Below are 57,671 nucleotides of genomic sequence, written 5' to 3'. Positions count from 1 at the left end.
CGTCGGCGTCGGCGTAGCGGTAGTCCGTGCCGATCACCAGATCGCCCACATTGACGTCCGACCGCAGCCCACCGGCAGATCCGGCGGAGATCACGGCGGAGGGTTCGAACCGTTCGATCACGGCGGTCATCGCCGCCGCCGCATTGACCAGGCCGATTCCGGTGCGCACGATCATCACCGGGTCACCTTCGAGAATTACCGCGTACACGAGGGCGGGGCCCACGGTGAGTGGTTGCGCAGCTCGCTCCGTGGCGCGAGCCAGGAAAGGTGCAGCCTCCTCGTCCATGGCGACCACCACGGCCGGTGAGCCCACGCAGCGACCGAACAACGCCGCGTCCTCGTTCAACGTCTCCGGGGAGGCGCCTGGGTTCACCGGGTGACCTCATCCCACGCGGCGCGTTCGTCCAAGAATTCCCGCACGGCGGACTTGGCGGCCTCCAGGCTGTGGTTGGCGCCCCAGCCGCACTGGACCTCGTTGGCCGCGGGGACCTCGTCAGCGTTCAGGATGTCCTGGAACGTGGCCTCCAACAGATTCTTGAACTCGGTGTCCTCCACGCCCAGCATGAGGGCGTAGAAACCGGTCTGGCAGCCCATGGGAGAGAAGTCGATGAGCGCCTCGGTGTGGTTGCGCATGTGCTCCGCGGTGAGGTGCTCGATCGAGTGGACCGCGGGCATCTCCAAATGCGAATCGTTGGGCTGGGTGAAACGGACGTCGTACTTGATGAGAGTGTCCCCGCCGGGCAACTCCTTGCGGTCGGCGACCCGCACGTAGGGGGCGACCACCGAACGGTGATCCAGGTTGAAAGACTCCACATTCATTTTCTTCATGGTGTCCATTGTCCCAGTTGACGGGGACATCCATAACGGTGACCCGCCTAATACGACGTATTGGGTGCCGTCCGTTAGACTGGTCAACGGTCAGACTGCAGTCCGTGGCGGTCAGATCTCGGGGGACACTCCCGAACCCCGGGCGCGAACCCTGCGCACCGGGCGGTCACGGTACTAACTCAAGGAGTTACCCATGGCACTGGATGCCGCTATCAAGCAGGAAATCATCAAGGAGTACGCAACTCACGAGGGCGACACCGGTTCGCCCGAGGTGCAGATCGCCGTACTGTCCCGTCGTATTTCCGACTTGACCGAGCACCTCAAGCAGCACAAGCACGATCACCACACTCGCCGCGGCCTCATGGCCCTGGTGGGTCGCCGTCGTCGCATGCTTGACTACCTGCGTCGCACTGAGATCGCCCGCTACCGTGCGCTCATTGAGCGTCTCGGCCTGCGTAAGTGATGTGAGTCCTCGGTGTTCCCCGTGTTTTCACGCGTGAAAACACGGGGAACCGCCGTAACCGGCGCTGTTCGAGACGAACACCGCCAGGTTCCGCCAGGAACCACCGGCCCACGGGCCGACTGAACAACAGAAAAAAGTCGTAGCGGATTCGCGCACCATATCGCGGTCCTCGACAGTGGCCTTCGCAATGCACCCGCAGTGCGAGCGCCTCGATCGAAGACCGGTATGTAGCGCTTTTCGCCACAGAAGAAACGGAGGTGACCCTTGGAGGGTCCCGAAATTCAAAGTGCAGAAGCAATCATCGACAACGGTTCGTACGGCAAGCGCGTAGTGCGCTTCGAAACCGGCCGGCTGGCCAAGCAGGCCGCCGGAGCCGCCATGGTGTACATCGATGAAGAAACGTCAATGCTGTCGGCCACCGCAGTGGGTAAGAATCCGCGCGAAGGCTTCGACTTCTTCCCGCTCACCGTTGACGTGGAAGAACGCATGTACGCAGCCGGTCGCATCCCGGGTTCGTTCTTCCGCCGGGAGGGCCGTCCGTCCACGGATGCCATCTTGACCTGCCGCCTGATCGACCGTCCGTTGCGACCCGCGTTCGGCAAGGGCATCCGCAACGAGGTCCAGGTTGTCGTGACCGTGCTGTCCATTGCACCGGACGAGATTTACAACACCGTGGCCATCAACGCCGCGTCCATGTCCACCTCGCTGTCCGGCATGCCCTTCCAAGGCCCGGTGGGCGGTGTGCGCATGGCGCTCATGGCTGAGGAGAACGGCAAGCATCAGTGGATTGCCTTCCCCAAGTACTCCCAGCTCGAGAACGCCGTGTTCGACATGGCAGTGGCAGGGCGTGTGGTCACCGCCGCTGACGGTTCCGAGGACGTCGCGATCATGATGGTCGAGGCCGAGGCCACCGACAACTCGTGGAAGCTCGTCAAGGGTCAGGGCGCCGTGGCCCCGACCGAAGAACTCGTCTCCGAAGGCATCGAGGCGTCCAAGGCCTACATCAAGGCCCTGTGCGAGGCTCAGGCCGACCTCGTCGCCCGCTCGGGCAAGCCCGCCATGGAACTGCCCCGTTTCGGTGGTTTCGAGGAGGACGTCACCCAGGCCGTCCAGGACTTCGTGGGTGAGCGTCTGAGCGAGGTGTATTCCATTGCCGGTAAGCAGGAGCGCGAGTCCGCCACTGATGAGCTGCACCAGAGTGTTCTGGCCGAGCTCACCGGTGAGGGTAAGCCCTTCGCCGACCGCAAGGACGAGATCAACGGCGCGTACCAGGCGCTCACCAAGCAGACCGTGCGCCAGCGCATCCTCAAGGACCAGGTCCGCATCGACGGACGTGGCCTCACGGACATCCGCGAGCTGACCGCCGAGGTGGAGGTGCTGCCCCGCGTGCATGGTTCGGCGATCTTCGAGCGCGGCGAAACCCAGATCATGGGCGTCACCACGTTGAACATGCTCAAGCTGGAGCAGCAAATCGATTCGCTGTCCCCGGTCAAGCACAAGCGCTACATCCACCACTACAACTTCCCGCCGTACTCCACCGGTGAAACCGGCCGCGTGGGTTCACCCAAGCGCCGCGAAATCGGTCACGGTGCGTTGGCAGAGCGTGCCATCACGCCCGTGCTGCCCTCGCGCGAGGAGTTCCCCTACGCGATCCGTCAGGTCTCCGAGGCGTTGGGCTCCAACGGCTCGACCTCGATGGGCTCGGTGTGCGCCGCGACCCTGTCGCTGCTCAATGCCGGGGTGCCCCTGCGCGCCCCCGTGGCCGGTATCGCCATGGGTCTGGTCTCCGACACCGTGGACGGCGAGACCCGTTACGCGGCCCTGACCGACATCCTCGGTGCCGAGGACGCCCTGGGTGACATGGACTTCAAGGTCGCCGGTACGTCCGAGTTCGTGACCGCGATCCAACTGGACACCAAGCTCGACGGCATCCCCGCGTCCGTGTTGACGGCGGCCCTGAGCCAGGCCCGCGAAGCACGCCTGTACATCCTCAACGTGCTGACGTCGGCGATCGACGCCCCGGACGAGATGAGCGCATTCGCTCCGCGCGTGATCAGCGTGAACGTTCCCGTCTCCAAGATCGGTGAGGTCATCGGCCCCAAGGGCAAGATGATCAACCAGATCCAGGAAGACACCGGAACCGACATCTCCATCGAGGACGACGGCACCGTGTACATCGGTGCCACCGACGGCCCCTCCGCGGAAGCTGCGCGTTCGGCGATCAACGCGATCGCCAACCCGCAGGTTCCCGAGGTGGGCGAACGCTACCTGGGCACCGTGGTCAAGACCACCACCTTCGGTGCGTTCGTCTCCCTCACCCCGGGCAAGGACGGCCTGCTGCACATCTCCGAGATGCGCAAGCTCAACGACAACAAGCGCGTCAACGAAGTGGACGACGTCGTGAGCGTGGGCCAGAAGGTCCAGGTGGAGATCACCAAGGTCGACGACCGCGGAAAGCTCTCGCTCGCTCCGGTCGTGGCCGATGAGGACAAGGCCGAAGAGCTCGAGTCCGACCCCATCAGCGAGAGCTGATCGAGGGGCTACTCGACGTTCATGACGGTAGTTCACCTTCCGCTGGAGGCGGGCGATCCCGGGGAGAGCATCTCCACCGCGGACGCCCGCCTTCGGGCGTACTCTCCTTCCGTGCCGGCCAGCACCGGCTTCACCCACGTGGTCCACGACGACGCCGACGGCGCCGTGATCACCCGCAGCGTGCTGCCGTGCGGGGCCCGTGTGCTCACCGAGAAAATGCCCGGGCAACGCTCGGCATCCGTGGGATTCTGGGTCAGCCTGGGTTCACGTGACGAGGCCCCCGGGATGCTCGGTTCCACACACTTTTTGGAACACTTGCTGTTCAAGGGCACGGCGCGGCGTACATCGTTGGACATCGCCGAGGCCTTCGACGCCGTGGGCGGTGAGTCCAACGCCTTCACCGCGAAGGAGAACACGTGCTATTACGCTCGGGTGCTCTCCAACGACCTACCCATGGCCATTGACGTGTTGGCCGACATGTTCTCCAGCGCGGTCCTGGATCCGGACGAGTTCGACCGCGAGCGCGGTGTGATCCTGGAAGAAATCGCAATGGACCGTGACGACCCCACGGACTTCGCCTTCGAGCAGTTCACCGCCGCTGTGCTGGACGGGTCGCCCCTGGCCCGTCCGATTGCGGGCACACCGGAAGAGATTCGTTCCGTGGCCCGGGACGCCGTGTGGGAACACTACCGCGCGGTCTACCGCCCCGAGAACCTGGTGGTCACCGCCGCCGGCGGGCTGGAGCACGAACGGGTCGTGGACATGGTCCGCGAGTCCCTGACACGTGCGGGGTGGGACCCCGACACACCAGGAACCGTGGGGGCACGGCGATCCAACGATTCCGCCGTGTTGACCCCGCGTACCGGAACCCAGGTGTTCCACCGCCCCGTCGAGCAGGCCCACGTGGTGCTGGGCGGTCCCGCCCTGCGGGTCGGGGATGACCGGCGCTTCACCATGACCGTGCTCAACGCGGCGCTGGGGGGAGGCATGTCCTCCCGGTTGTTCCACACCATTCGTGAACGGAAGGGGTTGGCGTATTCCACCTTCTCCTTCTCCGGTGCGTATTCGGATGCCGGGTACTTCGGCATGTACGCGGGGTGCGCCATGGACCGTGTGGACCAGGTGGCTCAGCTGATGCGCGACGAGTTGGATCGGTTGGCCCATGACGGCATGGGGGCCAAGGAATTGTCCAAGATCGAGGGGCAACTCAGCGGTGCCACCGTGTTGGCCCTGGAGGACACGGGGTCCCGCATGTCCCGCTTGGGATCCGCCGAACTGAAAACCGGTGTGTACATGGACGTCGACGAGGCCCTGGACCGCATCCGGGCCGTGACCTCGCAGGATGTGCAGACGCTGGCGGCGGAGCTTTCGGCCGCCTCATCCGTGCAAACGGTGGTGGGCCCGCAGACGGTGTCCGAGGCACTGCCGATCCAGAACTAAGGAGTGGTTGAGATGACTGATTCGAACAACGTCACCAAAGTGGCCGTACTGGGCCACCGCGGGCGCATGGGGTCGGAGGCCGTAGCGGCGGTGGAGCGCGCCCCGGGGTTGGAGCTGGTGGCCGCCCTGGGTCGCGGCGACGACCTGCAGAACATCGTCGACGCGGGTGCGCAGGTCATGATCGACCTCACCGTTCCCGAGTCCACCCGCGAGAACGTGCGCTTCGCAATCGACAACGGGATCCACTCGGTCGTGGGTACCACCGGGTGGGATGACCGGGCGCTGGCGGAGCTGGAGTCCCAGCTGGCACAGCACCCCGACGTGGGGGTGCTGATTGCCCCCAATTTCGCCGTGGGAGCGGTGCTGGCCATGAAATTCTCGGAGGCCGCCGCCGCATTCTTCGAATCCGCGGAGGTCGTGGAACTGCACCACCCGGACAAATTGGACGCGCCCTCGGGAACGGCCGCCCGCACGGCGTCGTTGATCGGTAAGGCCCGTCGCGAGGCCGGCGTAGCCGACTCGCCGGACGCGACCCGGACCGACCCCGACGGTGCTCGCGGCGCCGTGGTGGACGGCGTGCACGTGCATTCCGTGCGGCTGCGCGGGCTGGTGGCCCATCAGGAAACGCTGCTGGGCAACACGGGGGAGCAGCTCACCATCCGCCACGATTCCTTCGACCGGATTTCCTTCATGACGGGCGTGGTGCTGGGCGTGCGTGAGATCCACCGTCACCCCGGTCTGACCCACGGTTTGGACGGCTACATGGATTTGAGTCTGTGAGGGGCCCCGAACCCAGTTCACTGCGCTGGTGGGTGGCGGCGGTCATCGTTCTGGCGCTGCTCACCGTGGTGATCCTGCCCATTTCCTTGGGTTCCAAGGTGTGGATCATGGCCATGTTGGCCTTCGCCGCGGTTTTCACCGTGCTGGAGATCGGCTCCAAGGGACGCATCCTGGCGGCCCTGATGATTGCCCTGCTCGCCCTGTACCTGGGGCTGTCGTTCCAGCGCGCGGTGCTGCTGCTCAGCTCGCAGGGTTGGATCGTGAAGGGCTTCGGGATCGCCATGCTGATCATCCCGGCGGTGGGCACCTGGGCCATGGTGCGAGAAATCAGTTTCGGTGCCCGCACCGAAAAACTCGGACGAACCCTCGCCGCGGAAGGCGGGCTGCCCCAGGACGAGCTGCCCAAGACACCGTCGGGGCGGTACGTGCGCAAAGCCGCCGACGAACATTTTCACACGGTGCGCGAAGAGGTCGAGGCGGATCCCGCGGATTGGCGCCGGTGGTATCGATTGAGTCTTGCGTATTCGGCAAGTTCGGACGGGCGCCGCGCCCGCGGTGCCATGCGCACCGCCATCAAGTTGTACCGCGGTGCCGATCCGGGGACAGCATTGGCGCGGTGAGCACGGTAACCTTGGGCTTATGACCGATCGCAGCGTAGCCACTCAGCCCGACCGACCCGCTCCCATGTTCGGAACTCTGCTCACCGCCATGGTGACCGCGTTCAAGGACGATGGGTCCGTGGACCTAGAGACCACGGGTCACCTCGCGGAGGAACTGGTCAATGATGGTTGTGACGGGCTGGTGGTGTGCGGCACCACCGGCGAGTACTCCACCATGACCGACGAGGAGAACCTCACGGTGTTCCGGGCCGTTAAGGACGCAGTGGGCGGGCGCGTGCCCCTGCTGGCCGGTACCGGCTCCAACGACACCGAGCATTCTCGGTACTTGTCCCTCGAGGCGCAGAAGATCGGCATGGACGGCCTGTTGATCGTCACGCCGTACTACAGCAAGCCCACCCAGGCCGGTGTGGAAGCGCACTTCCGTTCGCTGGCCGACTCCGTGGACACGCCCATTATGATGTATGACATTCCGGGCCGGTCGGGCATTCCCATTGCCCCGGAAACCCTGATTTCATTGGCCTCCCACGAGAACCTCGTGGCCGTCAAGGACGCCAAGGCGGACCTCAACGCGGCCGCCCACGTCATGGCCGAAACCGATCTCCTGTACTACTCCGGTGACGACGGCTTGACCTTGCCGTGGATCGCGTTGGGCGCGGCCGGTCTCGTGGGTGTCACCACCCACGTGGACACCCACCGGTTCCGCACGCTCATCGACGCCGCACTGGCCGGTGACTACGCCACCGCGCGCCGGGTCAACAACGAGCTGATCCCGGTGATTCGCGCCACCATGTCCCGCGTACCCGGTGCCGTGGCCGCCAAGACGATTCTGAATTGGCAGGGGCGCCTGCCGAACAACACCGTGCGCTTGCCGCACGTTGCGCCCACCCAAGCCGAAATCGAACAGATCCGTGCGGACCTGAGCTCGTCGGTTCTGGCGGATACTTTGAACAAATAAGACGAAAGGGGTCTCATGACCCGTTGGACCACCACAGATCTCTCCGATCCCCCCGCGTTGAGCGCAGACACCATGCGTGTCGTGCCGCTGGGTGGTCTGGGCGAGGTCGGTCGGAACATGACCGTGTTCGAAATCAACGGGCAGCTGCTCGTGGTCGATTGCGGTGTGCTGTTCCCCGAAGAAACCCAACCCGGCGTGGACCTGATCCTGCCGGACATCAATTACATCAAGGACCGTCTCGACGACATTGTCGCGGTTGTGCTGACCCACGGTCACGAGGATCACATCGGTGCGGTTCCCTACCTGCTCAAGCGACGCCCCGACATTCCCATTGTGGGTTCCCAGCTGACCCTCGCGTTGATCGAGGCCAAGCTCAAGGAACACCGGATCAAGCCCTTCACCCTTGCCGTGCGCGAGGGCCAGGTAGAGCGGCTCGGTGAGTTCGAATGCGAATTCGTGGCCGTCAACCACTCCATCCCGGACGCCCTGGCCGTGTTCCTGCGCACCAAGGCCGGCACGGTGCTGCACACCGGTGACTTCAAGATGGACCAGTTGCCCATGGACGGTCGCATCACCGACCTCCGTCACTTCGCCCGCTTGGGCGAGGAGGGCGTGGACCTGTTCCTGACCGACTCGACCAACGCCGAGGTGCCAGGCTTCGTGCCGACCGAGAAGGCCATTGGTCCCGTGCTCGCGGACGTGATCGCCAAGGCACGCCAGCGCGTGATCGTGGCGTCCTTCTCCTCTCACGTGCACCGCGTGCAGCAGGTCCTCGACGCCGCCGTGGCCAGCGGTCGCAAGGTCGCCCTGATGGGGCGCTCGATGATCCGCAACATGGAGATCGCCGACAAGCTCGGTTACCTGGACGTTCCGCCCAACGTGCTGATCGACCAGAAGAAGGCCGCGGACTACCCGGACGACAAGCTCGTGATCATGTGCACCGGTTCCCAGGGTGAACCCATGGCCGCGCTGTCCCGGATGGCCAACGGTGACCACAAGGTCCAGGTGAATGCGGGCGACACCGTGATTCTGGCGTCATCGTTGATCCCCGGCAATGAGAACTCCGTGTTCCGCGTGATCAACGGCCTGATGCGCCTGGGTGCCGATGTGGTGCACAAGGGCAACGCCAAGGTGCACGTGTCCGGTCACGCGGCGGCCGGCGAACTGCTGTACTGCTACAACATCGTGGAGCCCGAATACGTCATGCCGGTCCACGGCGAGGTTCGCCACCTGATCGCCAACGGTGCGCTCGCTCAAGAGACCGGTGTCCCCGGTGACCACGTGTTGCTCGCCGAGAACGGCACCGTGGTGGACATGCACGGCGGCACATCCCGGATCACCGGTCAGGTCGAATGCGGTTTCATTTACGTGGACGGCTCGTCCGTGGGTGAAATCACGGACGCGGACCTCAAGGACCGGATGACCCTGGGTGAGGAGGGCTTCATCTCCGTGGTCACCGTGGTCAACCGCGATACCGGCAAGATCGTGTCCGGTCCGGACATCCACGCGCGCGGCGTGGCCGAAGAAGACACCGTCTTCAACGAGATCCGGCCCAAGATCGTTGCCGCGCTCGAGGACGCCATGGGTGAGGCGGGTAAGAACCACACCCCTCACCAGCTGCAGCAGGTCGTACGCCGCACCATCGGCTCGTGGGTTTCGCGCAAGTTGCGCCGTAAGCCCATGATCGTGCCCGTGGTGGTCGAGGCTTAACAGACCGGCAACCACAGTACACAGCCCGCCCCGACCCGTCGTCGGGGCGGGCTTTGCACTGGGCGGGTATTCTGGAACATATGGCGTCACGAACTTCCCCTCCGCGATCGTCGAAGTCACCCTCTCGAACCTCGACCGGATCTCGCTCGACCAAGCGCAACTCCAAGGCCCCGGCCAAGTCCGCACCACAGGGACCCTCCGCCGGTGCCCGGCTTCTGCACGCCGTGGTCAATGCATGGGCGGGCCTGGGGCACGCCGTGGGCGCGGGTGTGCGACGAATCGGCACCGTGCGCACCGATATGGCTCCCGAGGAACGACGTGACGGCGGCGCGCTCGTCTGGCTCGTCCTGGCCGTGCTGATTGCCGCGGTCGAGTGGTGGAACCTCCGCGGTGTGGCTGCCGCGTTCATCTCGATGCCGGCCTCCTGGGTGCACGCGGTGGTCGGTGGCACGTTCGGTTTCATGGCGCTCGTGCTGCCGGTGTTCTGCCTGTTCTTCGCGTGGCGGGCCTTCCGCCATCCCACGCAGATGCACGCCAATAATCGCATCGCCATTGGTCTGTTGGCACTGACCGTGGCCGGAGCGGGGATCGCCCACATCATGGGTGGGCAGCCCCAGCTGAACCAGGGGTTCGAGGCCATTTGGCAGGCGGGCGGCTTCATCGGGTTCCTGGCCGCCGATCCGCTCTCGGCACTTGTGACCCACTGGGGCGCGCTCGCGGTTCTCGCGGTGCTCGCCTTCCTGTCCGTGCTGGTCATGACCGCCACCCCCGTCGGCCAGATCGGTCCGCGGGTGCAGGAGGGGTATCGCAAGCTGATGGGCCAGGGGGAGGCCCGCTCCACGAACGTGTCGGATCCCGCGCACGACCGCTCCTACCTGGATTCGGCCCGGCCCGAGAAGAAGCGCCCCACACGCCGCACCCGGGCCGAGCGGCGTCGCGAGAAGGCCCAGCTGGACGCGTACCACGGCGACGAAGCCTTTGAACGCGCCGTGGTCGACGAGGCAAACCGTCGCGAGGCCGCCGAGGGGTCCGTGAGCACCCGCGTGTTCGATCTTTCCCACGACGACGGCGCACCCGCGTCCGGTTCCACGTCCGCCACCGCGGGGAGCACCCCGAGTGCGCAGGTCCAGGACACCGAGGACATCCCCCCGGTCCGCCCGGGCGTCAAGCGACCCACCAAATCGCAGATCGCCGCGGACAAGCTGCGCCGTGAACAGGGCCTGGAACCCGCCGCGGACACCGCCGAGGCGTCGGAGGCTCCGGCGCTGGCGGACGTGGCTGCGCCCGAGAACTCACGGACCCACACGCCGTCGGCCCCCATCCCGGCTCGTTCCGAGCAGCTGCAGATCGCGGGGGACATGGCCTACACCCTGCCGGATCCTAACGCTCTGGTGCAGGGCCCGCCCGCCAAGGACCGCTCCGAGGCCAACGACCGCGTGGTCACATCCCTGACCAACGTGCTGGACCAGTTCAAGGTCGATGCCGAGGTGACCGGTTTCTCCCGCGGCCCCACGGTCACTCGTTACGAGATCGAACTGGGATCGGGTACCAAGGTGGAGCGCGTCACGGCCCTGTCCAAGAATATTGCTTACGCCGTGGCCTCCGCTGATGTCCGCATCCTGTCGCCCATTCCCGGCAAGTCCGCAATTGGTATCGAGATTCCCAACACGGATCGCGAGACCGTGGCGTTGGGTGACGTGCTGCGCTCGCAGCGCGCCCGCACGTCGGAGCACCCCATGGTCATGGGCGTGGGCAAGGACGTCGAGGGCGGGTTCGTGGTGGCCAATTTGGCCAAGATGCCGCACATGCTCGTGGCCGGTGCCACCGGCGCGGGTAAGTCCTCATTCGTGAACTCGATGATCGTGTCCATCCTGATGCGCTCCACACCCGACGAGGTGCGCCTGGTCATGGTGGATCCCAAACGCGTGGAACTCACCGCGTACGAGGGAGTTCCCCACCTGATCACCCCCATCATCACCAACCCCAAGAAGGCTGCGGAGGCCCTGCAGTGGGTGGTGCGTGAAATGGACGCCCGCTACGACGACCTGTCGCACTACGGGTACAAACACATTGACGACTTCAACAAGGCCGTGCGCAACGGCAAGGTTCAGCCGGAGCCAGGTTCCAAACGAGTTATCCGGCCGTACCCTTATTTGCTGGTGATCGTGGACGAGCTGGCGGACCTCATGATGGTCGCCCCGCGCGACGTCGAGGACTCGATCGTGCGCATCACCCAGCTGGCCCGCGCCGCGGGCATTCACCTGGTGCTCGCCACACAGCGTCCTTCGGTGGACGTGGTCACGGGCCTGATCAAGGCCAACGTGCCCTCCCGGATGGCGTTCGCAACGTCCTCCGTCACCGACTCTCGCGTGGTCCTGGATCAGCCCGGCGCCGAGAAACTCATTGGTCAGGGCGACGCCCTATTCCTGCCCATGGGTGCGTCCAAGCCCCTGCGTGTGCAGGGGGCGTGGGTCTCGGAATCCGAGATCCACAGGGTCGTGGAGCACGTCAAGACGCAGATGAAGACCAACTACCGCGAAGACGTGATCCAGGAAGCGCCCAAGAAGCACATCGACGAGGACATCGGGGACGATCTCGACGTCCTGCTGCAGGCAGCCGAGCTCATCATCACCACGCAGTTCGGGTCCACCTCCATGCTCCAGCGCAAGCTGCGCGTGGGTTTCGCCAAGGCGGGCCGCCTCATGGATCTGCTGGAATCCCGCGGCGTGGTGGGGGCTTCGGAGGGCTCCAAGGCCCGCGATGTCCTCGTCAAACCCGACGACCTCGCGGCGACACTGGCGCTGATCCGCGGTGAGGAACCGCCCACCGCGCCCGGTGACGACGACGCCGCGGCAGGTTCCGCGGCGCCGTCGGCCGGGACCGGCGGTTCCATGGACTACGGTGACGATCCCGTGGAAGCGGGACTGTCAGACGTGGCCAAGGATTACCACGACGGTAATGACGATTCCAACGATGCATGGGAGTTGACCGGACGATGATGATGGCTCGACATGGCGGCACGTCCGCCCCCCGCACAGTGGGCGACCCGCCACCCAATTCCTCCAACTGGAACCTGCCCAACACGCTGACCGCATTGCGGATCGTCATGGTGCCGTTCTTCGTATGGTTCCTGTGGGCAGGCGGGACACACGGTGCGGACTCCATGCCCATGCGGTGGGCGGCCGTGGTGGTGTTCGGCGTGGCCATGTACACGGACAAGCTCGACGGGGACATCGCCCGCGCGCGCAACCTGATCACGAGTTTCGGCAAGATTGCCGACCCCATCGCGGACAAATTACTGACCGGCGCGGCCTTCGTGGTGCTGTCGATGCTGGGAGAGCTGTGGTGGTGGGTCACCATTGTCATCCTGGTGCGCGAATGGGGGATCACCATCATGCGCTTCATGGTGATCCGCTACGGCGTGATGGCCGCATCCAAGGGCGGCAAGACCAAGACGGTGCTGCAGACGGCCGCCCTGATCGCGTTGCTGCTGCCGCTGGCGCCCCTGGTGGGCACCTGGTGGCTGTGGTTCGCGTGGGTGCTGACCGCACTGGCGCTGATCGTCACCGTGGTCACCGGCATCGACTACGTGATCAAGGCCGTCCAACTGCGTAACGCAGCCCTCGGGAAGGACAAGTAATGGCCGGGTCCGATCTGCACACGGCCGTGGATCTGGTCCAACTGGCCATCGAACACGGTGTCACCATTGGCACGGCGGAGTCCCTGACCGGCGGGTCGCTGGCAGCGGCGATCGTCGACGTTCCCGGAGCCTCGCAATGTCTCGAGGGTGGCGTGGTGAGTTACTCGCACGCCGTGAAGGAAAGAACCCTGGGAGTCTCCCGGGACGTCTTGGAAGCCAAGAGCGCCGTGGACCCGGACGTCGCGCGGGCCATGGCGCGCGGCGCACGGACCGCTCTGGGTGTCGACTGGGCCGTGTCGACCACCGGTGTGGCCGGGCCTGAACCCCACGACGGTCAGGCCGTGGGCACGGTGTACATAGGAGTGAGCGGGCCCCGCGGTGACGACCACCTCGAGTTGCACCTGGACGGAGGGCGGGCAGCCATTCGCCGGGAGACGGTGTCCCGCGCCATGGACTTACTAGCGTCACAAATCGAGCTCACAGACAATTGCCAGTGAAATTTTAAGGCCGGCAAGGAATAATCGAAGAAGTAAACAGGTTACTTACTATCAGAGGCTCGACGCGAGCCCCCCCCAGGGTCGTTGTACCGGCGTCGGTCGATTCGAAAATACCTGGTTAGACGGTTTGACCCCACGTTACGAGGAGTAGGCAATTCACATGACAAAGCAACCCGTGTCCGTCAATGGTGTCGTCCGTTGGAAGGACGTGGGACTGTCCGAGGAAGAGCATGCCGAGACAAAGGACGTGAAAGTGGGAGTACTGCGGCAGGAGATCGGCGAAGTACTCCGCAATGTCCGCCAGCGTCAGGGACGCACGTTGCGGGAGGTCTCGCACAGTGCACGAGTGTCGCTGGGCTACCTGAGCGAAGTGGAGCGCGGACAGAAGGAGGCATCTTCCGAGCTGTTGGCCTCCATTTGCGCCGCCCTGGCAATCCCCCTGTCACAGATGTTGCGCGAAGTTGCGGAGCGGCTCGCGTACGCCGAGGGTAACTTCATCCCTGACACCGTGCCTTCCGAGTTGACCGAGGAGTTCACTCGTGAGGTCCGCCAGTTGCGCGGGGGCGCAGCCGCGTCCAATCACTGATTCACCTCGCTCGTACGCGTCAGCGTTCCAAGGGTCCACCGGCATTGTCGGTGGGCCCTTGGTCTCTCACCGAAATGCCGAACAACGTTAGGAAAGGTCGATGCGCATCAGTACGTTCTGGGAGCTAATGGCCCATGAATTCGGGTCCGGGTACTCCAAAGTTCTGGCCCGTGACCTTGTCATGGCAGAGGTGGGGGATCGGACCGCGGTTGAGGCACTCGATGCCGGAGCCGACCCCAAACACGTGTGGTTCGCACTCTGCAGGGCGCAAGAAATTCCGGAGAGCCGCTGGTGGGGTCCGGACAAGGAACCCACACCGTAGTGGCCCCGTGGCGCCGGAGACCAATCGAATGTATATTCGAATCAGATGATCCGGGCTCCACATTATTCGTGGACCCTTATGCGTGTCAGACCTCCTCAGTAGGTTGAGATGCGAACCAAACAACAGGGCCGAGTGCGCGGGCCCCTAAGAACCGAGGTGAATCATGGCAGCCAAGTCCAAGGGAATCACTACCGTTCCCTCTCAGGTGGTCGGCTCCGATCGTGAGAAGGCTCTGGATACTGTCCTGGCGCAGATCGACAAGAACTACGGCAAGGGCTCGGTCATGCGCCTGGGTGACCGGCCGGCCACCCGCATCGAAACCATTCCCACGGGGTCCATTGCACTGGACGTGGCACTCGGCATCGGAGGTTTCCCGCGCGGCCGCGTGGTCGAAATCTACGGTCCCGAGTCCTCCGGTAAGACCACCGTGGCTCTGCACGCGGTTGCCAGTGTGCAGCGCGCGGGCGGTATTGCGGCGTTCATCGACGCCGAGCACGCACTGGACCCCGTCTATGCCGAAAAGCTGGGTGTGGACACGGACAACCTGCTCGTGTCCCAGCCGGACACCGGTGAACAGGCCCTGGAGATCATGGACATGCTGGTGGGCTCCGGCTCCATCGACATCGTCGTGATCGACTCCGTGGCGGCGCTGGTTCCCAAGGCCGAAATCGAAGGCGAAATGGGCGATAGCCACGTGGGCCTGCAGGCGCGCTTGATGTCCCAGGCGCTGCGTAAGATCACGGGCCGGTTGTCGCACACCAACACCACCGCCATCTTCATCAACCAGTTGCGCGAGAAGATCGGTGTGTTCTTCGGTTCCCCCGAAACCACCACTGGCGGTAAGGCTTTGAAGTTCTACGCCTCGGTGCGCGTTGACGTCCGTCGTATTGAAACCCTCAAGGACGGCGCCAACCCGGTCGGTAACCGTACCCGTGCCAAGATCGTCAAGAACAAAATGGCACCGCCCTTCAAGCAGGCCGAGTTCGATATTCTCTACGGTCAGGGCATCTCCATTGAGGGTGGTTTGATCGACATGGGTGTGGAGCACGGGATCGTCAAGAAGTCCGGTGCTTGGTTCACCTACGAGGGCGATCAGCTGGGGCAGGGCAAGGAGAACTCCCGCCGCTTCCTGAAGGACAACCCGGAACTGGCCGCGGAGATCGAGCGGAAGATCCTGGTGAAGCTCGGCATCACGGAGGACAGCGCGGACGTCGAAGATACCGCACAGGACGTCGTGGATCCCTCCGAGGACGACATCCTCGAGGCTCCGGATGCGGCCAAACCGGAACTTCCCGCATTCTGATCGAGGTGATTGAGCGATGAGTCAGTCCTCTCGCTACAACTCCCGACGGCGCAGGGCCTCGGCGCGATACCGAGGTCCTGCGGAGCCACCCGCGGAAGGCGCCGCCGCGCAGGACACTGAACCCAATCAGCATGAGGTTGCGCGGGCCATTGTGCTACGTCAACTCACCGCATCCGCCAAGTCTCGTAAGCAGCTGGAAGACAAGCTCGCCGATCGTGATGTTCCCGAAGAGGTGGCCCAAGAAGTTCTGGACCGGTTCGAGGAGGTCAACCTCGTGGACGACCGCGCCTACGCCGCCATGTTCGTGCGGTCCCGGGCCGAGACGCGCAAACTCTCCCGCAGCGCGTTGCGCCGCGAACTTCAACAGCGTGGCATTACGGGGGAGCTCGCGGAGGACGCCCTCGAACAACGCACCGACGAGGACGAGACGGAGGACGCTCACGAACTCGTGCGGAAAAAAATGCCCCGGAGCCTCGATGTCTCGGATCGCAAAGAAGTCGACAAGGTCACCCGGCGGCTCGTCAGCATGCTGGGTCGTAAGGGGTACCCGCCCGGGCTTGCCTTCGGAGTGGTGAAGCAGGAACTCTCCAACCACGGCTCCGCACATGATTTCTCCGAACCGGACCCCTGGCCCGGTGCGTGATGGGTAGCGAGCGAGTTAATTTGACCTGGTCCTTAACATAATGGGGTGACTCAACTGACCGACACCCTGGTGACTGCCGCCCCCGACGCCTCCGATGTGCCCGCCCCCGGATACGAGGTGCGCACCCTGGGCTGCCAGATGAACGCGCATGACTCGGAGCGCATCACCGGTCTGCTCGAAGCAGCGGGCTATGTACCCGCCGTCGATCGAGACCCCGATCTCGTGGTGTTCAACACCTGCGCGGTGCGCGAGAACGCTGACAACAAGCTGTACGGTCAGCTCGGTCAACTGGCACCGGCCAAGAAGCGCAATGAGCGCATGCAGATTGCCGTGGGTGGATGTCTCGCCCAGAAGGACCGCTCCACCATTGTGGAGAAAGCCCCGTGGGTTGATGTGGTCTTCGGGACGCACAACATCGGTTCGCTCCCGGTGCTGTTGGAGCGTGCCCGTCATAATCATCAGGCCGAGGTCGAGATCCTCGAATCACTGGAAACATTTCCCTCAACCCTGCCCACCAAGCGCGAACAGGCCTATTCCGGATGGGTGTCCATTTCGGTGGGCTGCAACAACACGTGCACGTTCTGCATTGTTCCTCAGCTGCGCGGTAAGGAAAAAGACCGCCGCCCCGGGGACATCCTGGCTGAGGTGCAGGCGCTCGTGGATTCCGGCGCGGTGGAAGTCACCCTGCTCGGTCAGAACGTGAACTCCTACGGCGTGGAGTTCGGTGACCGCGGCGCGTTTGCCAAGCTCTTGCGCGCGTGCGGTGAGATCGCGGGGCTTGAGCGCGTGCGTTTCACCAGCCCGCACCCCGCGGCGTTCACCGATGACGTGATTGACGCGATGGCCGAGACCCCCAACGTCATGCCGCAGCTGCACATGCCGCTGCAGTCGGGTTCGGACCAGATCCTGAAAGACATGCGTCGCTCCTACCGTTCCAAGAAGTTCCTGGGGATCCTGGAGCGGGTTCGTGAACAGATCCCCCATGCCGCCATCACCACGGACATCATTGTCGGCTTCCCCGGTGAGACCGAGGAAGACTTCCAGGCCACCATGGCCGTGGTCGAGGCGTCCGAGTTCTCCTCCGCATTCACGTTCCAGTACTCGATCCGCCCAGGCACTCCTGCCGGGGAGATGGAGAACCAGGTACCGCACCACGTTGTTCAGGAACGATTTGAACGACTGACGGCCCTGCAGGACAGGATCAGTGCGCGGTTGAACCAGCAGCTGGTTGGTTCCACGGTGGAGATCCTGGTGAGCGCCCACCAGGGCCGTAAGTCGCGGAGCACCCACCGTTTGAGCGGCCGCTCCCAGGACCAGCGACTCGTCCATTTCTCGGTGCCGGAAGGGGCTGAGGCGCCTCGCCCCGGTGACTTCGTGACGGTCCCCGTGACCGCGGCCGCGGCCTACCACCTGTTGGCCGACCCCAAGGACTCAACCGAGTACTCGCTGCGCCGCTCCCGGGGCGGGGACGCCTGGGACGCAGCGCAGGCGGATTCGTGCGGCACCGGTGGTTCCGGTCAGCCCGGCACCGTGGGCTTGGGCATGCCGGCCCTGCGTACCGCATAGGGTGGCCGCCATGTCGTGGCCGTCCGACGGGCCGCCCCTGGTGGCCGTGGTCGGACCCACCGGAACCGGCAAATCCGATCTCGCCCTGGCCCTCGCGGAGCACCTTGACGGCGAGGTCGTCAACGGGGATGCCCTCCAGTTCTACCGCGGCATGGATATCGGCACCGCCAAACTCGCGATGGTCGAGCGGCGGGGGGTCCCGCATCACCTCCTCGACATCATGGACATCTCGGAGGAAGCCTCGGTCGCCGGGTTCCAGACGGACGCACGGGGCGCCATCGACGACATCGCTGCGCGCGGCAAAGTGCCGATCCTCGCCGGCGGCTCGGGGTTGTACGTTCGCGCGGCCGTGGACTTCATTGAGTTTCCCGGAACGGATCCCGCGGTGCGAACACGATTGGAGAACGAGCTGGCCACCCGGGGCCGCGGCGCGCTCATGGCGCGACTGAGCGACGTCGACCCCCCATCCGCGGCGCGTGTCAAGGACGACCGCCGCCTGGTTCGTGCGCTGGAGGTCTACGAAGTCACGGGGCGTGCGTTCACCTCATTCATGCCGCAGCGCGCGTACGTGCGCCCCACGATTCAGCTCGGCCTGGACATGGAGCGAGAGGTCCTCAACGACCGCCTCGCCCGGCGCATCGACGCGATGTTGGCGGCGGGTTGGCTCGACGAGGTGAGCTCGCTGGAGCGGCAGGGCCTACGCGAAAGTCCCACCGCGGGCAAGGCCCTGGGCTACCCGCAGCTCTTGGACGTACTTGCCGGGGTACGGACCGTGGAAGCGGCCCGTGAGGACACCGTGGTGGCCACCCGACGCTTCACGAAACGCCAGCGCACGTGGTTCCGCGCGGATCCCCGCGTGCACTGGCTCAATGCGGCTCACCCCGGAGGTGTGGCCGCACTCGCGCAGGAAGCCGCGGCATTGATTCAATCCGCGTAAACTGTCGGCCGTGACTGAAACTGTGGATCGGGGAGTGAACACCGTGGACTGGCGTGAATTGGTGAACCAAGAAGTGGTCAAGGCCCACGGAACCGGAAATGACTTTGTGGTCTTCACGGACGAGAACGGCGAGATCACGCTGACCGCGGACACCGTGGCGGCCGTGTGCGACCGCCACATGGGTTTGGGTGCGGATGGTGTGATTCGCGCGGTCCGGGCCACCGAGCTGCCGGAGGGCCGGAAACTCGCGGAACAAGATCCCTCTGTCGAATGGTTCATGGACTACCGCAACGCGGACGGTTCCATTGCGCAGATGTGCGGCAACGGGGTCCGTGTTTTTGTGGATCATCTGGTCCGTGAGGGTCTCGTGGAACTTCCGCAGGGATCGCAACTGCGGATCGGAACCCGCGCGGGTGTTCGCTCGGTGGCCCGCACGGACGGCGGTTATGCCGTGGACATGGGCCCGTGGAGTTTCATGGCCGGCGGGGACGCGCGGGACAAGGGCTCGGACGCCGTGGTCACGACCGACGGTTTGACCGTCCCGCGCCCGGGTGTGTCGATCAGCATGGGTAATCCCCACACCGTGGTGGCGCTGTCCGAGGAGGACAAGCTGGACCGGCTGGATCTGCGCCGTGCGCCGTCGGTCTCCCCGGAGCCCGAGGACGGCACCAATGTCGAATTCGTGGTGCCGGTGGACCACGACGACACCGAGGTCGGTCGGATTCACATGCGGGTGTTCGAACGCGGCGTGGGGGAGACCCACTCGTGCGGTACCGGCGCGTGCGCCGCCGCCGCGGCAACCCGCTTCTGGGGCGGCGCAGAAGCCCCTGACCGCTGGTTGGTGGACGTGCCAGGGGGCGTGCTGTCCGTGACGTTCGTGCCGGCCACGGACGGTACCGAGCACGTCGTGCTGGCCGGTCCCACCCGCGTGGTCGCCCGCGCGGTTCTGGTGTAACCGTAGTGGCCCGGCCGTAGCCTCCGGTGCCGGGAATGACGGCGCTACCGCGTGCGTTGCACTGTCAGAATTCGGAAACCCTTGTCCGTGGCCGCGCGTTCGATCGTGAACTCGGCGGCGTCGAGGGCCGTGCCGAGCCAGCGCTGCAGTGAATCGCCACCCAGGTTCTTCTGCACCACCAACCAGGCGGTTCCGCCCGGGGCCAGGCGGGGCAGCCACGTCAGCAGAATCTCGTGCAAAGCCTCCTTGCCCACACGAATGGGCGGGTTGGACCACACGGTGTCGAACTGTCGTTGCCGGGGCACATCCTCCGGCCGGTAAGTCTCCACACGGGTCAACCCGTGGGTCTGCGCGTTGCGACGTGTGAGCTCCAGGCTGCGGTCATTGACATCGACCGCGGTCACGGTGGCTTCCGGATCGGCCAACCCCATGGCCAGGGTCAACGGGCCCCAGCCACAGCCAATGTCCAAGAAGTGCTGACCGTGCGGCTCGGGGACGTTGCGCAACAGCGCGGCCGTTCCCTTGTCCAGATCACCGGGGGAGAACACCCCGGCGGCGGTACGAACCTGCACCTTGCGGCCTCTCAGGTCCACCGACATCTGCCGAGGTTTCTCCGGCAGGGACGGATCGGTCACGAAGTAGTGCTGAGGGTGCGGTTCTGTGGCCATGGCTCCACATGTTATCGCTCAGTGCTCCGTGTCGGGGTGCGGCGATAGACTGAACGAACTACCAGCAGCTTGCAGATCAAGGAATTATGACTGAATCTCACCGCCCCGAAGACTCCCAACACCGTTTTCCGGTGAACTCCGGAGAACCCTCGGGTGCCGATCTCGAAGACGTCGTCGCCAGGGTCCTGGCTCGCGCCCGTGCACAGCAGGAACCGACCATCTACAGGAACGCCGCTGAAGACGCCACTGATCAACGCCGCGACCCGCTGGGCCGCGCCCGAGAACTCCACGACGAGGATTCGCACTTCTCCGACGCCGACGGCGAGCAGCAGGACCTCGCCGAGCGCCACGCCCTCCGTCGTGTTGCCGGGCTGTCCACCGAACTCGAAGACGTCACCGAGGTCGAATACCGCCAGCTCCGGCTGGAACGAGTGGTCCTGGCGGGGCTGTGGTCCGCGGGAACGCTCGCGGACGCGGAGAACTCACTCCGTGAACTCGCCGCGCTCGCGGAGACTGCCGGTTCGGAGGTCATGGACGGCATGCTCCAGCGTCGCGTGAACCCGGACCCCGGAACCTACTTGGGGTCGGGCAAGGCACTTGAATTGCGCGATGTGGTCGCGGCGACCGGCGCTGACACCGTGGTCGTCGATGCCGAGCTCGCACCCTCACAGCGCCGTGCGCTGGAGGACGTCGTGAAGGTCAAGGTCATTGATCGCACCGGGCTGATCCTCGACATTTTCGCTCAGCACGCCAAGTCCAAGGAGGGCAAGGCCCAGGTCGAGTTGGCCCAGCTGGAATACATGCTTCCCCGCCTCCGCGGGTGGGGTGAGTCCCTGTCCCGTCAGGCCGGTGGCCGTGCGGCGGCCGGTGAGGGCATTGGTTCGCGCGGCCCGGGTGAAACCAAGATCGAGCTCGATCGACGCAGGATCCGTCAGCGCATGTCCAAACTGCGTCGCGAGATCGAGGCCATGAAACCGGCCCGTGAAACCAAGCGGCTCAACCGCAAACGCTTCTCGGTGCCGTCCGTGGCCATTGCCGGCTACACCAACGCCGGGAAGTCGTCGCTGCTCAACCGCCTCACGGACGCCGGTGTGCTCGTGGAGAACGCGCTGTTCGCCACGCTGGATCCCACCGTGCGCAAGGCGGAAACGCCGGACGGTATCGGCTACACGCTCTCGGACACCGTGGGTTTTGTGCGTTCGCTGCCCACTCAGTTGGTCGAAGCCTTCCGCTCCACGCTGGAAGAAGTGGCGGACGCGGACGTGATCGTCCACGTGGTGGATGCCTCTCACCCGGACCCCGAGGGTCAACTCAAGGCCGTCCGCGATGTCCTCACGGACGTGGGGGCGACCGACATCCCGGAATTAGTGGCGCTCAACAAGGCAGATGTCGCGGATCCCGTGGTGCTGGGTCGTCTCCTCAACCATGAGAGCCCTTCCGTGGCCGTCTCCGCCCGCACGGGCGAGGGCATCGAGGAGCTCAAACAGCTGATCTCGAGGGCCATTCCCCGTCCGGATCATGAACTGGACCTGCTGATTCCCTACGTCTACGGTGAGGTGGTCTCACGACTGCACGCCCAGGACGCTGAGATCCTCCGAACGGAACACACTGAGGACGGCACCCGCCTGCGCGTGCGCGTGCGGGGGAGCCTCGTGCCGGAACTTGAACCGTACCGGCTCGGAGCGGCGCAATCGGGGGACACCGAAGAATCCGAACCGGGCGCGGAAACCGCATAGGTATGGCAGACCCGTTCATTGACGAGAGCGGGCGGGACATTTCGGACATCCGGCCCGAAACCCTGCCCGGAGCCAAGGACTCCCTCGAGCTCCTGGACGCCGCCGTGACCGCCATGGGCGGGCAACGGCGGGAGGGCCAGCGTTTCATGACCGCCAAGGTGGCCGAGGCGCTGGACTCGGGCAAGCACCTGCTGGTCCAGGCGGGCACGGGCACGGGCAAGTCGCTGGCCTACCTGGTTCCGGTGTTCGAACACGCTCAGACCGCGGACAAACCCGTGATCATCTCCACCGCAACCCTGGCGCTGCAGTCGCAGGTCACGGGCCGTGACGTACCGCGCGTGCTCGATGCGGTCGAGGAACACCTGGCGCACCGGCCCAACGTTGCGCTGCTCAAGGGTCGCTCGAATTACGCGTGCCTGCACAAAATAGGTGGCGGTTACCCCACCGACGACGACGCCGCGCTGTTCAATCTCGCCGATCCGGCCGGTGCCGCTCGGGCCGGGGAGACCGCGGTGGGCAAGTTGGGCCAGCAGGTCAAACGACTGCGGGAATGGGTCGAGTCCACCGAGACCGGTGACCGTGACGACGTGCAGCCCGGTGTCTCCGATGCAGCCTGGCGGCAGGTTTCCGTCACCGCGCGCGAATGTATTGGCCGCAAATGCCCGCTGATCGAGGAATGCTTTGCCGAGAAGGCGCGATTGGCCGCCGGCGAGGCGGACGTGGTGATCACCAACCATGCGTTGTTGGCCATCAACGCCTTCGAGGGTTTGGCCGTGTTGCCCGAACACGACGTGGTGGTCGTGGACGAGGCCCATGAATTGCGGGACCGGGTGACCGGAGCGGTCACGGGCGCGCTGTCCGGTGCGGCCGTGCGAGCCGCAGCCAGCGGCGTGCGCAAACACACCGCCGCCCCGCACGATGATTTGGACAAGGCCGCGGACGCCTTCGACCGCGCCTTCAACGGCGATCCGAACGGACTGCTACCGCGGGGTTTCACCGAGGAGCAGGTCTATGCGGTGCGCGGCGTTCAGGACGCGGCCCGTTCCGGGCTCAGCGCAACCAAGGGCGATTCCAACGCGGAGGACGCCGGACGACATGCCGCGCGTTCCCGGCTGTCGGAACTTCTCGACACCGCCGATCGGATGCTCAGTGCCAATACGGATCACGACGTCCTGTGGATCTCCCGCGTGGGCCGCTGGGACCAGTCCTCCGGATACGTGTCCCCGGATGCGGGGGAGCCGGCAACCCTGAACATTGCTCCGCTCAGTGTGGCCGGCGCCCTTCGCGAAGGACTCTTCGACGGCCGCACGGTCGTGCTGACCTCGGCCACGCTGGCGGTGGGCTCATCGTTCTCATCCGTGGCCGGCGCTCTCGGTCTGCAGGGCGCCGGGTCCCCGCCGTGGCGCGGTGTGGACGTGGGAAGCCCGTTCAATTATCCCAAGCAGGGAATTCTGTACGTGGCCAGGCACCTGCCCAAACCGGGCCGGGGCGTCTCCTCGGACCAGTTGGCGGAACTGGCCGAACTGCTCAAGGCCTCCAACGGCGGCGCCCTGGGGCTGTTCTCGTCCCGCCGCGCGGCCGAAGAAGCCGCTGAAAAACTACGTGAGCTGATCGACACCGACATCCTCTGCCAGGGTGAGGCGTCCCTGCCGTCCCTGGTGAAGGAGTTCACCGACGACCCCACCGCCAGCCTGTTCGGCACCATGAGCCTGTGGCAGGGCGTGGACGTGCCCGGCAACTCATGTCGGTTGGTCGTGATTGACCGCATCCCGTTCCCGCGGCCGGATGACCCCTTGGGAACCGCCCGCACCCGTGCGACCGAACGAGCGGGCGGCAACGGCTTCATGGCCGTGTCAGCAACGCACGCGGCGGTGAAGCTCGCTCAGGGCGCGGGACGCCTCATCCGTTCAAGTAACGACCGCGGCGTGGTGGCGGTCCTGGATTCACGACTGGCGACGGCGCGCTACGGCACCTTCCTGGCCAAGTCCCTGCCGCCGCTGTGGCCCACCGCGGACAAAGCCACGGTCCTGGGCGCCCTGAAGCGGCTGAGCAGTTCACAGTAGTCCTACAGCCTTCACCCGACGGGTTGGTGTCGTCACCGATGACGGTGGGCAAAGACCCCGGTGAATCACAGGGACCGGAAAACCGACACGACCTTGCCCATCACGGTGGCGTGATCACCCAGGATGGGTTCGTACTGCGTGTTCTGGGGCAACAACCACGTGTGTCCGTCGCGTTGGCGGAAGGTCTTCACCGTGGCCTCGTCGTCCAAGAGGGCCGCAACGATCTCACCGTTGACCGCCGTGTTCTGTTGGCGCACCACGACCCAGTCCCCGTCGCAGATGGCGGCGTCGATCATGGAGTCACCCGAGACCTTCAGCATGAACAGGTCACCGTGGCCCACGAACTCGCGCGGCAAGGAGAACACGTCTTCGACCGACTGCTCCGCCGTGATGGGACCACCGGCGGCGATTCGGCCGACCAGGGGCACCGATGCCATGGAGCCGTCAGAGCTGCTCGCGGGCAGCTGATTGATGTTGTGCACCGAGCCGGTGGGGGACGTTGAAGCCCGTTCCGCGGTGTGGGGCTCACCCAGTTCACGGGCCAGTTCGGTCTCGGAGAGTGGACGAAGAACTTCCATGGCGCGGGGGCGCCTTGGATCCCTGCGGATGTACCCCAGCTTCTCCAATTGACCCAGTTGGTGGGTCACGCTGGACAGCGATGCCAGGCCCACGACGTCGCCGATTTCGCGCATGGACGGGGGATAACCGCGCTCACCGATGGAACGCTGCACCGCGCTGAGGATGGTGCGCTGGCGAGCGGTCAGTGGCCGCTGCGAACGCGGGGACTCCGAACCGGAGGGGGAAGGTGTGCTCACGAGTTGGGTCCTTTCACCGTGTGTCCACCGCGGGATCAACCGCGAGGGATGCCGTACTCGCCGAGCTCGATCCGGGCGCTTATGCGTGTCGGAAGTGTTCGATCAACTAGTACGGGCGTTGCTTAAAGACTAGTGCCCCCGGAGTGAGGACTCAAACACATGTTCGATTTTTCCCTCGACAAGGTTCGTACACCCGTGCTAGAACTTAACTCCGGTATTCGAAAACGTGTTCTAACACCGGGAAAAGGGTTCGAACACCCTGCCGCCTTATCCCGCGGTTACCGGAGAGATCACCAGGAGGTTGCCATGACCACACGCATCTTGCCCACCAGCGCTCGCAGCATTGCTCGAGCACCCAAGCTCAATCTCACCCGCCGAGGGCGGTTCGTCTTCATTGGGGTACCGCTCATTACGGGTGCCGCGGCGCTGCTGGTGGTCGCGGTCATTTTCTTGCTGCCCACCACGGTTCAGGCCAACAGCGAGCCCGTGGGTGACCCGGTGACCCATACCGTGAGCGTTCAACCCGACCAGTCACTGTGGGAGATCGCGTACGCGGCTGATCCCCAGCGCGACACCCGTGAAGTCATGGACGACATCGTGGAGCTCAATGGATTGGCGTCCTCGGAGATCTCCGCCGGCCAACTGCTGGAGGTCCCCGCACGCTGAATCGTGCGAAGGCACCCCCGGCGCTTAAGCTAGGGGAGTGAGCCAAAATCTCGATCGTTTAGAAGCCCTGCCCTTGCGTGAGAATTTACGGGGCATGTCCCCGTACGGTGCCCCCCAACTCGATGTTGCGGTGGCACTCAACACCAACGAGAACACTCACCCCGTTCCGCAACCGGTGGTGGATGCCATTTCGGAGCGCGTGTCTCAGGCCGCCGGGCAGCTCAATCGCTACCCGGATCGGGAGTTCACGGAACTGCGCACCGCGCTCGCCGGTTATCTGGGCCACGGTCTAGGGGCTGAAAACCTCTGGGCCGCCAACGGGTCCAATGAGATCCTGCAGCAAATCCTGCAGGCCTTCGGGGGTCCCGGCCGTTCGGTTCTCACGTTCGTCCCAACCTACTCGATGTACCCGCTGCTGGCCTCCGGGACCGGTACCGAGTTCATCGCGGGCCGGCGCGCAGAAGATTTCACGTTGTCGGCCGAGTCCGCCGCAGCGCAGGTTCGCGAGCACACGCCGAACGTGGTATTCCTGTGTTCACCCAATAACCCCACCGGCACCGCGCTGGGTTTGGACGTGGTTCGGGCCGTGTACGAGGCCGCTGCGGAATCCGATTCCATGGTCATTGTGGACGAGGCCTACGCGGAATTCGCCCGGTTCGGCACACCGTCTGCGTTGACCCTGCTCGAAGGCCGCCCTCGGCTGATTGTCACTCGCACCATGAGCAAGGCCTTTGCCCTGGCCGGGGCCCGACTGGGCTACTTCGCCGCGGCCCCCGAGGTCACGGATGCCATTCGCCTGGTGCGGTTGCCCTATCACCTCTCCGCCGTCAGCCAGGCCACGGCCTTGGCGGCCCTCGAACACAAGGACGTCCTGCTCAGCACGGTGGAAGACATCAAGATGCAACGGGACCGCATTGTGGACGATCTCAAACGCCTGGGTCTCGCACCCGCGGAGTCCGATTCCAACTTCGTGTTTTACGGCGGCATGGCAGACGCGCAACGGATGTGGCAGCACCTCCTGGATCACGGGGTGCTGGTGCGCGACGTCGGAATCCCCGGCCACCTGCGGGTGACCGCGGGCACCGAGGATGAGACCACCGCGTTCCTGACCGCCGTGGAGAGCTACCTCCAATCCGCGTGAGCCGCGGGTCGGGCCTCCGACGGTCACCGGGCGGGCGGGTCGGGCCCGCCCAGTAGACTGGATATCGCCGCTGTTTCCGGCGGGCACTTGCAGAAATCGAGGAGTCACACCCCGTTATGTCCCCAACCAACTCACCTCGTACGGCCGTGGTGGAACGCGTGACCAGTGAATCCACGGTGCGCGTGGAACTCAACCTGGACGGCACCGGTCAGTCCACCATCGAGACCACGGTGCCCTTCTACAACCACATGTTGACGGCGCTGTCCAAGCACTCCCTGATCGACCTCAACGTGCAGGCCCACGGGGACACCGACATCGACGTGCACCACACGGTCGAGGACACCGCCATTGTGCTGGGCGATGCCTTCCTGCAAGCACTCGGTGACAAGAGGGGCATCCGTCGTTTCGGTCACGCCACCATCCCCCTGGACGAGGCACTGGCTTCGGCGGTCGTGGACGTCTCGGGTCGCCCGTACGTGGTGCACACCGGCGAGCCGGAGGGTCAGCAGTACCACTTGATCGGCGGGCACTTCACCGGCTCCATGACCCGCCACGTCTTCGAGTCCTTCGCCTATCACGCCCAGTTGTGCCTGCACATCGACGTCATTCGCGGCCGGGACCCGCATCACATCGTGGAAGCGCAGTTCAAGGCACTGGCCCGCGCGCTGCGCGAGGCCGTGGAACCCGATGCCCGCATGGCCGACGCCATTCCGTCCACCAAGGGGGCCTTGTGAATCCCGAGAACGACCAGGTGACCGACTCCGAGCAGGCCCCGTGCGTCGTCGTTCTCGATTACGGCGCCGGCAATGTGCATTCCGCCGTGCGAGCGCTCGAAGCCGCGGGAGCGAGGGTCAAACTCAGTGCGGACCCGGAGGACGTCATGGACGCCGACGGGCTCGTGGTCCCGGGCGTGGGTGCGTTCGCGGCCGTGATGGCCGGATTGCGGTCGGTCCAGGCTCCCCGGCTCATCGACCGTCGCTTGAGCGGTGGCCGTCCCGTCCTGGGTATTTGCGTGGGATTGCAGGTCATGTTCGATGAGGGTGTCGAACACGGTGAGCGCTCGGAAGGCCTGGCCCAGTGGCCCGGAACCGTGGAACGGTTGAACGCACCCGTGGTTCCCCACATGGGATGGAACACCGTGGAACCGCCGGAGGATTCGGTGCTCTTCAAGGGCATCGAGGACGAACGGTTCTACTTCGTGCACTCCTACGGTGTGCAGGATTGGAATTTCGATCAGACGATCGACCGCATGAGGGCACCCGGGGTCACGTGGTCCGAGCACGGTGGCCCGTTCGTGGCCGCGGTGGAGAACGGTGCGTTGAGTGCCACGCAGTTCCACCCGGAGAAGTCCTCGGCCGCGGGCATCGCGCTGCTGCGCAACTGGCTTGGCACACTGCCCCGGACCGGTCGCATGGGCGAACGCATGCCCGTGCGCGGCGTGGAGGTCGAGAAGTGACCTATTCCATGCTGACCATGGTGCTGGGCGCGTTCTTCGTGGGCGGTGCCATTTCTTTCAAACAGCAGAAGAAGCCCCTCTGGTCCGTGCTGCTGCTGGCGACCATTGCTCTGGCGCTGGTCGGTTACGGCGCGTATTCCTGGGTCACCTCCCTGTAGCGTCCCGCCGCGGCGCGGGCCGCGGCACCCACCTTGCACATCAATGTTGAATTTTTCGCGCGGTCTTCACCGCCGGTAAGGAGAACCATGTCCCAGGACACCACCCCCCGTTTGGAATTGCTGCCCGCCGTTGACGTGCAGGACGGTCAGGCCGTTCGCCTGGTGCAAGGTGAAGCCGGTTCGGAAACCGGTTACGGCGATCCCGTGGAGGCCGCTCTGCTGTGGCAGGAAGCCGGTGCGCAATGGCTGCACCTCGTTGATCTGGATGCTGCCTTCGGGCGCGGTGACAACATTGACGTGCTGCGTCGCGTGGCGGATCAGATCGAGATGAAGATCGAGATGTCCGGCGGTATCCGCGATGACGAATCACTCGAACGTGTCCTGTCCCTGAACCCGGCCCGCATTAACCTGGGCACTGCCGCGCTCGAGAACCCCGAGTGGACCCGGCGCGTGATTGCCCAGCACGGGGACGTGATTGCCGTGGGCCTGGACGTTCGCGGCACCACGCTGGCCGCTCGCGGTTGGACCAAGGAGGGCGGGGACCTCTGGGAGGTCCTGGACCGCCTCGAGGCGGACGGCTGCTCCCGCTATGTGGTCACGGACGTCACCAAGGACGGAACGCTCAAGGGGCCGAACGTCGATCTGCTGGCCGAGGTCGCTCGCCGCACCGACAAGCCCGTGGTCGCTTCCGGTGGTGTGTCCTCCCTGGAGGATATTGCCGCCCTGCGCGAGCTCGTCCCCGTGGGTGTCGAGGGCGCAATCGTGGGTAAGGCGCTCTACGCCGGCAAGTTCACGCTCCCCGAGGCGCTGGATGTGGCCGGTCGACCGAATGCCTGACGGGTCTTCCTCCCGGCCGCTGCCCGCCCACATTGCCGCGCAGTTGCGCTCGGCCGGCGGCGCGGAAGACACCGGCGGCCAGGCCTGGGAGGGTCGCAACCTGGGGGAGGGCACCAGCCACACGCACTTGTTCCCGGACGACGACGGCGCCTCGGCACCAGCGATCGCCTCCGCCCTGGCGGCGTGGCGGGGCGGGCACGCCACTGAGGCGGCAGTGGTTGCGGCACTACCCGGCATCAGGGTGTTCGTGCCGATCGTGGCTGAGGTCTCGCACTCGCAGATCACGGAACACGGACTCGTGTCCGACAAGGAAGCGGACATGGCCCTCGTGAGTGTGCGGACCGCTGACGGGCGTAAGGCCCTCCCGGTGTTCACCGCGGTGGGTGAGCTGTCCGCATGGAACTCCGAGGCGCGACCGGTCGCAGTGGATATCCGCAAGGCCGCCCTGTCCGCTGTGCAGGACGGCTCGGACCTCCTGGTGGTGAACCCCGCTGCCGACCCGGCCTTCGTGGTGCGTCGCCCGGCCATGTGGTGCGTTGCGAAGGACACGCCGTGGACGCCGTCGTACGCGGACCTCACCGTGGACGATGCCGTACTGCGTGCGGCACTGGGCATGGAGAACATCGTGTCCGCCCGCACCGAGCCCGGCCCCGGGATCCACGGACGCCGCTCCGACGGCGCGGTGCTGGACGGTGGGGCGACCGGGCCCGAACTCGTGATCGTGGTGCAGCTGACACCCGGACTGACCCAAGAAATGGTTCAGGCCACGATCGACCGGTACCAGCAGAAGCTGGCCACCGAGCCGATCATGGCCGAGAACGTGGATTCCTTGGGGCTGCGCCTGACCGTTTAGCCGAACACGGGTCCGGTGAACTTCTCACCGGGACCGGAGCCGGGGGCATCCGGGAACGGGGAGGCTTCGCGGAAGGCCAACTGCAGGGACTTGAGACCGTCTCGCAGGGGGGCCGCGTGTTGGGAGCCGATCTCCGGTGCGGCTGCGGTGATGTAACCGGCCAGCGCGGTAATGAGTTTGCGGGCCTCGTCCAGGTCCTTGAGTTCCTCGGCATCGTCACCGGCGGCCAGGCCGCACTTGACCGCGGCGGCGCTCATGAGATGCACGGCGGCCGTGGTGATGACCTCCACCGCGGGAACCTCCGCGATGTCGCGCATCTGCTCGTTCACAGCCGCTACGGTCTCGTCCGCTGCGCCGTGTCCGTCTTGGCCGTGGGGGTGGTCGTCGAATTCAAAGCGCTCGTTGCGCGGTGCGTCGGTCATGGATCTACTCTAAATCAGTCCCACCACCCCGGCGCACGGCCCGCTCACGGCCGCGGGGAGCCAGGGATCACGGCCACGGTTCGCGCACACCGCCGACCATGCGCTAAACTGTCGGGCAGTGTGCAAGTGGAGGTAACTCCCACCCGCGTCCGCTCGTTTCACAACGGGTTGCAGGATACCGGGTCAGTGACCGGAAATCCGGGGTCCATGCCGCCAGGCATGTGATCCATGGGCATTTCTGATGACAGTGTGGTTTCAACCTCCGCTCGCGCCTACCGCAGCGGAGGTTTTTTGTTGCGGTAGTTCATAGCAACGGGGAAACCCACGAACATCAGGAGATTGGCATTAGCGATCCACGTATCAATGACAGAATCCGTGTCCCGGAGGTCCGTCTTGTCGGACCCGGCGGCGAGCAGGTTGGCATCGTACGCGTCCAGGACGCACTGCGGCTAGCACGCGAATCGGATCTCGATCTGGTCGAGGTCGCACCGAACGCCAAGCCTCCCGTGGCCAAGCTCATGGACTTCGGCAAGTACAAGTACGAGGCCGCGGTCAAAGCGCGCGAGGCTCGCAAGAACCAGGCGAACACCGTGCTCAAAGAAGTTCGGTTCCGCCTCAAGATCGACACTCATGACTATGAGACCAAGGTCGGTCACGCCAAGCGCTTCTTGGGCGCCGGTGACAAGGTCAAGGCCATGATCCAGTTCCGCGGTCGTGAGCAGCAGCGCCCCGAAATGGGTGTCCGTCTGCTTCAGCGCCTGGCCGAGGATGTCGCCGAGGTGGGTGTGGTGGAAACCAATCCCCGCGTTGACGGTCGCAACATGGTCATGGTGATCGGTCCGCTGAAGAACAAGGCCGAGGCCCGCGCCGAAGCCCGTCGTCAGAAGCAGCGCGACGAGTCCAAGGCGGACAACGACCGCAAGCAGCGGGTGGACACCTCCCAGGCCGCACCCGTGACCCAGTCCATCGGGGACGCGTTCCCGGAGGAGCTGCGCAGTGCGGCAAGCGCACCCGAAACCACGGAAGAAGTACCGGCTCAGAACAACGAGCAGGCAATGGTCGCGGATCAGGCGGACACCAAGCCCGAGACCACTCAGGATGAGGCACCCAAGTCCGAGCCCGAGGTTGTGGCTGCACCGGCCGTTGATCCCAAGATCGGACAGGCTGCTCCGGCAGTGACCGAGACCGAGGAACAGGCTGAGAAGCGCATCGCGAAGTCCGAGGACGTTTCCACCGAGAAGCCCAAGGCCGCGGCGTCGTCGACCACCAAACCCAAGGCGGCACCCAAGCCGGCATCGGCGGCCGTACCCAAGGCCGCACCCAAGCCCGCTGCGGCTCCGAAGCCCGGTGCACCCAAGCCCGGCGCTCCCAAGCCGGGTCCCGCCAAGCGCTGAGGCGCGCGGCACGCAGTGAATTGACAGCGTTGGGCGTGCCACACGCTCAACACAAGCGTGGCCGTCGCTGCTAAGCGGCGGCCCACCGGTGTGCGTCACCGGTTGAACCAAAGGAGACGGCCACTATGCCGAAGATGAAGACCCACAGTGGGGCTAAGAAGCGTTTCAAGCTCACCGGTTCGGGCAAGGTCAAGCGTCAGCAGGCCAACCGCCGCCACTACTTGGAGCACAAGTCTTCGCGACTGACCCGCCGCCTCGCGAGCGATCAGATCGTGAGCACCCCGGGCGAGGCCAAGGCCATCAAGCGGATGCTGGGCAAGTAAGCCAGCGCTACACCAAGTTTTGTGCCGTGACAGCGGCACCGTGAAAATGTGAGATTGTTCCGATCGTGATCGGAACCGAACCGTAAGGAGTACACACGTGGCACGTGTGAAGCGGGCGGTCAACGCCCACAAGAAGCGTCGTGAAATTTTGGAGATGGCCTCCGGTTACCGCGGGCAGCGTTCGCGCCTGTACCGCAAGGCCAAGGAACAGGTGCTGCACTCGTACACCTACTCCTACAACGACCGTCGCAAGAAGAAGGGCGATTTCCGTCGCCTGTGGATCCAGCGCATCAACGCTGCGTCACGCGCCAACGGCCTGACCTACAACCGTTTCATCCAAGGCCTGAAGGCCGCCGAGGTTGAGGTGGACCGCCGCATGCTGGCAGAGCTGGCCGTCAATGACGCCAACGCTTTCGCCGCCCTGGTCACGGTCGCCAAGGACGCACTGCCGGAGGACACCTCCGCGCCGCGCAACGCTGCCTGATCAGGTTCGTGAACTTCACCGAGCGCCTGGGAGACCGGCTGCTGTCCAACACCCGTTCCGATCGGGTTCGTGACGTGGCCGCGTTGACCAGGCGCTCGATTCGTTCCAAGCGCGCACTGTTCCGCGCCGAGGGGCCCCAGAACGTGCGCGAAACACTCCGGCTGGCCCTTTCGGACACGCCCCCGCCCGGTCTTCCGGGGCTGGACGCCGTGTACGTCACCGAGGCGGAGCTGGAGCGCCACCCGGACATCGCCGCGGATCTGGAAGCCCTCGCCGAACGCGGGGGAGTGTTCATCCGCGCGGTCACCGCAGAGGTGCTCGCGGCCATGACCGACGCCGTGACACCCCAGGGCATGTTGGCCGTGTGCTCCCTGCCCACTCTCACCCTCGATCTCGCGCTTGCGCGGGCCGAGCTGGCCTGCGTCCTGGTTCGCGTTCAAGACCCCGGTAACGCGGGAACGGTCGTGCGCGCCGCGGATGCCGCCGGCGCCCGTGCAGCGGTGTTCACCTCCGGCAGCGTGGATCCGTTCAATCCCAAGGCCGTGCGCTCCTCGGCGGGTTCGCTGTTCCACGTTCCGGTGGTCACGGGAGCGGAGCTGGCCGAGATTGCTGTGGCCGCCCGCCAGCACGGCCTCGGAATCCTCGCCGCCGACGGGTACGCGGACATTTTGGTCGACGAGCTCGCCGACGCCGCCCTGCTGCGATCCGCGGGTGTGGAACCTTTCGCGCACACTCCCTACGAGTTGTCCCGCCCCACCGCGTGGCTGTTCGGTAACGAAGCCCAGGGCCTGACCGACGAGGAAAAGGCCCACGCTGATTGTGCCGTGGCCGTCCCGCTCTACGGCGCCGCGGAATCCCTCAACGTGGGTACCGCCGCGACCGTGTGTTTGTATGCTTCGGCGCGAGCCCAACGCCGCGCGCACCCATGAGCGCCCCCGCGTCCCACGATCCTCGCACGCGGGTCACGGGCGCCGCGATCCTCGATAACGCTCAATCGCCCACCCGATTATTGGTGGCCCAGCGTGCCTATCCCGAGCAGCTCCGGGGGCTGTGGGAGTTCCCCGGCGGGAAACAGGACCCCGGCGAGGGCGCTCAGGAGGCCCTCGTGCGGGAATGCTCCGAGGAGCTCGGCGTCACCGTGCGAGTGCTCGAGGAAGTCCCCGCCCCGGACCCGGAGGGTTGGCCCCTGAAGGGGACCGCGGTGATGCGTGTCTTCACGGCGGTGGTCACTGATGACCGCACACCCGTCGCTGGGGAGGATCACCTTCAACTGCGCTGGGTGGACCTGGCTGATCCCGATCCGATCCTCGACCTGGACTGGATCCCCGCGGATCTGCCCATCGTGGGGGCACTGCTCAAGCAGCTCGGAGTCGGCAACCCCGCAACCGTGAGGCACGGACACTGACCATGGCACAACACACCGAGACTCGGCAGGATCCGGCAGCGTGGAGCGCCCTGTGGGCCATGGTCCTGGGGTTCTTCATGATCCTGGTGGACGCCACCATTGTTTCCACCGCCATTCCCGCACTCATGGCGGGCCTCGACGCGCCCATCGGGGGAGTCCTGTGGGTGACCAGCGCCTACCTTCTGGCCTACGCCGTGCCGCTGTTGATCACCGGGCGGCTGGGTGACCGCTTCGGTCCGCGCACCATGTACTTATTGGGATTGTCGATCTTCACCGTGGCGTCCCTGTGGTGCGGATTTGCCAGCAGCATCGACAGCCTCGTGGCCGCCCGTGTCGTCCAGGGGCTGGGAGCGGCCATTCTCACGCCGCAAACCATGTCTGTGATCACCCGGATGTTCCCGAGCGAGACCCGCGGAACCGCCCTGGGCATTTGGGGCGCCACGGCCGGTATCGCCACGCTGGTGGGGCCGTTGCTGGGTGGTGTGCTGGTGGACCTGGCCGGTTGGCAGTGGATCTTCTGGGTCAACGTTCCGGTGGGAATCTATGCCCTATGGCGCGCGGCCAAGTACCTGCCGCGTTTCGAACGCCGCAGTCATCGCCTGGACATCCCCGGCGTACTGCTCTCCGGCGTGGGTTTGTTCCTGATCGTGTTCGGCGTGCAGGAAGGACAGACGTTCGGCTGGTCCACCGTGGTCGGCCCCGTCACCATCCCCGTGGTCATCGGAACCGGCGTGGCCGTGATGATTGCCTTTGTCGTCTGGCAGGCCAAGAACCGCGCGGAGCCGCTGGTACCGCTCGAATTGTTCCGCGACCGCAATTACTCGCTGGCCAACGTGGCGATCGGGGCGGTCAGCTTCACCGTGAACTCCATGATCATCCCCGCGATGCTCTACCTTCAGCTCGTCCGCGATCTCGATCCCACACTGGCGGCACTGAGCTACGCGCCCATGTCTTTGCTGTCCGCGATCCTGGCTCCGCTCGTCGGCCGAGCACTGGCCCGGCGGACTCCGCGATCCCTCGCCCTTCCCGGGATGATCATCATGTCGCTCTCGTTGGCCGCTTATGCCTTCGCCCTGCGCGTGGACACCCCCGTGTGGTTGCTGGCCGTCATGACCCTGGGCATGGGCCTGGGCAGCGCCCTGGTCTGGTCCCCGGTCTCGATCACGGCCACCTCCAACCTCCGCCCGGATCGCGTGGGCGCCGGCTCCGGGGTGTTCAACGCCACCCGCCAGGTCGCCGCCGTTCTCGGCGCGGCCATGGTCGCGGTGCTACTGCAAGCGCGACTGGCCGCGAACCTGCCGGAGGCTGCGGGGACCGCGTCGCTCGCGGCGTCGTCGAACGCCGGTGGTCTACCCGAGGCGGCCCGGGAAGGCTTTGCCGCCGCCGTGACCCAGACCCTGCTGCTCCCGGCCGTCGTGCTGCTGCTCGGCGCCCTTGCCGCCGCGTTCTTCACCCCGCCGCGCTGGTGGGGGGAGCAGCAGACCGAGAGCCCCAAATCAATCCACTAGACTGGCCATGCCCGCACCGTGATCGTTGCGGGCATTTACGCGGGGACCGTGGGGCAGCGGTAGCTGCCAGGTCCTGCGCTGAACCCGTCCGCGAGCAGGAACGCGAGAAACCATGTCCGAACCCACACCGTCCATCGAGGTGGACCCCACCGACGAGGCCGGGGTCACCTCAGCCGTAGAGCGCGCGCTCACCGAGATCGAGGCAGCCTCGGATCTTGACGAGCTCAAGGCCGTGCGACTGGCACACACCGGTGAGAAATCACCGCTGGCGTTGGCCAACCGCACGATCGGTGGGCTGGACAAGACTCAGAAGGCCGTGGCCGGCAAGCTCATTGGTCAGGCCCGCGGCCGCGTGAACAAGGCCATCGCCGCACGCACCACCGTGCTCGAGGAGGAGCGTGACGCCCGCATCCTCGTGGAGGAGGCCGTGGACGTCACCGCGGCCACGCGGCGTCGTCGGCTGGGCGGACGCCACCCGCTCACCAACCTGATGGACCGCATTGGCGACGTATTTGTGGGCATGGGCTGGGAGATCGCGGACGGCCCCGAGCTCGAACACGAATGGTTCAACTTCGACTCCCTGAACTTCAAGCCGGACCACCCGGCCCGCCAGCTGCAGGACACGTTCTTCGTGGACCCGCCGTCCTCGCACCTGGTCCTGCGCACCCACACCTCACCGGTGCAAATGCGCTCCCTGCTCGAGCGCGAGCTGCCGGTCTACGTGGTGTGCCCGGGCAAGACCTACCGCACGGACGAACTGGATGCGACCCACACCCCGGTGTTCCACCAGGTGGAGGGCCTCGCCGTGGACGAGGGCCTGTCCATGGCCGATCTCAAGGGCACGCTCACGCACTTCGCGCGGGTGATGTTCGGCGAGGAAGCCCAGATTCGGCTGCGCCCCAATTACTTCCCGTTCACCGAACCTTCCGCCGAGCTGGACGTGTGGCACCCCACCGCCAAGGGCGGGCCCCGCTGGATCGAGTGGGGCGGCTGCGGCATGGTGCACCCCAACGTGCTGCGCGCGGCCGGTATCGACCCCGAGCGGTACTCGGGCTTCGCGTTCGGCATGGGCATAGAGCGGACCCTGATGTTCCGCAACAACGTCCCGGACATGCACGACATGGTCGAGGGCGACGTCCGGTTCAGCGAGCACTTCGGGATGGAGATCTAATCATGCGAGTTCCTTTGTCATGGCTGCGCGACTACGCGCCCGTACCCGAGAACGCGACCGCCGAGGACGTCCTGGCCACCCTGGTCAAAGTGGGCCTGGAAGAAGAAGACATTCACCGCCCCACGGACGAGCTGTCCGGGCCCATTGTGGTGGGCCAGGTGCTCACCATGGAACCGGAAACCCACTCCAACGGTAAGACCGTCAACTGGTGCACCGTGCGCGTGGTTCCGGAGGGCCAGGAGCAGACCCTGACCGGCAAGGGCATCGACCCCTCCGGCGTGCAGGGCATCATTTGCGGTGCGCACAACTTCACCGTGGGCGACAAGGTCGTGGTGACCCTGCCGGGCGCCGTGCTGCCCGGTGACTTCAAGATCTCCGCTCGGAAGACCTACGGCCACACCTCCGCGGGCATGATCGCCTCGGTGCGTGAACTGGGCATTGGCGAAGATCACGACGGCATCCTGGTGCTCTCCACCCTGGGCCTGGACCCGGAACTGGGCTCGGACGCCATGGAACTGCTGGGCCTCTACGATTCCGCCGCCGAAATCAACGTGACACCGGACCGCGGCTACGGTTTCTCGCTGCGCGGTGTGGCCCGCGAGTACTGCCATGCCACGCGCTCGCCGTTCACCGATCCGGTGGCCGAGCTGGCACCCGCGGTGCCGGCCGCCAACGATGCGGGTTTCCCGGTCACGCTCGCCGATGACGCCCCGATCCACGGCCGCCCCGGCTGCACCCGGTTCGTGGCCCGCGTGGTCGAGGGCGTGGATCCGTCCGCACCCACCCCGCCGTGGCTTTCGTCGCGCTTGCGGTTGGCCGGGATCCGTTCCCTGAGCCTGCCCGTGGACATCTCCAACTACGTGATGCTCGAGTACGGCAACCCGATCCACAACTACGACCTGGACACGCTCCGGGGTGGCATCACGGTGCGTCGCGCGCAGCAGGGCGAGAAGCTCACCACGCTGGACGACAAGACCCGTGAGCTCGACCCGGAGGATCTGCTCATTACGGACGAGTCCGGTCCCATCGGTATGGCCGGTGTCATGGGCGGTGCCACGACCGAGGTCTCGGACTCCACCACGCGCATTCTGGTGGAGGCCGCTCGGTTCGACGAGATCTCGATTGCCCGCACCGCCCGCCGCCACAGGTTGCCGTCGGAGGCATCCAAGCGCTTTGAACGGGGCGTGGACCCGCAGGTCGCTCCGGTGGCCGCTCAGCGCGTGGTCGATCTGCTGGTCGAGCTCGCCGGGGGCACCGATTCGGGTGCCGTGACCGACGTCGACCGGACGGTTGCTCTCGAGACCATTGAGCTGCCCGCCGGATACACCGAGGCTCGCGTGGGCGTGGACTACTCGCCCGAGACCATCGAGCATTCGCTGCGCGAGATCGGCGCCGAGGTCATCGAGACCGCGGACGGCTGGACGGTCACCCCGCCCACGTGGCGCCCGGATCTGAGCGACAAGGAAGACCTGGTCGAGGAAATCGCCCGCCTGGACGGGTACGACAAGATCCCCGATCGTCTCCCGGTGGCCCCTCCCGGCCGCGGTTTCACCCGCTGGCAGGCCGCACGACGCCGCGTGGCCAACTCGCTGGCCGCTGCTGGGCTCACGGAGGTGCTCAGCTACCCGTTCGTCTCCCAGGACGAGAACGACCTGTGGGGCTCGACCGAGGCGGGCGTCACCGTGACGTCGGTCAAGCTGGCCAACCCGATCAGCGAGGCCAAGCCTCTGCTGCGCGTGAGCATCCTGCCGGGTCTGCTCGAGGTCCTGAAACGCAATCACTCGCGCGGTTTCCGTGATCTGGCGCTGTTCGAATCGGGTCACGTGTTCTTGCCCGAGGGCTACACCCCGGACACCCGGCCGATCCCGCCGCTGGGGCAGCGCCCCTCCGAAGCGGAGCTGGCGCGCCTCAATACGACCATTCCGGATCAGCCGCGCAAGCTCGCGGCGGTCTTCACGGGCAACGACGTCGCCGCGGGGCCCTGGGTCACGCCGCGGCGCCTGGATTGGCAGGACGCCCTGGACACCGCGACGCTCGCCGCCGCCGTCCTCGGCGTGGAGCTGACGGTCACACAGGGCCAGCACCAGGCATTTCACCCGGGCCGCACGGCGGTGCTGAGCACCGCCGACGGCGCGGTCATCGGTGTGGCCGGTGAACTGCACCCGAAGCTGGTGGCGGCACACAATCTGCCGGAGCGCACGTGCGTCATGGAACTGGACCTCTCGGCATTGATTGAACGGGAGATCCCGTCCGTGGTGGCGGAGGCGATCTCGGGCTACCCGGCGGCAACGCAGGATGTGGCACTCGTGGTGGACGGTGATCTCCCGGCGGCGCAACTGCTGGCCACCGTGGAGAGCGGCGCCGGAGACCTGCTGGAATCGGCCAGCGTGTTCGACGTGTACTCGGGTACCGGTGTGGCGGAGGGCAAGAAATCCGTGGCGATTGCCATGCGATTCCGAGCTTCGGACCGTACCCTGACCGCCGATGAAGCAACAGAGGCGCGCAACGCGGCCGTGGCCGCGGCCGAGTCCGCCCACGGTGCGCAACTGCGCAGCTGACACGTAGCAAAGGAGAATTTTTGTCACACGACGCCCACGAGTTCTTTGACTTCGACGAGCAGGAGCCACCCCGGCGCAGCAGAGCCGGTGGTTGGCGCATCGTGCTGGTCGTGCTCGCGGGCGTCGTGGTGGCATTGATTTTCGCCATCGCGTCCCTGCTGTCCTTCGACAAGGCGGGACGGCTCGCGGACTGGGCCGGGAACTCCATGGTGGTTTCCGGCACCTACCAGACCATGACCCACGACCTGGTGACCAAGGATTACAACGGTATTTACGCGGGCATCATGCCCGACAACGAGCTGCTAGAGGATCACCCGTTCGACAACGGGTTGAACGATCCGACCCAGGTCGAGGTGGGCGAGCAAATCACGTTCCGCGGTACGGAGACCGGACAGCAGGACTCGGACTTCCCGCAAGCGGTGGACGCGCTCTTGGCCGTGGATGACGGACAGTTGCGCGTCATGGACACGGATGAGCCCGGCAGCTACGGCGCGGGCATCACCGATTCCCCCGTGACGGGTCAGCGGGTGAAGGCGGGGGTTCTGGCCGCGCTATCATTGCTGTCCGTTGCGGGCACGGTGTGGGGCGTGCGCGCCCTCAATCGACACGCACGCTGACCTGATTACGGCAGCAACAGCAGCTTGCCCTGTGTGGCGCGGGATTCCAGGTCCGCATGGGCCCGTGCGGCCTCGGCGAGCGGGTAGGTGCCACCCACCCGCACCTTCAGGTCCCCGGCCACCACGGCGTCCGTGAGCTCCTGCCAGCGCCAGGCGCGTTCCTGCGCGTCACGGAGGTAGAACGCCAGTGACGGGCGGGTCAGGAACAACGCACCCGAACCATTGAGGCGCTGGATGTCGAACGGCGGAACCTGACCGGACGAGCCGCCGAAGAGCACCACCGTGCCGCGTACGCGCGTGGCCTTCAACGACTCGTCAAAGGTGCTCTTGCCCACGGAGTCGTACACGACGTCCGCGCCGCGGCCGTCCGTGAGTTCGCGGACCTTGTCCGCGAAACCGTCATAGCCCAGGACATGATCGGCACCCAACTCACGCGCCGTGGCCGCCTTTTCTGCGGTGGAGGTCAACGCGATCACCGTGGCACCAATGCGCTTCATGAGCTGGATGGCGAGCCCGCCCACGCCGCCGGATGCCGCGGTGATCACGGCCGTGTGCTCGGGACCCAGCTCGAACGTGGAGCGCACCAGGTAGTGGGCGGTGAGTCCCTGCAGGGGGAGGGCGGCGGCGTCGTGATCGGACATCCCGTCCGGAACGGCCATGGCCTTTTCCGCGTCCACCACGAAGTACTGCGCGTAAGTGCGAATGGCCTCCGAGGTGGCCACGCGCTGCCCCACCGACACGGACGTGACGTCCTCACCCACGGCACTCACCACGCCGGCGCCCTCGGAGCCGGGAGTGAACGGGTGAGCCACGGAGTACACGCCCTCGCGCTGGTACGTCTCAATGAAGTTCACGCCCATTGCCGCGGTGCGCACCACGACCTGTCCGGATCCGGGCCGGGGGGTCTCCACGTCGGCCGGTTGTAGGACGTCCGGGCCACCGCTTTGTTGTGCGGCAATGGCTTTCATGGTGTCGTTCACGGTGTCTCCTCCGGGCGCGAGCGCCGGTAGTCAATGGTTACGGTCAGTCTTGCGCTCCACACCGATCGGTTCAACCCCGGTTGCGCCCCCTCACTCACTCTCGTGGGGGATCGGCACGCGAAAATGTATAAATATTGAACACGCTGTATATCCATGCGGTATGCTGGCCGGTATGACGTACACCGCAGCTGTTTCAGGAGCCACCGGCTATGCGGGCGGAGAGGTCTTGCGCCTGCTCGCCGGACACCCGGAGATCACCGTGTCCACCGTGACCGGTCACTCCACGGCGGGTCAGCGACTCGGCGCCCTGCAGCCGCACTTGCATGCGCTGGCGGAGATGGAGGTCGTCGAGACCGTCCCCAAGAACCTGTCGGGTCACGACATCGTGTTCCTGGCCCTCCCGCACGGCCAGTCCGCGGAGATCGCCGCGCAGCTGCCGGAGAACACCGTGGTCGTGGATGCCGGTGCGGACCACCGGTTGGAATCCGCCGAGGCCTGGGACGCGTTCTACGGCGGCGGCCACGCCGGTCATTGGCCCTACGGTCTGCCCGAGCTCATCATCGATCCCAGCGGCGCCAAAGAGCGGGAGAAGCTCGGCGGCGCCACGCGCATCGCCGTTCCCGGATGCTATCCCACGGGGTCCCTGCTGGCGCTGGCACCGGCGGTCGCCGCGGGGCTCGTGTCCACGCGCGACATCGTGATCGTCTCCGCGTCCGGCACGTCCGGCGCGGGCAAATCCGCCAAGCCGCACCTGCTGGGGGCGGAGGTGATGGGCAGCATGTCCCCGTACGGCGTGGGCGGCGGTCATCGCCACACACCGGAGATCGAGCAGGGTCTGGGCTGGGCCTCGGGCCAGGACGTCAGCGTTTCGTTCACGCCCACGCTCGCGCCCATGCCCCGCGGCATCCTGACCACCGCCACCGCACCGTTGGCCGAGGGCACCACGCTCGAGACGGCACTGCAGACCTACCGGGAGGCCTACGCGGACGAACCGTTTATCCACGTGCTGCCCCAGGGCCAGTGGCCGACCACCAAGTCCGTGGTCGGATCCAATCACGTGGCACTTCAGCTCGCGGTCGACCCGCACGCCAACCGGCTGATCGTCAGCGTGGTGCTGGACAACCTCACCAAGGGCACGGCCGGCGGTGCCGTTCAATCCGTCAACATTGCGCTGGGCCTGCCGGAAACAGCCGGACTCCACCTCCAGGGTCTCGCCCCCTGATCCAGTACCGAGATGCAGCGCGTACCGCGCCGCTCGCTAACGGTGCCCACCAACCTCACCTTTGACGCCCCCAGGAGTTTTCATGGAATCCCACAACCCCGTTCCCGACATCACGGCGGACACGACCTATGGCGTGTGCGCCACCGCCGGTTTCCGCGCCGCCGGCGTGGAGGCCGGGTTCAAGACCTCCGGCGGCAGGGATCTGGCCCTGGTGGTCAATGACGGCCCGGAGTTCGACGCCGCGGCCGTATTCACCTCCAACCGGGTGGCCGCCGCACCCGTGCACTGGTCCCGCGAAGTCATCCGCCAGGGGACCTCCCGCGCGGTGATCCTCAACTCCGGCGGGGCCAATGCCTGCACCGGCGCACAAGGATTCCAGAACACCCATGAAACGGCGGAGCTGGTGGCCGATCGGCTGGGAGTGGGCGCCGGGGACGTCCTCGTGTGTTCGACCGGACTGATCGGTGAGCAACTGCCCATGGACGTGATGAGGGCGGGAATTCCGACGCTGACCGACGCGCTCGCGGCCGGGCCCGAGGCGGGCAAGGCCGCCGCGGAGGCCATCATGACCACCGACTCCGTCTCCAAACAGGCGTGTGCCGCGCGAGACGGCTGGACCGTCGGAGGCATTGCCAAGGGGGCGGGCATGCTCGCACCGGGGTTGGCGACCATGCTCGTGGTCATCACCACGGATGCGAAATTACCCGCAGACGCCCTGGACCGCGCACTGCGCGAGGCCTGCCGCGTAACGTTCAACCGCACGGATTCGGACGGCTGCATGTCCACCAACGACACGGTGACTCTCCTGTCATCAGGGGCCTCCGGGAACACCGCGGACGAGGTGGAGTTCACCCGCGCACTCACGGCCGTGTGCCACAGCCTGGCCCAGCAGCTGATCACCGACGCCGAGGGTGCCTCCCACGACATCGCAATCACCACCGTGGGGGCGGCCACCGAGACCGAGGCGGAGGACGTTTCCCGCACGGTGTCCCGTTCCGCACTGCTCAAGACTGCGGTGTTCGGCAACGACCCCAACTGGGGCCGGGTGCTCTCGGCGGTGGGCACCACGAACGCGCAGTTCGATCCGGACCGGATCGACGTGACCATCAACGGGGTCATGGTGTGCCGCAACGGGGCCATCGGAGATTCTCGTGACAACGTGGACATGGCCGCCGCCCGCGCCGTGGACATCGTCATCGACCTGAAGGCCGGCAATCACCGGGCCACGGTGTGGAGCAACGACCTCACCCACGATTACGTTGAGGAGAACAGCGCGTACTCCAGCTGACGCGCGCCCGTCATGTCACGTTTCAGCGATAACACCAGGTACGAAACCGCCCAGACCAAGGCGGAAACCCTCATGGAGGCCCTGCCCTGGATCCAGCGCTACGCCGGGTCCGTCATGGTCTTCAAGTACGGCGGCAACGCCATGATCAACGACGACCTGCGCCGCGCCTTCGCGGAGGACATGGTCTTCCTGCGGCACGTGGGCATCAAACCCGTGGTCGTCCACGGTGGCGGTCCCCAGATCAGCGCCATGTTGGCCACCTTGAACATCCCGTCCGAGTTCAAAGACGGGCTGCGCGTGACCTCTCGCGAGGCCATGGGGGTGATCCGCATGGTGCTCACCGGCCAGGTGGGACGCGAACTCGTGGGCCTCATCAACGCGCACGGCCCGTACGCGGTGGGCATGTCCGGTGAGGATGCCGGTCTGTTGCAGGCACGCAGGATCCGCACGGGGTCCGACGGTCAGCCGCTGGATCTCGGCCTGGTGGGGACGGTGGAGAAAGTCAATACGGCGGCCGTGGAACAGCTCATCGACATCGGCAAAATCCCGGTGATCGCCTCGATCGCTCCCGAGCTGGCCGATGATCCGGCCGCCTCGGACGGTTCCGGTGATCTCACGGGCGAGGTGCTCAACGTCAATGCGGACACCGCCGCGGCCGAGGTCGCCGTGGCCCTGGGAGCCGAGAAATTCGTGGCCCTGACGGACGTGGAAGGTGTCTACGCGAACTGGCCGGACAGGTCCTCCCTGATTTCCTCACTGACCACCACCGAGCTGCGGGACATGCTGCCGAGTCTCGAATCCGGCATGATCCCCAAAATGCAGGCGGCACTGCGCGCCGTGGACAACGGCGTGCCGCGGGCGTCCATTGTGGACGGGCGCTCCGCGCACTCGTCACTGCTGGAAATTTTCACGGACACGGGCATCGGCACCGAGGTCACCCCGGACGGAGACAAGTAATGAGCAACGCACAGAACGACCTGCTTCAGGACTACAAGGACAACCTGCTGGGCGTTTTCGGGGATCCCGCCCTGGTGCTCACCGAGGGCGAGGGCGTCCACGTGAGGGACGCCAACGGCAAGCGCTACCTCGACCTGCTCGGCGGGATTGCCGTGAACTCCATTGGTTATGCGCACCCGGAATGGGTGGCGGCGGTCAGCGAGCAAGCGGGCAGGCTCGCGCACATCTCCAACCTGTTCACCTCGCCGCAGGGGATCTCCCTCGCGCATAAGCTCCTTGAGTTGACCGGCGCGCCCGAGGGCTCACACGTCTTCTTCGCCAATTCGGGGTCCGAGGCCAACGAGGCGGCCTTCAAGCTCGCCCGCCGGCACGGTGCGGCCCATCCCGCTCCCGACGGCGCCCCGCGCACCCGGGTGCTGGCGCTGGAGAACGCCTTCCACGGTCGCACCATGGGCTCGCTGGCCCTCACCGCCAAAGCGGCCTACCGCGCGCCCTTCGAACCGTTGCCCGGGGGAGTCACCCACATCCCGGCGACCATCGAGGCGCTCGAGCAGGAACTGGACGGCACCGTATCGGCGCTCATCGTGGAACCGGTGCAGGGCGAATCGGGTGTGCATGCTCTGCCCGAGGGGTTCCTGACGCGCGCGCGTGAACTGACCCGCGAACACCGCGCCCTCCTGATCGTGGACGAGGTGCAGTCCGGGATCGGACGCACCGGGCAGTGGCTGGCCGCTACGGCCCAACTGCCCGAGGGCGAGTTCCCGGACGCCATCACCCTGGCCAAGGGGCTCGGCGGCGGCTTCCCCATCGGGGCCATGATCACCGTGGGTGCGGAGGTTTCCACTCTCCTGGCCGCGGGCCAGCATGGCACCACGTTCGGTGGCAACCCGCTGGCGACCGCGGCGGCGTCGGCCACGCTGGGCGTCATCAAGAACTATGGTTTGCTGGGCAACGCCGAGGTCGTGGGCGCGCACCTGGCGGCCGGGTTGAACGACCTGGCCGACGTGCGGGAAGTGCGCCAACACGGCCTACTGATCGGCATCGATCTGGTCCAGGATTCGCCCGAGCAGGCTCTGGCCCCCGCCGTGGTCACCGCGGCACGCAAGGCCGGGTTCATCATCAATGCGACCGGCCCGGCGACCGTGCGCCTCGCCCCTCCGCTGATCATCACCGCGGCGGACACCGACAGTTTTGTCGCGGCTCTTCCCGGCATCATCGACGATGCCCGCACCGAGCTCGCCGGTCCATAACAGACATTTTTCATTCGCAGGAGGAACCCACATGTTGCGTCATTTTCTGGTCGATACCGATCTGAGCCCCCAGGAACAGGAACAGGTCCTTGATCTGGCCGCGGCACTGAAAGCCGATCGGTTCAGCCGCCGTCCCCTGGCCGGGCCGCAAACCGTGGGTGTCATTTTCGACAAGACCTCCACGCGCACCAGGGTTTCCTTCGCGACCGGGATAGCAGACCTGGGCGGCAATCCGCTCATCATCAACCCGGGGGAGTCCCAGCTGGGTCATAAGGAGACCATCGCGGACAGCTCACGCGTGTTCTCCCGCATGCTCGCCGCCGTCGTGTGGCGCACCTTCGAGCAGTCCGGATTGGAGGAGATGGCCGAGTACAGCTCCGTGCCGGTGATCAACGGGCTCTCCGATGATTACCATCCGTGTCAGATCCTCGCGGACCTGCTCACACTCCGCGAGCGGTTCGGGGACGTCACGGGCCGCACGCTGACCTACGTGGGCGATGCCGCCAACAACATGGCCAACTCGTACATGCTCGGTTGCGCCACCGCGGGCATGCACGTGCGCATTGCCGGCCCCGCCTCACACCTGCCCAGCCAGGATATTGTCGACGCCGCTCGCGAACGCGCCGCAGAGACCGGTGGCTCCGTGGTGGTCACCACCGACATGGGTGAAGCGCTCGCGGGGGCGCACGCGGTGGTCACCGACACGTGGGTGTCCATGGGGCAGGAAGCCGAAAAGGCGGACCGCGCCGAGATTTTCCGACCCTATTCCGTGACGACCGAGGCCATGGCACAGGCCGCCGAGGACGCGGTGTTCTTGCACTGCCTGCCCGCGTACCGCGGTGTTGAGGTTTCGGCCGAGGTTATTGACGGCCCCGCGTCCTTGGTGTGGGACGAGGCCGAGAATCGCGTGCATGCCCAGAAGGCGCTGCTCACGTGGTTGTTGGACTCTTCCGGGCTGTCCGCGGATCGGCCCGATTCGTTACGCCGCGCCGGGGGGCGACAGTGAGCATTCCCGCCACCAAGACCGCCCGGCAGGCCCGCATCATCGAACTGGTGATCGGCGGGGACATCCACTCGCAAGCGGAGCTGGCCGACTTGCTTGCCGCCGACGGCGTTCAGGTCACCCAGGCCACGCTGTCCCGCGACCTGGTCGAACTCGAAGCCGTGCGGGTGCGCTCCCCGGAAGGCGGATTGGTCTACGCGGTGCCCCAGGCGGGCGCGGATCGATCACCCGCGAGCGGTATTACCAGAGAAACCCTGGACGCGCGCCTTGCCGGACTGTGCAAGGACTTGCTGGTCACGGCGGAAGCGAGTGCGAACTTGGTCATTCTGCGGACCCCGCCGGGAGCCGCCCAGTACTTCGCGTCCGCGATCGACCATTCGGTACTCCCGGGCATCCTGGGCACGATTGCCGGGGACGACACCATCATGATTGTCTGCCGGGATCCCCAGGGTGGGGGAGCGGTGGCGCAGAAATTCCTGGACATGGCCCGCTGATCCGCGGTGTCCGGTCTGCCGTGTTCAGGACTCGCGGGGTTCGAACTCCTGGAGCACGGGCAACAGGTTCTCCTGCCCGAACACCTTGGCCACATCCTGGGCGTGCTGGTTACCCGTGGCTTGACCCGCACCGGCTTCCAGGAGCCTGCGCGTAATGGGCTCATTGCCCCGGAACACCGCGCAGAGTAACGCGGTGAACCCCGCGTCACTCACGCGCTCGGTATCCGCACCGTGGTCGAGGAGCATGAACACGGTCTCTTCCTGCTCCTGGTAGGCCGCCAGGTTCAGCAGCGTGTCGCCCTTGGCGTTGGTCAGGTTGGCCGGGACACCCGCCTCGAGTGCTTCTCGCAAGAAGTCGTTCCTACCCTCGCGGGCGGCGTCGAAGAGGGAATTGACGTATTCGATTTCCTCGTCGCTCAACTGCGGTTGCTGGGCGTTGTTCTCCGATGCGGACACGGGCGGTTCCTCCTGAACGATCTGACATGGCGCGGCGTCTCCCGGATCGGGTGCCACCAGGACAGTGTCCCATGGCGCTGCGACACGATAGCGGTGGCCACGGAGCGTCGCATTGACTCTGTTACCCGATACTGGCAGTCTCATGTGTCACAGATCACTACAGCTATCGGGAGATTATTCATGTCCAATGTGGCCACCCTGCTCACTGATTCCGCCGACCGTTTCCCCGATCGCCCCGTGATCATCCTGGATGACACCCGGGTCACGTACGCGCAACTCAACGACCTGTCGGCGCGGGCGGCCGCAATGCTCAAGTCGCAAGGGATCACGCCGGGTGACCGCGTGGCCATGGTCATGCCCAATGTTCCCCACATGCCCGTGCTGTACTACGCGATTTTGCGGATCGGGGCCATCGTGGTCCCCCTCAACCCGCTGTTGACCCCGCGAGAGCTCAGCTACCACTTCACCAACGCCGAGGTTTCCGCGGTGTTGACGTGGGAGGCCATGATCGAGGCCAGTCAGCAGGCCGCCAAGGACGCCGGTGACATCCCGGTGGTGGCCATTGGTGCGCAGGACACCCTTCAGAAGCTGCAGGGTGTGGAACCCGACAACGATGTGGCTGAGGTAGCAGACAACGACACCGCTGTGCTGCTCTACACCTCGGGCACCACGGGCAAGCCCAAGGGCGCGGAGCTGACCCACCTCAATCTGCGCTCGAACGCCACGATGTCCGCCAGGGGGTTCTCCCTCACCGAAGAGGACGTGAAATTCGGCGGCCTTCCGTTCTTCCACGTGTTCGGCCAGACCGTCGCGCTCAACGGAGTCGTTTCCGCGGGCGCGTCCGTCACGTTGCTGCCTCGATTCGACCCGGTCAAGGCCCTGGAGATCCTGCGCCGGGACAAAGTCACCGTGTTCGTGGGTGTGCCCAGTATGTATGTGTCTCTGCTGCACGCCGTGAATCAGATCGGGCCGGAGGCGGTGGAGGGCATCAACCTGCGGGCCACTCTCTCGGGCGGTTCGCCCATGCCCGTTGAGGTTCTCGAAAAGTTCGAGAGGGTGTTCAACACGACCGTGCACGAGGGTTACGGGTTGTCGGAGACGTCACCGGTGGTCTCCTTGAATCAGCCCGGCGGAATTCGCACACCCGGTTCCATCGGAACCCCGGTGGACGGCGCCGAGCTGGACATCGTGGACGGTCACGACCAACCGGTCGCGACCGGCGACGTGGGGGAGTTGGTGGTCCGGGGGAAGTACGTGATGAAGGGCTACTGGCGGAACCCCGGGGCCACGGAGGCGGCCATCCGCGACGGCTGGTTCCACACCGGAGACATGGCACGCCGGGACGATGACGGAGTGTATTACATCGTGGACCGCAAGAAGGACATGATCCTGCGCGGCGGTTACAACGTGTATCCCCGCGAGATCGAGGAGGTCTTGTACCAGTTCCCCGGCGTGGTGGAAGCTGCCGTGCTGGGTGTGCCGGACGAGAAGCACGGCGAAGAGGTGGGCGCCGTCGTCGTTCTCGACCCCAAGGCGCTGGGCGAGCGCAGCATCGAGGACGTGACCAAGGAGCTGGATGCCTTTGTCCAGGAACGCGTGGCCAAGTACAAGTACCCCCGGCATTACAAGGTGCTGGACGAGCTCCCCAAGGGCCCCACGGGCAAGATCCTCAAGCGCGAACTCAGCCTCGATGCATAAATACAAGAACTGCTGTATAGTCATGCATTGAGGCGCGGGCCTGGTCCCTGCGCAAATCTTTCGTCGTGCAGCAAAGTGAGGAGAGCACCGTGAGCGATCGCGTTGTGTTGGCATACTCCGGAGGTCTCGATACTTCCGTGGCTATCGGTTGGATCGGTGAAGCCACGGGCGCTGAGGTCATTGCCGTGGCCGTGGATGTGGGTCAGGGTGGCGAGGATCTGGAGACCATCCGCCAGCGCGCCCTGGACTGCGGCGCGGTCGAGGCGTACGTTGCCGATGCCCGGGACGAGTTCGCCGAGGAATACTGCATGCCGGCACTGAAGGCCAACGGCATGTACATGGATGCGTACCCGCTGGTGTCTGCCGTGTCCCGCCCCGTGATCGTCAAGCACCTGGTCAAGGCGGCCAAGCAGTTCGGCGCCACCACCGTGGCGCACGGTTGCACCGGTAAAGGCAACGACCAGGTTCGCTTCGAGGTCGGTATTCAGACCCTGGGCCCCGATCTCAAGTGCATCGCCCCGGTCCGTGACCTGGCTCTGACCCGTGAAAAGGCCATTGCCTACGCGGAGAAGAACAACCTGCCGATCGTCACGACCAAGAAGAACCCCTTCTCGATCGACCAGAACGTGTGGGGACGCGCCGTGGAGACCGGTTTCCTGGAGGACATCTGGAACGGTCCCACCAAGGACGTCTACGACTACACGGACGATCCCACCTTCCCGCCGCCCGCGGACGAGCTCATCATCACCTTCAAGGAAGGTGTCCCGGTCGCGATCGACGACAAGCCGGTGAGCGCGCTGCAGGCGATCCAGGAGCTCAACCGCCGCGCCGGCGCTCAGGGTGTGGGTCGGATCGACATCGTCGAGGACCGCCTGGTGGGGATCAAGTCGCGTGAGATCTACGAGGCCCCCGGTGCCATGACCCTGATCGCGGCGCACCGCGAACTCGAGAACGTGACCCTCGAGCGTGAGCAGGCCCGGTTCAAGAAGACCGTGGATCAGCGCTGGACCGAACTGGTCTACGACGGTCAGTGGTTCTCGCCGCTCAAGAAGTCCCTGGACGTCTTTGTGGACGACACCCAGAAGTACGTCAACGGTGACATCCGCATCGAACTGCATGCCGGCCGCGCCACCGTGACCGGTCGCCGTTCGGACACCGGCCTGTACGACTTCAACCTGGCCACCTACGACGAAGGCGACTCTTTCGACCAGTCCAACGCCCGCGGCTTCATTGAGCTGTTCGGCATGTCGTCAAAGGTTGCCTCCCAGCGCGAACAGCGCTTGGCCGGAGAGAACTAAGCGACATAGCCGCGTCATGACCGGCCGGGCTCCTAGACTGGAGCCCGGCCGGATTCACGTCCGGACCAGTCACGGCCGGCCGGAACCCCAACGAGCACCACCTCGCGAGCAAGGAGCACCATGGCCCAGCACCAGCAGCACGGAACCAACGAGGGCGCCCTGTGGGGCGGCCGTTTCGCCGGCGGGCCGGCGGATGCTCTGGCCGCACTGAGCAAATCCACGCAGTTCGACTGGCGGTTGGCTCCCTATGACATTGCGGGTTCCCGCGCTCATGCTCGCGTGCTCCACACCGCCGGACTGCTGACGGCGGAAGAACTGGACGCCATGATTGCCGCGCTCGATCGGCTCGAGGCCGATGTCCGTTCCGGTGCGTACGTTCCCGCCGATTCCGACGAGGACGTGCACGGTTGCCTGGAACGCGGCCTGATCGAACGCGCCGGGCCCCAGCTGGGCGGCAAGCTCCGCGCCGGCCGTTCCCGCAACGACCAGATCGCCACGCTGGGTCGCATGTACCTGCGCGACCACGCGGGGATCATCGCCAAGGACCTGTTGAATGTCGTGCGAGCGCTGATCTCGCAAGCCGAACGCTATCCGTACGCACCCATGCCGGGGCGCACTCACCTGCAACACGCCCAGCCCATCCTGCTGTCCCATCACCTGCTCGCCCACGCGTGGGCCGTGCTGCGCGACGTGCAGCGCCTGGTCGACTGGGACAAGCGTGCGGCCGTGTCCCCTTACGGTTCCGGCGCGTTGGCCGGTTCCTCCTTGGGACTGGACCCCAACGCGGTCGCCACCGAGCTCGGTTTCGACTCCGCCGTGTTCAACTCGATCGACGGCACGGCCGCTCGAGACGTCTACGCCGAATTCGCGTGGGTCACCGCCATGGCCGCCGTGGACATCTCTCGCATGAGCGAAGAGGTCACCACGTGGGCCACCAAGGAATTCTCGTTCGTGACCTTGGACGATTCCTTCTCCACCGGGTCCTCGATCATGCCGCAGAAGAAGAATCCCGACGTCGCCGAGCTCGCCCGCGGCAAGGCCGGTCGCCTCATCGGGGACCTCACCGGTCTGCTGGCCACCCTCAAGGGTCTGCCGCTGGCCTACAACCGCGACTTGCAGGAGGACAAGGAGCCGGTCTTCGACGCGATCGACCAGCTCGAGGTCCTGTTGCCCGCCGTGTCCGGGATGATGGGCACGCTCGTCTTCCACCCCGAACGCCTGGCCGAGCTGGCCCCGCAGGGTTTCGCCCTCGCCACCGACGTCGCCGAATGGCTCGTGCGCCAGGGCGTCCCCTTCCGCGAGGCCCACGAGATCTCCGGCGACGCCGTACGCGTGTGCGAGGAGAACGGTATGGAACTGTGGGAGCTCACCGACGAACAGTTCACTCGGATTTCGGAACACCTCGGCCCGCAGGTGCGCGAGGTGCTCACCGTGGAAGGGTCCCTGAATTCCCGCAACTCTCAGGGCGGCACGGCACCGGCCGCGGTGGCCCAGCAGCTTGTCGAGCTCAAGCGCCAGCTGGGCGAACTGGCGGCCTTCGAGTCGCGTCCGCCGATTGTTTCCTGACGCCTGACGTCCATGAGTAACCCGCTCGAAGAACTCTTGTCCGCAACGGCGCCGGCGGCAGCTCCGGCGCTGCTGGGAGCGGTCCTGGTGCGTTCAGACCCGGAGGCCACCGTGGCGCTGCGGCTGAGCGAGGTCGAGGCCTACGGCGGCCCGACAGGATCCGACCTTCCGGACCCCGGGGCGCACACCTATCGCGGCAGAACGGCCCGCAACGCCTCGATGTTCGGCCCTCCCGCCCACCTCTACGTGTACTTCACCTACGGTCTCCACCATGCGCTCAACCTGGTGTGTCGTCCCGACGGGCAGGCGGGCGGCTGCCTCATCCGCTCCGGAGAGGTCGTGGCGGGGGAAGACGCCGCGCGGCGTCGTCGAAGTGCCCATCGAATCACCGAACCACCGCACGCGGGCCTGGCCAGGGGGCCGGGCAACGTGGCCCAAGCGCTCGCCCTGGACCGTTCCGACGACGGCGCCCCGTTGCGTTACCTGGGTAGCTCCCCGGATCCCGTGCTCGCCGCGCAGCGTCTCGTGGCCGAGAACCCCGGGTATCCGAAACCCTGGACGGGGCTGTATCTGCCCGACCGCGCGGGGCAGCTGAACATCGTGACCACCGCGCGCACCGGCGTTTCCGGAGAGGGCGGAACCGACGCTTTCCCGTGGCGATTCGCGCTCGAACACGACCCAACGGTCTCTGCCTACCGGAAAGCAGCCGTCAAGAAACGAAGAACCCGCTCGTAGCAACCGCGTGAGCGGCTCATGCGGTAACAACGACGGATACGATGGTCCGGTGACTGAATCCGTAGAGCAGATGATTGACCGGTTGTGCGCCAAGATCCCGGACCACCCGGAACCGGGGGTGTTGTTCCGAGACCTCACCCCGCTGTTCGCGGACGGTGATGGATTCGCGCGAACGGTGGACGCCTTGGTCGACGCCTTCCGGGGGCAGTATGACTGCGTGGCCGGTGTGGAAGCACGCGGGTTCATGATTGCCTCCGCCGTGGCCTACGCCTCGGGTGTGGGCATTGTTCCCGTGCGGAAGAAGGGCAAACTGCCCCGGGAAACCATCTCGCAGCAGTACGACCTCGAATACGGCACCGAGACCCTGGAAATCCACACGGATGACGTTCCGCGCGGTTCGCGGGTGCTCGTCCTCGACGATGTCTTGGCCACCGGCGGGACCCTGGGCGCCTCGGCCTCGCTGCTGACCCGCGCCGGGTTCAATGTGGCGGGTTTCGGCGTGATCATGGAATTGACTGCACTGCGCGGCCGCGCGCAGTTGGGCGGCCACCGGGTCCGCGCGCTACTGCGCGTCTGAATTTTTCCCCGTGACACGTTGGGTCTCGGGAGCGCGATAGGATTGACGACCGCCGGTTATGGAACCGGCGGTCGTTTTCGTCCCCGTGAGGTGAATTGCGTGACCGAGTCCGCGTCAGACAGAACCGCCCAGCAGCTCGAGCTGGAACGGGATTACGTTGCACAGGCGTACGAACGTCTCGATGAGTTGCGCGCCGAGAACGGCCGCGAACTCTCCAAGGTGCGCCGCAGCGATTACGGCGGCGGTCACCAGGCGAAATCCGAACGCGATGCGTTCGCCAGTCACTACGAAGACCGATTGACGCAACTGGAATCGGTGGATGAACGCCTCGTTTTCGGCCGCCTCGACACCGAGGACGACGAACGCCACTACGTGGGTCGACTGGGCCTGGCCACCGAGAACCACCAACGCCTGGTGCTGGACTGGCGTGCGCGGGAGGCCGGCGCGTTTTACCAGGCCACCGCGCGCAACACCCAGGGGCTCGCGCGGCGTCGGCACCTGATCATGGAAAAGCGTGACGTCACCGCCATCGAGGACGACGTCTTCGACACCGAGGCCGTGGAACAGGACGAGATCGTCAGGGGCGAGGGTGCACTCCTCGCCGCGCTGAACAAGACCCGCACCGGTCGCATGAACGACATCGTCTCCACGATCCAAGCGGAACAGGACCGCATTATTCGCGCGCCACTTAAGGGTGTACGGGTGGTCCAGGGCGGACCCGGTACGGGTAAGACCGCGGTGGGCCTGCACCGAGCCGCCTATTTGCTCTACGAGCACCGCGAACGCCTGGCCAAGTCGGGCGTGCTCATCGTGGGGCCGTCGTCCTCGTTCCTGTGGTACATCGAACGTGTGCTGCCCGCGCTGGGGGAGACCGGCGTGGTGATGTCCTCACTGGCAGACCTGTACCCCGGTGTGCACGGACAGGTGGAACGAGACCCGTGGGTGGCGCGCTGGAAATCCGGTCTGCACATGGTGGACGTGATCACGCGCGCCGTGGCCGATCGGCAGAAGGTTCCGGAGAAGAACCTCTGGCTCACCGTGGACGGTCACTCCGTGCGGCTCAAGCGCTCGCTGGTGCGCCATGCTCGAGAACGGGCCCGCGCCACCGGTAAGCCCCACAACGAGGCGCGCGAGACGTTCGTGAAAACCATCATCAAGCAGCTTGCGGAGACCCTCGGCCAGCAGCTCAATGACAAGGCCGGTTCCACCATGGATCGTTCTTACCTCAATGAGGATCTGCGGCAGTCGAGGGACGTTCGCGTGGCACTCAACCTGTTGTGGTTGCCGCTCACGCCCCAGCAGCTGGTGAGTCAGTTGTTCTCCAAGGAGCACTACTTGCGATCGGCGGCCCCCGATCTCCGTGATGCCCACATCGCCCAGCTGCTCCGCGCCCCGGACGCTCCGCTCACCGCAGCGGACGTTCCCCTGCTCGATGAAGCGGCCGAACTTCTCGGGGACTTCGATTCCGCGGGCATCAAGCTGCGGGGCCAGGCCGCCGAACAGCGCAAAGCCGCCGAGTCCGCGGAGAAGGTGCTCGCCACCATGGCGGAGGGCTTCGAGGACATCGGGGCCCAGGGCATCATCACGGTGGACCAATTGACCACGTTGAACGAGGAACCGGTACGGCGCATGACCGCGGCCGAAGCGGCGTCGTCGGACCGGACGTGGGCCTACGGCCACGTGGTCGTGGACGAGGCGCAGGAACTGTCCGCCATGCAGTGGCGCGTTCTCATGCGCCGATGCCCCATGAAATCGTTCACGGTGGTCGGGGACATCGCCCAGGCGGGTAATGCCGCCGCGGCAACCACGTGGGAGGGCGCGTTGGAACCGTTCGTGGGGGATCGCTTCTGCCTGGAGGAACTCACGGTCAACTACCGCACGCCTCAGCCCATTGCCGACGCCGCGGTGCGCGTTGCCCGCGCGGCAGGCCTGCGAGTGTCGGACCCGCGTGCGGTTCGTGACGGGGAGGATCCCGTTCTCATTAACGTCGCCGGGCGAGAAGAAGTGGCCGACGCCGTGGTCGAGCAACTGCGGGGGGAGCTCGAGCTGGTCGAGGGGGGACTGATCGGTGTCGTGTGCCCGGGTGACGCGATTGCAGCCGTGGCCGGCGCACTTGATCAGGCGTTCCCGGGGCTGGTCGCCGCGGGGATGCGACGGCTGGATCGCCAGATCATGCTGCTCACCCCGTGGGACGCCAAGGGGCTGGAATTCGATTCCGTGGTGGTCGTGGAACCAGCGGACATTGCCAATGACCCGGCCGGGGGAGTGGGCAATCTGTACGTGGCCATGACACGGCCCACCCAGCGCCTGTACATGGTGGCCGCGCATGGCATGCCAGTGGGCCTGGACCACACCCACTCGCCGGCGCAGGACTGATAGCTTGGTCCTCGTGTCAACCACCGATTTGAGCATGCAGCACAACGATCCGACCTTCGATTCCTTGTGGGAGGAGTTGAACTGGCGCGGACTGATCCAGGTGTCCACGGACCCGCATTCCATTGAGCAGGCCCTCGCATCCGGGCCGATCACGTATTACTGCGGATTCGACCCCACGGCGTCCTCTTTGCACCTGGGTCACCTGGTCCAGTTGTTGCTGCTGCGCCGTCTGCAGCTGGGCGGGCACAACCCCATCGGGTTGGTCGGTGGTTCCACCGGCTTGATCGGTGATCCGCGGCAGACCTCCGAACGAGTGCTGAATTCCCGCGAGACCGTGGCCGAGTGGGTCGAGCTGTTGCGCGAACAGGTTCAGCGGTTCCTCTCCTTCGAAGGGGACAACGCCGCGCGCATGGTCAACAACCTGGACTGGACCTCGCGGCTGTCCGCCATTGATTTCCTGCGGGACGTCGGCAAGAACTTCCGCGTGGGCACAATGATCAAGAAAGACATTGTCGCCAAGCGACTCAACTCGGACGAGGGTATTTCCTACACCGAGTTCAGCTACCAGATCCTGCAGGGTATGGACTTCCTGAACCTGTACCGCGAGTACGACTGCGTGCTGCAGACCGGTGGATCCGACCAGTGGGGAAACCTGACGTCGGGTACCGAACTGGTACGAAAGGTCGAGGGCGCCACCGTCCACGCCATCGGTACCCCGTTGATCACCAACTCGGACGGCACCAAGTTCGGCAAGTCCGAGGGCAACGCGATCTGGTTGAACCCCGAGCTCACCTCGCCGTACGCGTTCTACCAGTTCTGGCTCAACACCGCGGACGCAGATGTGGTGGACCGCCTCAAGGTCTTCACCTTCCGCAGTCGAGAAGAAATCGAAGAGCTCGCTCGCCTCACGCAGAACGAGCCGTACCGGCGTGAAGCGCAGAAGGCGTTGGCCCACGAGGTCAATACGCTGGTTCACGGTGAAGAAGCCACGCGTAAGGCCATTGCCGCCTCGGCTGCCGTCTTCGGTAAAGGACAGTTCTCCGACCTCGACGAGGAAACTCTGGCCTCGGTCACCGCTGAACTCCCGCACGCTGAAGTCGACGCGGATCAGACCACGATCATTGATCTCCTCGTGGCAACGGGGCTCTCGGAGTCCAAGTCCGCCGCACGCCGCACGGTCAAGGAGGGTGGCGTGTCGGTCAACAACCAAAAGGTCACCAACGCCGAGGCCGCCCTGGAAACCGGCGACCTGTTGCACGGCCGGTTCGCGTTGCTGCGCCGGGGTAAGAAGAACCTCGCAGCGGTCACCGTCCGCTGAAACCCGCGCAGTCGCGCGGTTCCAGCAGAGGCTTTGCGCGGGTGCCGATCCGTGTGTAATGTAGTCCGAGTCGCCGCGGGCAAGGCCGAAAAGCCAACGCAGCGGTGAACATCCCGTAAAGATCAGCACAGGTTGTTCCTGCGCCTTGTTCATGCGGAATCGACAGCTACCCGCAGTGGAAGCGAACAGACTTGGAACGTCAAGTTGACACGCCGAAACAGAAGGTACTACGATAGAAAAGTTGCTTCCGAGTGAAACCGAGAGGTTCGCAGCGGGCAGCGAAAATTTCAACCAACGACAGGATCGCTGAGATCCGCCGTGTGGTTTGTTGTTTGTCAACTCAATAGTGTGCCTAGTTTGTTGATACCAAGAATTTGTTTTTTTGGTTGATGGCCTGATGC

General features: G+C 65.6%; 55 protein-coding genes (1 of these 55 running past the window's edge). 48 read left to right on the top strand and 7 right to left on the bottom strand.

The window, feature by feature from the left end; translation table 11 throughout:
* Window positions 1-373, bottom strand: partial view of a 5'-methylthioadenosine/S-adenosylhomocysteine nucleosidase gene (mtnN, locus tag ABEA06_RS06090; protein WP_345310911.1) — the start only. 401 nt of this gene lie to the left of the window's left edge; only the first 373 of its 774 coding nucleotides appear in the window; its start codon is at window positions 371-373; its stop codon lies beyond the left edge, outside the window.
* Window positions 370-828 (bottom strand): S-ribosylhomocysteine lyase, encoded by a 459-nt coding sequence (locus ABEA06_RS06085; RefSeq protein ID WP_303381476.1) that lies wholly within the window; start codon window positions 826-828, stop codon window positions 370-372. Before ABEA06_RS06085 ends, mtnN begins: the two co-directional genes overlap by 4 nt.
* Before the next feature lie 193 nt (window positions 829-1,021).
* Between ABEA06_RS06085 and rpsO the strand changes: the two genes are divergently transcribed.
* The 17 genes from rpsO (at window position 1,022) to dapF (ending at window position 19,777) form a co-directional block, all read left to right on the top strand.
* The gene (gene rpsO, locus ABEA06_RS06080) at window positions 1,022-1,291 is read left to right on the top strand and encodes a 30S ribosomal protein S15 (RefSeq protein ID WP_303381475.1); all 270 of its coding nucleotides are present in this window, start codon (window positions 1,022-1,024) and stop codon (window positions 1,289-1,291) included.
* 264 nt (window positions 1,292-1,555) lie between these two features.
* Complete coding sequence (locus ABEA06_RS06075) at window positions 1,556-3,823, top strand: polyribonucleotide nucleotidyltransferase (protein WP_345310910.1); 2,268 nt, start codon at window positions 1,556-1,558, stop codon at window positions 3,821-3,823.
* A 21-nt stretch (window positions 3,824-3,844) separates the two neighbouring features.
* Window positions 3,845-5,263 (top strand): M16 family metallopeptidase, encoded by a 1,419-nt coding sequence (locus ABEA06_RS06070; protein WP_345310909.1) that lies wholly within the window; start codon window positions 3,845-3,847, stop codon window positions 5,261-5,263.
* A 12-nt stretch (window positions 5,264-5,275) separates the two neighbouring features.
* Entirely contained in the window at window positions 5,276-6,043 is a 768-nt protein-coding gene (gene dapB, locus ABEA06_RS06065) for a 4-hydroxy-tetrahydrodipicolinate reductase (RefSeq protein ID WP_303381472.1), read from the top strand.
* Window positions 6,040-6,663 carry a hypothetical protein gene (locus ABEA06_RS06060; RefSeq protein ID WP_345310908.1) on the top strand — a complete coding sequence of 208 codons (624 nt, stop codon included), beginning with the start codon at window positions 6,040-6,042 and terminating at the stop codon, window positions 6,661-6,663. The genes dapB and ABEA06_RS06060 overlap by 4 nt, the downstream gene beginning before the upstream one ends.
* 19 nt (window positions 6,664-6,682) lie before the next feature.
* Complete coding sequence (gene dapA, locus ABEA06_RS06055; protein WP_303381470.1) at window positions 6,683-7,618, top strand: 4-hydroxy-tetrahydrodipicolinate synthase; 936 nt, start codon at window positions 6,683-6,685, stop codon at window positions 7,616-7,618.
* 15 nt (window positions 7,619-7,633) lie between these two features.
* Window positions 7,634-9,328, top strand: a complete 1,695-nt coding sequence (locus ABEA06_RS06050; RefSeq protein WP_303381469.1) for a ribonuclease J — start codon at window positions 7,634-7,636, stop codon at window positions 9,326-9,328.
* Window positions 9,329-9,408: 80 nt separating this feature from the next.
* Entirely contained in the window at window positions 9,409-12,327 is a 2,919-nt protein-coding gene (locus ABEA06_RS06045; protein ID WP_345310907.1) for an FtsK/SpoIIIE family DNA translocase, read from the top strand.
* Between the two features lie 2 nt (window positions 12,328-12,329).
* Window positions 12,330-12,968: a CDP-diacylglycerol--glycerol-3-phosphate 3-phosphatidyltransferase gene (gene pgsA, locus ABEA06_RS06040; protein ID WP_303381512.1), complete on the top strand. Its 639-nt coding sequence runs from the start codon at window positions 12,330-12,332 to the stop codon at window positions 12,966-12,968.
* Window positions 12,968-13,465, top strand: coding sequence for a CinA family protein (locus ABEA06_RS06035; protein ID WP_345310906.1), 498 nt, complete (start codon window positions 12,968-12,970; stop codon window positions 13,463-13,465). The genes pgsA and ABEA06_RS06035 overlap by 1 nt, the downstream gene beginning before the upstream one ends.
* Before the next feature lie 160 nt (window positions 13,466-13,625).
* Complete coding sequence (locus ABEA06_RS06030) at window positions 13,626-14,051, top strand: helix-turn-helix domain-containing protein (protein ID WP_303381466.1); 426 nt, start codon at window positions 13,626-13,628, stop codon at window positions 14,049-14,051.
* A gap of 100 nt (window positions 14,052-14,151) precedes the next feature.
* A complete protein-coding gene (locus ABEA06_RS06025; protein WP_303381465.1) occupies window positions 14,152-14,373 on the top strand; it encodes a DUF3046 domain-containing protein in 222 nt (73 codons plus the stop codon).
* 163 nt (window positions 14,374-14,536) lie between these two features.
* Window positions 14,537-15,676: a recombinase RecA gene (gene recA, locus ABEA06_RS06020; protein WP_345310905.1), complete on the top strand. Its 1,140-nt coding sequence runs from the start codon at window positions 14,537-14,539 to the stop codon at window positions 15,674-15,676.
* A 16-nt stretch (window positions 15,677-15,692) separates the two neighbouring features.
* Window positions 15,693-16,319 (top strand): regulatory protein RecX, encoded by a 627-nt coding sequence (locus ABEA06_RS06015; RefSeq protein WP_303381463.1) that lies wholly within the window; start codon window positions 15,693-15,695, stop codon window positions 16,317-16,319.
* Window positions 16,320-16,373: 54 nt separating this feature from the next.
* Complete coding sequence (miaB, locus tag ABEA06_RS06010; protein ID WP_345310934.1) at window positions 16,374-17,885, top strand: tRNA (N6-isopentenyl adenosine(37)-C2)-methylthiotransferase MiaB; 1,512 nt, start codon at window positions 16,374-16,376, stop codon at window positions 17,883-17,885.
* A 10-nt stretch (window positions 17,886-17,895) separates the two neighbouring features.
* Window positions 17,896-18,822, top strand: coding sequence for a tRNA (adenosine(37)-N6)-dimethylallyltransferase MiaA (miaA, locus tag ABEA06_RS06005; RefSeq protein WP_345310904.1), 927 nt, complete (start codon window positions 17,896-17,898; stop codon window positions 18,820-18,822).
* 22 nt (window positions 18,823-18,844) lie between these two features.
* Complete coding sequence (gene dapF / locus ABEA06_RS06000) at window positions 18,845-19,777, top strand: diaminopimelate epimerase (protein WP_425559501.1); 933 nt, start codon at window positions 18,845-18,847, stop codon at window positions 19,775-19,777.
* 44 nt (window positions 19,778-19,821) lie between these two features.
* On the opposite strand, the gene ABEA06_RS05995 is transcribed toward dapF, so the two are convergent.
* Complete coding sequence (locus ABEA06_RS05995) at window positions 19,822-20,445, bottom strand: class I SAM-dependent methyltransferase (protein ID WP_303381461.1); 624 nt, start codon at window positions 20,443-20,445, stop codon at window positions 19,822-19,824.
* An 86-nt stretch (window positions 20,446-20,531) separates the two neighbouring features.
* On the opposite strand from ABEA06_RS05995, the gene hflX reads away from it, so the two are divergent.
* Both hflX and ABEA06_RS05985 read left to right on the top strand, forming a co-directional pair.
* Window positions 20,532-22,181 carry a GTPase HflX gene (gene hflX / locus ABEA06_RS05990; protein WP_345310903.1) on the top strand — a complete coding sequence of 550 codons (1,650 nt, stop codon included), beginning with the start codon at window positions 20,532-20,534 and terminating at the stop codon, window positions 22,179-22,181.
* 2 nt (window positions 22,182-22,183) lie between these two features.
* Window positions 22,184-24,244 carry an ATP-dependent DNA helicase gene (locus ABEA06_RS05985; RefSeq protein WP_345310902.1) on the top strand — a complete coding sequence of 687 codons (2,061 nt, stop codon included), beginning with the start codon at window positions 22,184-22,186 and terminating at the stop codon, window positions 24,242-24,244.
* Window positions 24,245-24,309: 65 nt separating this feature from the next.
* Here ABEA06_RS05985 and lexA read toward each other — a convergent pair whose 3' ends face one another.
* Window positions 24,310-25,059, bottom strand: a complete 750-nt coding sequence (gene lexA, locus ABEA06_RS05980) for a transcriptional repressor LexA (RefSeq protein ID WP_303381458.1) — start codon at window positions 25,057-25,059, stop codon at window positions 24,310-24,312.
* A 306-nt stretch (window positions 25,060-25,365) separates the two neighbouring features.
* Between lexA and ABEA06_RS05975 the strand changes: the two genes are divergently transcribed.
* The 7 genes from ABEA06_RS05975 to ABEA06_RS05945 all read left to right on the top strand — a co-directional run bounded on the left by ABEA06_RS05975 (window position 25,366) and on the right by ABEA06_RS05945 (window position 30,170).
* On the top strand, window positions 25,366-25,725 hold the full coding sequence (locus ABEA06_RS05975; RefSeq protein WP_303381457.1) for a LysM peptidoglycan-binding domain-containing protein: 360 nt from the start codon (window positions 25,366-25,368) through the stop codon (window positions 25,723-25,725).
* A gap of 37 nt (window positions 25,726-25,762) precedes the next feature.
* A complete protein-coding gene (locus ABEA06_RS05970; protein WP_345310901.1) occupies window positions 25,763-26,866 on the top strand; it encodes a histidinol-phosphate transaminase in 1,104 nt (367 codons plus the stop codon).
* Window positions 26,867-26,982: 116 nt separating this feature from the next.
* Window positions 26,983-27,600: an imidazoleglycerol-phosphate dehydratase HisB gene (hisB, locus tag ABEA06_RS05965; protein WP_345310900.1), complete on the top strand. Its 618-nt coding sequence runs from the start codon at window positions 26,983-26,985 to the stop codon at window positions 27,598-27,600.
* Window positions 27,597-28,322, top strand: a complete 726-nt coding sequence (gene hisH, locus ABEA06_RS05960) for an imidazole glycerol phosphate synthase subunit HisH (protein ID WP_345310899.1) — start codon at window positions 27,597-27,599, stop codon at window positions 28,320-28,322. The genes hisB and hisH overlap by 4 nt, the downstream gene beginning before the upstream one ends.
* Window positions 28,319-28,480 (top strand): hypothetical protein, encoded by a 162-nt coding sequence (locus tag ABEA06_RS05955; RefSeq protein WP_303381453.1) that lies wholly within the window; start codon window positions 28,319-28,321, stop codon window positions 28,478-28,480. Before hisH ends, ABEA06_RS05955 begins: the two co-directional genes overlap by 4 nt.
* An 87-nt stretch (window positions 28,481-28,567) precedes the next feature.
* Window positions 28,568-29,317, top strand: a complete 750-nt coding sequence (gene priA, locus ABEA06_RS05950) for a bifunctional 1-(5-phosphoribosyl)-5-((5-phosphoribosylamino)methylideneamino)imidazole-4-carboxamide isomerase/phosphoribosylanthranilate isomerase PriA (RefSeq protein ID WP_303381452.1) — start codon at window positions 28,568-28,570, stop codon at window positions 29,315-29,317.
* The gene (locus ABEA06_RS05945; protein WP_345310898.1) at window positions 29,310-30,170 is read left to right on the top strand and encodes an SseB family protein; all 861 of its coding nucleotides are present in this window, start codon (window positions 29,310-29,312) and stop codon (window positions 30,168-30,170) included. The genes priA and ABEA06_RS05945 overlap by 8 nt, the downstream gene beginning before the upstream one ends.
* Here the strand turns inward: ABEA06_RS05945 and ABEA06_RS05940 are convergent.
* On the bottom strand, window positions 30,167-30,487 hold the full coding sequence (locus ABEA06_RS05940; RefSeq protein ID WP_396415735.1) for a DUF1844 domain-containing protein: 321 nt from the start codon (window positions 30,485-30,487) through the stop codon (window positions 30,167-30,169). The two genes, ABEA06_RS05945 and ABEA06_RS05940, sit on opposite strands and share 4 nt — an antisense overlap.
* 443 nt (window positions 30,488-30,930) lie before the next feature.
* On the opposite strand from ABEA06_RS05940, the gene infC reads away from it, so the two are divergent.
* The 9 genes from infC (at window position 30,931) to ABEA06_RS05895 (ending at window position 40,052) form a co-directional block, all read left to right on the top strand.
* Window positions 30,931-31,986: a translation initiation factor IF-3 gene (gene infC, locus ABEA06_RS05935; protein ID WP_303382020.1), complete on the top strand. Its 1,056-nt coding sequence runs from the start codon at window positions 30,931-30,933 to the stop codon at window positions 31,984-31,986.
* A 125-nt stretch (window positions 31,987-32,111) separates the two neighbouring features.
* Window positions 32,112-32,309, top strand: a complete 198-nt coding sequence (rpmI, locus tag ABEA06_RS05930; RefSeq protein ID WP_016998296.1) for a 50S ribosomal protein L35 — start codon at window positions 32,112-32,114, stop codon at window positions 32,307-32,309.
* A gap of 97 nt (window positions 32,310-32,406) precedes the next feature.
* Complete coding sequence (rplT, locus tag ABEA06_RS05925) at window positions 32,407-32,793, top strand: 50S ribosomal protein L20 (protein WP_190807526.1); 387 nt, start codon at window positions 32,407-32,409, stop codon at window positions 32,791-32,793.
* Between the two features lie 8 nt (window positions 32,794-32,801).
* Complete coding sequence (locus ABEA06_RS05920; RefSeq protein ID WP_345310897.1) at window positions 32,802-33,722, top strand: TrmH family RNA methyltransferase; 921 nt, start codon at window positions 32,802-32,804, stop codon at window positions 33,720-33,722.
* On the top strand, window positions 33,719-34,198 hold the full coding sequence (locus ABEA06_RS05915; RefSeq protein WP_312397722.1) for a (deoxy)nucleoside triphosphate pyrophosphohydrolase: 480 nt from the start codon (window positions 33,719-33,721) through the stop codon (window positions 34,196-34,198). The genes ABEA06_RS05920 and ABEA06_RS05915 overlap by 4 nt, the downstream gene beginning before the upstream one ends.
* 2 nt (window positions 34,199-34,200) lie before the next feature.
* Window positions 34,201-35,706, top strand: coding sequence for a DHA2 family efflux MFS transporter permease subunit (locus ABEA06_RS05910; protein ID WP_303382014.1), 1,506 nt, complete (start codon window positions 34,201-34,203; stop codon window positions 35,704-35,706).
* A 112-nt stretch (window positions 35,707-35,818) separates the two neighbouring features.
* Entirely contained in the window at window positions 35,819-36,877 is a 1,059-nt protein-coding gene (pheS, locus tag ABEA06_RS05905) for a phenylalanine--tRNA ligase subunit alpha (protein ID WP_303382013.1), read from the top strand.
* Window positions 36,878-36,879: 2 nt separating this feature from the next.
* The gene (gene pheT / locus ABEA06_RS05900; RefSeq protein ID WP_345310896.1) at window positions 36,880-39,435 is read left to right on the top strand and encodes a phenylalanine--tRNA ligase subunit beta; all 2,556 of its coding nucleotides are present in this window, start codon (window positions 36,880-36,882) and stop codon (window positions 39,433-39,435) included.
* Window positions 39,436-39,455: 20 nt separating this feature from the next.
* Entirely contained in the window at window positions 39,456-40,052 is a 597-nt protein-coding gene (locus ABEA06_RS05895; RefSeq protein WP_345310895.1) for a hypothetical protein, read from the top strand.
* Window positions 40,053-40,057: 5 nt separating this feature from the next.
* On the opposite strand, the gene ABEA06_RS05890 is transcribed toward ABEA06_RS05895, so the two are convergent.
* On the bottom strand, window positions 40,058-41,020 hold the full coding sequence (locus tag ABEA06_RS05890) for a quinone oxidoreductase family protein (protein WP_345310933.1): 963 nt from the start codon (window positions 41,018-41,020) through the stop codon (window positions 40,058-40,060).
* A 184-nt stretch (window positions 41,021-41,204) separates the two neighbouring features.
* Here ABEA06_RS05890 and argC point away from each other — a divergent pair, with 184 nt between their 5' ends.
* The 6 genes from argC to ABEA06_RS05860 all read left to right on the top strand — a co-directional run bounded on the left by argC (window position 41,205) and on the right by ABEA06_RS05860 (window position 47,246).
* Window positions 41,205-42,254, top strand: coding sequence for an N-acetyl-gamma-glutamyl-phosphate reductase (argC, locus tag ABEA06_RS05885; protein WP_345310894.1), 1,050 nt, complete (start codon window positions 41,205-41,207; stop codon window positions 42,252-42,254).
* Window positions 42,255-42,336: 82 nt separating this feature from the next.
* Window positions 42,337-43,542: a bifunctional glutamate N-acetyltransferase/amino-acid acetyltransferase ArgJ gene (argJ, locus tag ABEA06_RS05880; RefSeq protein ID WP_345310893.1), complete on the top strand. Its 1,206-nt coding sequence runs from the start codon at window positions 42,337-42,339 to the stop codon at window positions 43,540-43,542.
* Window positions 43,543-43,554: 12 nt separating this feature from the next.
* Window positions 43,555-44,499, top strand: coding sequence for an acetylglutamate kinase (gene argB / locus ABEA06_RS05875; protein ID WP_303382008.1), 945 nt, complete (start codon window positions 43,555-43,557; stop codon window positions 44,497-44,499).
* Window positions 44,499-45,749 carry an acetylornithine transaminase gene (locus ABEA06_RS05870; RefSeq protein ID WP_303382007.1) on the top strand — a complete coding sequence of 417 codons (1,251 nt, stop codon included), beginning with the start codon at window positions 44,499-44,501 and terminating at the stop codon, window positions 45,747-45,749. Before argB ends, ABEA06_RS05870 begins: the two co-directional genes overlap by 1 nt.
* Before the next feature lie 31 nt (window positions 45,750-45,780).
* Window positions 45,781-46,755, top strand: coding sequence for an ornithine carbamoyltransferase (gene argF, locus ABEA06_RS05865; RefSeq protein WP_303382006.1), 975 nt, complete (start codon window positions 45,781-45,783; stop codon window positions 46,753-46,755).
* Window positions 46,752-47,246, top strand: a complete 495-nt coding sequence (locus tag ABEA06_RS05860) for an arginine repressor (protein WP_303382005.1) — start codon at window positions 46,752-46,754, stop codon at window positions 47,244-47,246. The genes argF and ABEA06_RS05860 overlap by 4 nt, the downstream gene beginning before the upstream one ends.
* Window positions 47,247-47,270: 24 nt before the next feature.
* Here ABEA06_RS05860 and ABEA06_RS05855 read toward each other — a convergent pair whose 3' ends face one another.
* On the bottom strand, window positions 47,271-47,702 hold the full coding sequence (locus ABEA06_RS05855; RefSeq protein ID WP_303382018.1) for an ankyrin repeat domain-containing protein: 432 nt from the start codon (window positions 47,700-47,702) through the stop codon (window positions 47,271-47,273).
* Between the two features lie 180 nt (window positions 47,703-47,882).
* Here ABEA06_RS05855 and ABEA06_RS05850 point away from each other — a divergent pair, with 180 nt between their 5' ends.
* The 7 genes from ABEA06_RS05850 (at window position 47,883) to tyrS (ending at window position 57,270) form a co-directional block, all read left to right on the top strand.
* Entirely contained in the window at window positions 47,883-49,400 is a 1,518-nt protein-coding gene (locus ABEA06_RS05850; protein WP_345310892.1) for a long-chain-fatty-acid--CoA ligase, read from the top strand.
* Between the two features lie 89 nt (window positions 49,401-49,489).
* A complete protein-coding gene (locus tag ABEA06_RS05845) occupies window positions 49,490-50,698 on the top strand; it encodes an argininosuccinate synthase (protein WP_303382003.1) in 1,209 nt (402 codons plus the stop codon).
* Window positions 50,699-50,818: 120 nt separating this feature from the next.
* Window positions 50,819-52,264: an argininosuccinate lyase gene (argH, locus tag ABEA06_RS05840; protein ID WP_303382002.1), complete on the top strand. Its 1,446-nt coding sequence runs from the start codon at window positions 50,819-50,821 to the stop codon at window positions 52,262-52,264.
* A gap of 12 nt (window positions 52,265-52,276) precedes the next feature.
* Window positions 52,277-52,999 (top strand): DNA-3-methyladenine glycosylase, encoded by a 723-nt coding sequence (locus ABEA06_RS05835; protein ID WP_345310891.1) that lies wholly within the window; start codon window positions 52,277-52,279, stop codon window positions 52,997-52,999.
* A gap of 49 nt (window positions 53,000-53,048) precedes the next feature.
* Window positions 53,049-53,576: an adenine phosphoribosyltransferase gene (locus tag ABEA06_RS05830; RefSeq protein ID WP_303382000.1), complete on the top strand. Its 528-nt coding sequence runs from the start codon at window positions 53,049-53,051 to the stop codon at window positions 53,574-53,576.
* A 99-nt stretch (window positions 53,577-53,675) separates the two neighbouring features.
* Complete coding sequence (locus tag ABEA06_RS05825) at window positions 53,676-55,952, top strand: HelD family protein (protein WP_345310890.1); 2,277 nt, start codon at window positions 53,676-53,678, stop codon at window positions 55,950-55,952.
* Window positions 55,953-55,986: 34 nt separating this feature from the next.
* On the top strand, window positions 55,987-57,270 hold the full coding sequence (gene tyrS / locus ABEA06_RS05820) for a tyrosine--tRNA ligase (RefSeq protein ID WP_345310932.1): 1,284 nt from the start codon (window positions 55,987-55,989) through the stop codon (window positions 57,268-57,270).
* Window positions 57,271-57,671 lie beyond the last annotated feature (401 nt).

This window comes from Kocuria gwangalliensis, assembly GCF_039544365.1.
GTDB classification, from domain to species: Bacteria; Actinomycetota; Actinomycetes; order Actinomycetales; family Micrococcaceae; genus Kocuria; species Kocuria gwangalliensis.
The sequence above is the reverse complement of the archived record's forward strand: the minus strand, read 5'-3'. Positions and strand labels throughout refer to the sequence as shown.

Bases quoted from the DNA above. Each gene is read 5' to 3' on its own strand.
- ABEA06_RS05915 (WP_312397722.1), top strand. From the start codon at position 33,719: ATGAGCGCCCCCGCGTCCCACGATCCTCGCACGCGGGTCACGGGCGCC.
- ABEA06_RS05940 (WP_396415735.1), bottom strand. From the start codon at position 30,487: ATGCGCGACATCGCGGAGGTTCCCGCGGTGGAGGTCATCACCACGGCC.
- rpmI (WP_016998296.1), top strand. From the start codon at position 32,112: ATGCCGAAGATGAAGACCCACAGTGGGGCTAAGAAGCGTTTCAAGCTC.
- ABEA06_RS05870 (WP_303382007.1), top strand. From the start codon at position 44,499: ATGAGCAACGCACAGAACGACCTGCTTCAGGACTACAAGGACAACCTG.
- ABEA06_RS05835 (WP_345310891.1), top strand. From the start codon at position 52,277: ATGAGTAACCCGCTCGAAGAACTCTTGTCCGCAACGGCGCCGGCGGCA.
- ABEA06_RS06030 (WP_303381466.1), top strand. From the start codon at position 13,626: ATGACAAAGCAACCCGTGTCCGTCAATGGTGTCGTCCGTTGGAAGGAC.
- pheS (WP_303382013.1), top strand. From the start codon at position 35,819: ATGTCCGAACCCACACCGTCCATCGAGGTGGACCCCACCGACGAGGCC.
- argB (WP_303382008.1), top strand. From the start codon at position 43,555: ATGTCACGTTTCAGCGATAACACCAGGTACGAAACCGCCCAGACCAAG.
- hisB (WP_345310900.1), top strand. From the start codon at position 26,983: ATGTCCCCAACCAACTCACCTCGTACGGCCGTGGTGGAACGCGTGACC.
- dapB (WP_303381472.1), top strand. From the start codon at position 5,276: ATGACTGATTCGAACAACGTCACCAAAGTGGCCGTACTGGGCCACCGC.
- ABEA06_RS06025 (WP_303381465.1), top strand. From the start codon at position 14,152: ATGCGCATCAGTACGTTCTGGGAGCTAATGGCCCATGAATTCGGGTCC.
- ABEA06_RS06050 (WP_303381469.1), top strand. From the start codon at position 7,634: ATGACCCGTTGGACCACCACAGATCTCTCCGATCCCCCCGCGTTGAGC.
- rpsO (WP_303381475.1), top strand. From the start codon at position 1,022: ATGGCACTGGATGCCGCTATCAAGCAGGAAATCATCAAGGAGTACGCA.
- argH (WP_303382002.1), top strand. From the start codon at position 50,819: ATGGCCCAGCACCAGCAGCACGGAACCAACGAGGGCGCCCTGTGGGGC.
- ABEA06_RS06015 (WP_303381463.1), top strand. From the start codon at position 15,693: ATGAGTCAGTCCTCTCGCTACAACTCCCGACGGCGCAGGGCCTCGGCG.
- miaA (WP_345310904.1), top strand. From the start codon at position 17,896: ATGTCGTGGCCGTCCGACGGGCCGCCCCTGGTGGCCGTGGTCGGACCC.
- pheT (WP_345310896.1), top strand. From the start codon at position 36,880: ATGCGAGTTCCTTTGTCATGGCTGCGCGACTACGCGCCCGTACCCGAG.
- hflX (WP_345310903.1), top strand. From the start codon at position 20,532: ATGACTGAATCTCACCGCCCCGAAGACTCCCAACACCGTTTTCCGGTG.
- argF (WP_303382006.1), top strand. From the start codon at position 45,781: ATGTTGCGTCATTTTCTGGTCGATACCGATCTGAGCCCCCAGGAACAG.
- argJ (WP_345310893.1), top strand. From the start codon at position 42,337: ATGGAATCCCACAACCCCGTTCCCGACATCACGGCGGACACGACCTAT.
- priA (WP_303381452.1), top strand. From the start codon at position 28,568: ATGTCCCAGGACACCACCCCCCGTTTGGAATTGCTGCCCGCCGTTGAC.
- ABEA06_RS05890 (WP_345310933.1), bottom strand. From the start codon at position 41,020: ATGAAAGCCATTGCCGCACAACAAAGCGGTGGCCCGGACGTCCTACAA.
- argC (WP_345310894.1), top strand. From the start codon at position 41,205: ATGACGTACACCGCAGCTGTTTCAGGAGCCACCGGCTATGCGGGCGGA.
- pgsA (WP_303381512.1), top strand. From the start codon at position 12,330: ATGGCTCGACATGGCGGCACGTCCGCCCCCCGCACAGTGGGCGACCCG.
- ABEA06_RS06035 (WP_345310906.1), top strand. From the start codon at position 12,968: ATGGCCGGGTCCGATCTGCACACGGCCGTGGATCTGGTCCAACTGGCC.
- ABEA06_RS05945 (WP_345310898.1), top strand. From the start codon at position 29,310: ATGCCTGACGGGTCTTCCTCCCGGCCGCTGCCCGCCCACATTGCCGCG.
- ABEA06_RS05995 (WP_303381461.1), bottom strand. From the start codon at position 20,445: ATGGCCACAGAACCGCACCCTCAGCACTACTTCGTGACCGATCCGTCC.
- tyrS (WP_345310932.1), top strand. From the start codon at position 55,987: ATGCAGCACAACGATCCGACCTTCGATTCCTTGTGGGAGGAGTTGAAC.
- dapA (WP_303381470.1), top strand. From the start codon at position 6,683: ATGACCGATCGCAGCGTAGCCACTCAGCCCGACCGACCCGCTCCCATG.
- ABEA06_RS06085 (WP_303381476.1), bottom strand. From the start codon at position 828: ATGAAGAAAATGAATGTGGAGTCTTTCAACCTGGATCACCGTTCGGTG.
- ABEA06_RS05910 (WP_303382014.1), top strand. From the start codon at position 34,201: ATGGCACAACACACCGAGACTCGGCAGGATCCGGCAGCGTGGAGCGCC.
- ABEA06_RS05975 (WP_303381457.1), top strand. From the start codon at position 25,366: ATGACCACACGCATCTTGCCCACCAGCGCTCGCAGCATTGCTCGAGCA.
- ABEA06_RS06045 (WP_345310907.1), top strand. From the start codon at position 9,409: ATGGCGTCACGAACTTCCCCTCCGCGATCGTCGAAGTCACCCTCTCGA.
- ABEA06_RS05985 (WP_345310902.1), top strand. From the start codon at position 22,184: ATGGCAGACCCGTTCATTGACGAGAGCGGGCGGGACATTTCGGACATC.
- ABEA06_RS06070 (WP_345310909.1), top strand. From the start codon at position 3,845: ATGACGGTAGTTCACCTTCCGCTGGAGGCGGGCGATCCCGGGGAGAGC.
- recA (WP_345310905.1), top strand. From the start codon at position 14,537: ATGGCAGCCAAGTCCAAGGGAATCACTACCGTTCCCTCTCAGGTGGTC.
- ABEA06_RS05850 (WP_345310892.1), top strand. From the start codon at position 47,883: ATGTCCAATGTGGCCACCCTGCTCACTGATTCCGCCGACCGTTTCCCC.